59 protein-coding genes and 1 tRNA gene (2 of these 60 running past the window's edge) are annotated in these 57,671 nt (G+C 33.6%); 21 read left to right on the forward strand and 39 right to left on the reverse strand.

Annotated features, from left to right (window positions below):
- A protein-coding gene (locus L1275_RS01675; RefSeq protein WP_253469055.1) for a choice-of-anchor J domain-containing protein crosses the window boundary here: on the forward strand, window positions 1-31 show its end. 5,822 nt of this gene lie to the left of the window's left edge; the window shows 31 of its 5,853 coding nt (coding positions 5,823-5,853); its start codon lies beyond the left edge, outside the window; it ends in the stop codon at window positions 29-31.
- An 802-nt stretch (window positions 32-833) separates the two neighbouring features.
- Window positions 834-1,247 carry a hypothetical protein gene (locus L1275_RS01680; RefSeq protein ID WP_253469057.1) on the forward strand — a complete coding sequence of 138 codons (414 nt, stop codon included), beginning with the start codon at window positions 834-836 and terminating at the stop codon, window positions 1,245-1,247.
- Window positions 1,248-1,346: 99 nt separating this feature from the next.
- On the opposite strand, the gene L1275_RS01685 is transcribed toward L1275_RS01680, so the two are convergent.
- Window positions 1,347-2,186, reverse strand: coding sequence for a helix-turn-helix domain-containing protein (locus tag L1275_RS01685; protein ID WP_253469059.1), 840 nt, complete (start codon window positions 2,184-2,186; stop codon window positions 1,347-1,349).
- A 106-nt stretch (window positions 2,187-2,292) separates the two neighbouring features.
- Here L1275_RS01685 and L1275_RS01690 point away from each other — a divergent pair, with 106 nt between their 5' ends.
- Entirely contained in the window at window positions 2,293-2,874 is a 582-nt protein-coding gene (locus tag L1275_RS01690) for an NAD(P)H-dependent oxidoreductase (RefSeq protein WP_253469061.1), read from the forward strand.
- Window positions 2,875-2,936: 62 nt separating this feature from the next.
- Here L1275_RS01690 and L1275_RS01695 read toward each other — a convergent pair whose 3' ends face one another.
- The gene (locus L1275_RS01695; RefSeq protein ID WP_253469063.1) at window positions 2,937-4,109 is read right to left on the reverse strand and encodes a hypothetical protein; all 1,173 of its coding nucleotides are present in this window, start codon (window positions 4,107-4,109) and stop codon (window positions 2,937-2,939) included.
- A gap of 172 nt (window positions 4,110-4,281) precedes the next feature.
- Window positions 4,282-4,824, reverse strand: a complete 543-nt coding sequence (locus L1275_RS01700; protein ID WP_253469065.1) for a GNAT family N-acetyltransferase — start codon at window positions 4,822-4,824, stop codon at window positions 4,282-4,284.
- 592 nt (window positions 4,825-5,416) lie between these two features.
- Here L1275_RS01700 and L1275_RS01705 point away from each other — a divergent pair.
- Complete coding sequence (locus L1275_RS01705; RefSeq protein WP_371923411.1) at window positions 5,417-5,845, forward strand: DUF5675 family protein; 429 nt, start codon at window positions 5,417-5,419, stop codon at window positions 5,843-5,845.
- Window positions 5,846-5,942: 97 nt separating this feature from the next.
- On the opposite strand, the gene L1275_RS01710 is transcribed toward L1275_RS01705, so the two are convergent.
- Window positions 5,943-6,392, reverse strand: a complete 450-nt coding sequence (locus tag L1275_RS01710) for a hypothetical protein (protein WP_253469067.1) — start codon at window positions 6,390-6,392, stop codon at window positions 5,943-5,945.
- Between the two features lie 428 nt (window positions 6,393-6,820).
- On the opposite strand from L1275_RS01710, the gene L1275_RS01715 reads away from it, so the two are divergent.
- Window positions 6,821-7,405, forward strand: coding sequence for a hypothetical protein (locus L1275_RS01715; protein WP_253469068.1), 585 nt, complete (start codon window positions 6,821-6,823; stop codon window positions 7,403-7,405).
- A 23-nt stretch (window positions 7,406-7,428) separates the two neighbouring features.
- Complete coding sequence (locus L1275_RS01720) at window positions 7,429-7,836, forward strand: hypothetical protein (protein WP_253469069.1); 408 nt, start codon at window positions 7,429-7,431, stop codon at window positions 7,834-7,836.
- 339 nt (window positions 7,837-8,175) lie between these two features.
- On the opposite strand, the gene L1275_RS01725 is transcribed toward L1275_RS01720, so the two are convergent.
- The 4 genes from L1275_RS01725 to L1275_RS16560 form a co-directional block, all read right to left on the reverse strand.
- Window positions 8,176-8,970, reverse strand: coding sequence for a DUF6602 domain-containing protein (locus L1275_RS01725; protein WP_253469071.1), 795 nt, complete (start codon window positions 8,968-8,970; stop codon window positions 8,176-8,178).
- Between the two features lie 450 nt (window positions 8,971-9,420).
- Window positions 9,421-9,798, reverse strand: coding sequence for a hypothetical protein (locus L1275_RS01730; protein ID WP_253469073.1), 378 nt, complete (start codon window positions 9,796-9,798; stop codon window positions 9,421-9,423).
- An 832-nt stretch (window positions 9,799-10,630) separates the two neighbouring features.
- A complete protein-coding gene (locus tag L1275_RS01735; protein WP_371923414.1) occupies window positions 10,631-11,083 on the reverse strand; it encodes a DUF5712 family protein in 453 nt (150 codons plus the stop codon).
- Window positions 11,056-11,190, reverse strand: a complete 135-nt coding sequence (locus L1275_RS16560) for a hypothetical protein (RefSeq protein ID WP_371923412.1) — start codon at window positions 11,188-11,190, stop codon at window positions 11,056-11,058. The genes L1275_RS01735 and L1275_RS16560 overlap by 28 nt, the downstream gene beginning before the upstream one ends.
- A 654-nt stretch (window positions 11,191-11,844) precedes the next feature.
- On the opposite strand from L1275_RS16560, the gene L1275_RS01740 reads away from it, so the two are divergent.
- Together L1275_RS01740 and L1275_RS01745 are read left to right on the forward strand one after the other, a co-directional pair.
- Window positions 11,845-13,029, forward strand: coding sequence for a hypothetical protein (locus L1275_RS01740; protein WP_253469075.1), 1,185 nt, complete (start codon window positions 11,845-11,847; stop codon window positions 13,027-13,029).
- A complete protein-coding gene (locus tag L1275_RS01745; protein WP_253469077.1) occupies window positions 13,026-15,203 on the forward strand; it encodes a hypothetical protein in 2,178 nt (725 codons plus the stop codon). Before L1275_RS01740 ends, L1275_RS01745 begins: the two co-directional genes overlap by 4 nt.
- On the opposite strand, the gene L1275_RS01750 is transcribed toward L1275_RS01745, so the two are convergent.
- From L1275_RS01750 to L1275_RS01765, 4 genes are all read right to left on the reverse strand, one after another.
- Window positions 15,191-15,331 carry a hypothetical protein gene (locus tag L1275_RS01750; RefSeq protein ID WP_253469080.1) on the reverse strand — a complete coding sequence of 47 codons (141 nt, stop codon included), beginning with the start codon at window positions 15,329-15,331 and terminating at the stop codon, window positions 15,191-15,193. The two genes, L1275_RS01745 and L1275_RS01750, sit on opposite strands and share 13 nt — an antisense overlap.
- Before the next feature lie 372 nt (window positions 15,332-15,703).
- The gene (locus tag L1275_RS01755; RefSeq protein ID WP_253469082.1) at window positions 15,704-16,345 is read right to left on the reverse strand and encodes a DUF4276 family protein; all 642 of its coding nucleotides are present in this window, start codon (window positions 16,343-16,345) and stop codon (window positions 15,704-15,706) included.
- Between the two features lie 4 nt (window positions 16,346-16,349).
- Entirely contained in the window at window positions 16,350-17,423 is a 1,074-nt protein-coding gene (locus L1275_RS01760; protein WP_253469084.1) for an AAA family ATPase, read from the reverse strand.
- Window positions 17,424-17,557: 134 nt separating this feature from the next.
- Entirely contained in the window at window positions 17,558-17,971 is a 414-nt protein-coding gene (locus L1275_RS01765) for a helix-turn-helix transcriptional regulator (RefSeq protein WP_253469086.1), read from the reverse strand.
- A 146-nt stretch (window positions 17,972-18,117) separates the two neighbouring features.
- Here L1275_RS01765 and L1275_RS01770 point away from each other — a divergent pair, with 146 nt between their 5' ends.
- Window positions 18,118-18,336: a SymE family type I addiction module toxin gene (locus tag L1275_RS01770; RefSeq protein ID WP_253469088.1), complete on the forward strand. Its 219-nt coding sequence runs from the start codon at window positions 18,118-18,120 to the stop codon at window positions 18,334-18,336.
- Window positions 18,337-18,807: 471 nt separating this feature from the next.
- Here L1275_RS01770 and L1275_RS01775 read toward each other — a convergent pair whose 3' ends face one another.
- From L1275_RS01775 to L1275_RS01845, 15 genes are all read right to left on the reverse strand, one after another.
- Window positions 18,808-19,488: a hypothetical protein gene (locus tag L1275_RS01775; protein WP_253469090.1), complete on the reverse strand. Its 681-nt coding sequence runs from the start codon at window positions 19,486-19,488 to the stop codon at window positions 18,808-18,810.
- 97 nt (window positions 19,489-19,585) lie between these two features.
- Window positions 19,586-21,406: a UvrD-helicase domain-containing protein gene (locus L1275_RS01780; RefSeq protein WP_253469092.1), complete on the reverse strand. Its 1,821-nt coding sequence runs from the start codon at window positions 21,404-21,406 to the stop codon at window positions 19,586-19,588.
- Complete coding sequence (locus L1275_RS01785) at window positions 21,406-23,337, reverse strand: ATP-dependent endonuclease (RefSeq protein WP_253469094.1); 1,932 nt, start codon at window positions 23,335-23,337, stop codon at window positions 21,406-21,408. The genes L1275_RS01780 and L1275_RS01785 overlap by 1 nt, the downstream gene beginning before the upstream one ends.
- A gap of 209 nt (window positions 23,338-23,546) precedes the next feature.
- Window positions 23,547-24,503: an RES family NAD+ phosphorylase gene (locus L1275_RS01790; RefSeq protein WP_253469096.1), complete on the reverse strand. Its 957-nt coding sequence runs from the start codon at window positions 24,501-24,503 to the stop codon at window positions 23,547-23,549.
- 458 nt (window positions 24,504-24,961) lie between these two features.
- The gene (locus L1275_RS01795) at window positions 24,962-25,372 is read right to left on the reverse strand and encodes a helix-turn-helix transcriptional regulator (RefSeq protein WP_253469098.1); all 411 of its coding nucleotides are present in this window, start codon (window positions 25,370-25,372) and stop codon (window positions 24,962-24,964) included.
- A gap of 144 nt (window positions 25,373-25,516) precedes the next feature.
- Window positions 25,517-26,629, reverse strand: a complete 1,113-nt coding sequence (locus L1275_RS01800) for a tetratricopeptide repeat protein (RefSeq protein WP_253469099.1) — start codon at window positions 26,627-26,629, stop codon at window positions 25,517-25,519.
- Between the two features lie 176 nt (window positions 26,630-26,805).
- Window positions 26,806-27,252: a hypothetical protein gene (locus tag L1275_RS01805; protein ID WP_253469101.1), complete on the reverse strand. Its 447-nt coding sequence runs from the start codon at window positions 27,250-27,252 to the stop codon at window positions 26,806-26,808.
- 1,054 nt (window positions 27,253-28,306) lie between these two features.
- Window positions 28,307-28,391: transfer RNA gene (locus L1275_RS01810), tRNA-Ser, on the reverse strand.
- Window positions 28,392-28,534: 143 nt separating this feature from the next.
- Complete coding sequence (gene ribB, locus L1275_RS01815) at window positions 28,535-29,671, reverse strand: 3,4-dihydroxy-2-butanone-4-phosphate synthase (RefSeq protein ID WP_253469103.1); 1,137 nt, start codon at window positions 29,669-29,671, stop codon at window positions 28,535-28,537.
- Window positions 29,664-31,124: an LptF/LptG family permease gene (locus L1275_RS01820; protein ID WP_253469105.1), complete on the reverse strand. Its 1,461-nt coding sequence runs from the start codon at window positions 31,122-31,124 to the stop codon at window positions 29,664-29,666. Before L1275_RS01820 ends, ribB begins: the two co-directional genes overlap by 8 nt.
- Window positions 31,125-31,132: 8 nt before the next feature.
- Window positions 31,133-31,777, reverse strand: a complete 645-nt coding sequence (locus L1275_RS01825) for an outer membrane lipoprotein carrier protein LolA (protein ID WP_253469107.1) — start codon at window positions 31,775-31,777, stop codon at window positions 31,133-31,135.
- A 5-nt stretch (window positions 31,778-31,782) separates the two neighbouring features.
- Window positions 31,783-34,242, reverse strand: a complete 2,460-nt coding sequence (locus L1275_RS01830; protein ID WP_253469109.1) for a DNA translocase FtsK — start codon at window positions 34,240-34,242, stop codon at window positions 31,783-31,785.
- An 18-nt stretch (window positions 34,243-34,260) separates the two neighbouring features.
- Window positions 34,261-34,629, reverse strand: coding sequence for a diacylglycerol kinase family protein (locus L1275_RS01835; protein ID WP_253469111.1), 369 nt, complete (start codon window positions 34,627-34,629; stop codon window positions 34,261-34,263).
- On the reverse strand, window positions 34,629-35,129 hold the full coding sequence (gene tpx, locus L1275_RS01840) for a thiol peroxidase (protein WP_253469113.1): 501 nt from the start codon (window positions 35,127-35,129) through the stop codon (window positions 34,629-34,631). Before tpx ends, L1275_RS01835 begins: the two co-directional genes overlap by 1 nt.
- A 219-nt stretch (window positions 35,130-35,348) precedes the next feature.
- A complete protein-coding gene (locus L1275_RS01845; protein ID WP_253469115.1) occupies window positions 35,349-35,750 on the reverse strand; it encodes a helix-turn-helix domain-containing protein in 402 nt (133 codons plus the stop codon).
- An 85-nt stretch (window positions 35,751-35,835) separates the two neighbouring features.
- Between L1275_RS01845 and L1275_RS01850 the strand changes: the two genes are divergently transcribed.
- Window positions 35,836-37,227 carry an MFS transporter gene (locus L1275_RS01850; protein ID WP_253469117.1) on the forward strand — a complete coding sequence of 464 codons (1,392 nt, stop codon included), beginning with the start codon at window positions 35,836-35,838 and terminating at the stop codon, window positions 37,225-37,227.
- A gap of 79 nt (window positions 37,228-37,306) precedes the next feature.
- On the forward strand, window positions 37,307-37,837 hold the full coding sequence (locus L1275_RS01855; protein WP_253469119.1) for a hypothetical protein: 531 nt from the start codon (window positions 37,307-37,309) through the stop codon (window positions 37,835-37,837).
- Window positions 37,838-38,024: 187 nt separating this feature from the next.
- Here L1275_RS01855 and L1275_RS01860 read toward each other — a convergent pair whose 3' ends face one another.
- The 3 genes from L1275_RS01860 to L1275_RS01870 are packed head-to-tail and all read right to left on the reverse strand — an operon-like array spanning window position 38,025 to window position 39,282.
- Window positions 38,025-38,282, reverse strand: coding sequence for a hypothetical protein (locus tag L1275_RS01860; RefSeq protein ID WP_253469121.1), 258 nt, complete (start codon window positions 38,280-38,282; stop codon window positions 38,025-38,027).
- Between the two features lie 34 nt (window positions 38,283-38,316).
- Window positions 38,317-38,625, reverse strand: a complete 309-nt coding sequence (locus L1275_RS01865; protein WP_253469122.1) for a co-chaperone YbbN — start codon at window positions 38,623-38,625, stop codon at window positions 38,317-38,319.
- An 18-nt stretch (window positions 38,626-38,643) separates the two neighbouring features.
- Window positions 38,644-39,282: a peroxiredoxin gene (locus tag L1275_RS01870; RefSeq protein ID WP_253469124.1), complete on the reverse strand. Its 639-nt coding sequence runs from the start codon at window positions 39,280-39,282 to the stop codon at window positions 38,644-38,646.
- Window positions 39,283-39,949: 667 nt separating this feature from the next.
- Here L1275_RS01870 and L1275_RS01875 point away from each other — a divergent pair.
- Complete coding sequence (locus L1275_RS01875; protein ID WP_253469126.1) at window positions 39,950-40,864, forward strand: bestrophin family protein; 915 nt, start codon at window positions 39,950-39,952, stop codon at window positions 40,862-40,864.
- 96 nt (window positions 40,865-40,960) lie between these two features.
- On the opposite strand, the gene L1275_RS01880 is transcribed toward L1275_RS01875, so the two are convergent.
- The gene (locus L1275_RS01880) at window positions 40,961-43,150 is read right to left on the reverse strand and encodes a DPP IV N-terminal domain-containing protein (protein ID WP_253469127.1); all 2,190 of its coding nucleotides are present in this window, start codon (window positions 43,148-43,150) and stop codon (window positions 40,961-40,963) included.
- A 330-nt stretch (window positions 43,151-43,480) separates the two neighbouring features.
- On the opposite strand from L1275_RS01880, the gene L1275_RS01885 reads away from it, so the two are divergent.
- Complete coding sequence (locus L1275_RS01885) at window positions 43,481-44,185, forward strand: WG repeat-containing protein (RefSeq protein WP_253469129.1); 705 nt, start codon at window positions 43,481-43,483, stop codon at window positions 44,183-44,185.
- A 16-nt stretch (window positions 44,186-44,201) separates the two neighbouring features.
- On the opposite strand, the gene L1275_RS01890 is transcribed toward L1275_RS01885, so the two are convergent.
- From L1275_RS01890 to L1275_RS01905, 4 genes are all read right to left on the reverse strand, one after another.
- Window positions 44,202-44,486, reverse strand: a complete 285-nt coding sequence (locus L1275_RS01890) for a GNAT family N-acetyltransferase (protein WP_253469131.1) — start codon at window positions 44,484-44,486, stop codon at window positions 44,202-44,204.
- Entirely contained in the window at window positions 44,483-45,361 is an 879-nt protein-coding gene (locus L1275_RS01895; protein ID WP_253469133.1) for a pirin family protein, read from the reverse strand. The genes L1275_RS01890 and L1275_RS01895 overlap by 4 nt, the downstream gene beginning before the upstream one ends.
- Window positions 45,362-45,473: 112 nt before the next feature.
- Window positions 45,474-46,010 carry a hypothetical protein gene (locus tag L1275_RS01900; RefSeq protein ID WP_253469135.1) on the reverse strand — a complete coding sequence of 179 codons (537 nt, stop codon included), beginning with the start codon at window positions 46,008-46,010 and terminating at the stop codon, window positions 45,474-45,476.
- A gap of 5 nt (window positions 46,011-46,015) precedes the next feature.
- The gene (locus L1275_RS01905) at window positions 46,016-47,245 is read right to left on the reverse strand and encodes an MFS transporter (protein WP_253469137.1); all 1,230 of its coding nucleotides are present in this window, start codon (window positions 47,243-47,245) and stop codon (window positions 46,016-46,018) included.
- 336 nt (window positions 47,246-47,581) lie between these two features.
- On the opposite strand from L1275_RS01905, the gene L1275_RS01910 reads away from it, so the two are divergent.
- From L1275_RS01910 to L1275_RS01920, 3 genes are all read left to right on the forward strand, one after another.
- On the forward strand, window positions 47,582-48,145 hold the full coding sequence (locus L1275_RS01910; protein ID WP_253469139.1) for an ElyC/SanA/YdcF family protein: 564 nt from the start codon (window positions 47,582-47,584) through the stop codon (window positions 48,143-48,145).
- A gap of 99 nt (window positions 48,146-48,244) precedes the next feature.
- Complete coding sequence (locus L1275_RS01915) at window positions 48,245-48,949, forward strand: SDR family oxidoreductase (protein WP_253469141.1); 705 nt, start codon at window positions 48,245-48,247, stop codon at window positions 48,947-48,949.
- A 47-nt stretch (window positions 48,950-48,996) separates the two neighbouring features.
- On the forward strand, window positions 48,997-49,401 hold the full coding sequence (locus tag L1275_RS01920; protein WP_253469142.1) for a hypothetical protein: 405 nt from the start codon (window positions 48,997-48,999) through the stop codon (window positions 49,399-49,401).
- 43 nt (window positions 49,402-49,444) lie between these two features.
- Here L1275_RS01920 and L1275_RS01925 read toward each other — a convergent pair whose 3' ends face one another.
- Window positions 49,445-50,182, reverse strand: a complete 738-nt coding sequence (locus L1275_RS01925; protein ID WP_253469144.1) for a YqjF family protein — start codon at window positions 50,180-50,182, stop codon at window positions 49,445-49,447.
- Window positions 50,183-50,640: 458 nt separating this feature from the next.
- On the opposite strand from L1275_RS01925, the gene L1275_RS01930 reads away from it, so the two are divergent.
- The gene (locus L1275_RS01930) at window positions 50,641-51,381 is read left to right on the forward strand and encodes an SDR family oxidoreductase (protein ID WP_253469146.1); all 741 of its coding nucleotides are present in this window, start codon (window positions 50,641-50,643) and stop codon (window positions 51,379-51,381) included.
- Window positions 51,382-51,454: 73 nt separating this feature from the next.
- Here L1275_RS01930 and L1275_RS01935 read toward each other — a convergent pair whose 3' ends face one another.
- The 3 genes from L1275_RS01935 to L1275_RS01945 form a co-directional block, all read right to left on the reverse strand.
- Entirely contained in the window at window positions 51,455-52,339 is an 885-nt protein-coding gene (locus L1275_RS01935) for an alpha/beta hydrolase (protein WP_253469148.1), read from the reverse strand.
- A gap of 122 nt (window positions 52,340-52,461) precedes the next feature.
- Window positions 52,462-52,785 (reverse strand): DUF4870 domain-containing protein, encoded by a 324-nt coding sequence (locus L1275_RS01940; RefSeq protein WP_253469150.1) that lies wholly within the window; start codon window positions 52,783-52,785, stop codon window positions 52,462-52,464.
- A 207-nt stretch (window positions 52,786-52,992) separates the two neighbouring features.
- Entirely contained in the window at window positions 52,993-54,195 is a 1,203-nt protein-coding gene (locus L1275_RS01945; protein ID WP_253469152.1) for an aminotransferase class I/II-fold pyridoxal phosphate-dependent enzyme, read from the reverse strand.
- 358 nt (window positions 54,196-54,553) lie between these two features.
- Between L1275_RS01945 and lpdA the strand changes: the two genes are divergently transcribed.
- The 4 genes from lpdA to L1275_RS01965 all read left to right on the forward strand — a co-directional run.
- Window positions 54,554-55,957: a dihydrolipoyl dehydrogenase gene (gene lpdA / locus L1275_RS01950; protein ID WP_253469154.1), complete on the forward strand. Its 1,404-nt coding sequence runs from the start codon at window positions 54,554-54,556 to the stop codon at window positions 55,955-55,957.
- A gap of 257 nt (window positions 55,958-56,214) precedes the next feature.
- Window positions 56,215-56,799, forward strand: coding sequence for a hypothetical protein (locus L1275_RS01955; protein WP_253469156.1), 585 nt, complete (start codon window positions 56,215-56,217; stop codon window positions 56,797-56,799).
- Between the two features lie 158 nt (window positions 56,800-56,957).
- Complete coding sequence (locus L1275_RS01960) at window positions 56,958-57,362, forward strand: hypothetical protein (RefSeq protein WP_253469158.1); 405 nt, start codon at window positions 56,958-56,960, stop codon at window positions 57,360-57,362.
- A protein-coding gene (locus L1275_RS01965; RefSeq protein ID WP_253469159.1) for a DNA-3-methyladenine glycosylase I crosses the window boundary here: on the forward strand, window positions 57,362-57,671 show its 5' portion. The gene runs 269 nt beyond the window's last position; 310 of the gene's 579 nt are visible here — the first part of the coding sequence; it begins with the start codon at window positions 57,362-57,364; its stop codon lies beyond the right edge, outside the window. The genes L1275_RS01960 and L1275_RS01965 overlap by 1 nt, the downstream gene beginning before the upstream one ends.

Genomic DNA, 57,671 nt, shown 5'->3' on the forward strand with positions numbered 1-57,671 from the left:
CAGAACGGGCTGGGTTCAAATCAATAAATAACACTTAGACGGATTTGTCTATTCGCTGATTCGCAATTTGAATTACTTTGTGTTATATATTTAAAAAAAATAGGCTGTCATAAACGACAGCCTATTTTTTTATAATGCAGGCAGTAATGCTTTTTTAAAAAGTGATTATTCGGACATGATACTCTTGATTAACTTTTTCATTTACTCTGATCTATGGAAATTAATCCGATACTTTTTTTTGAGCTTTTATTCCCAATTTTAGAGCTTTTATTCTGTTGAGCTTAAATTTTCTTTACCGCATTATCCTCCCTTTATCCTCCCTTTATCCTCCCAGTATCTACGAAGCATCTCTAGGGTATGGCTATATACTGTCTAAATCTACTTGTGCGTTAAGTAAATTCGATCTATAACAATATGGATAATTTGTCTATTTCGGACATTTTAAGGATTGCTGTGTTATAGTTTTTTAATAGAGTAGGTCACGTCCTAAAATCACCTTCTTTAATCAAGTGTTCGTTATAATCGTCAAAAGTGAAAATATTGAAACAATTCGAAAAGCTTAAAAAATTAGTTTTCGTTAAATCTGTTTGTTGTTGAGATGGATTAAAGAACGTTAAGATGAAATCGAGATTAATATACTTTTTATTACGAGTGAGTAGTCGACCCATTGGAAATAATATTATATTTAACTTCCTTATTGATGAACGGATATTGTCATTTTCAATACTGTCTACAAATGCTTAATTTTCAAAGTATTCAGCATGGTAATGGATGAAATCCTATGCGAAAGGAGTAATTTTAAAACAGATCATAATCGCCTAATAAACACAACAATGAAATCACTCTACCTTAAAGTTGCGCTTATTTTTTTTAGTTTTAGTCTGGTTTCCTGTGATCGGGACGATAATGATCTATACAAACATTACGAGAATCAAAATCACTCCGAAGAACTAAAAGGTTGGTGGCAACATATCGGTCAGGAAGATAATAAGCATCCCTTATATGAACACTTTACCGATTTTATGGTAACCACTTATGACTACAGTATTTACACAAATAAATACGATCAAAATATGGGCAGATATTGGTATAATGACGATACAAAAATTTACTATCTAACCATTGGCGACTATAAGTCAAAAGGGGAGGAAGACAGTTATAATTTTGTTTTAAATCCCACTAAAGATACTTTAAAGATTTATATGGAAGCAACACCCTATGTTTTTGTGAGGTCAACCGGATTGTAAATCTAATTCTGTGGGTTTAGTTATAGTTCTAACAGGCTAATTACCTATTTATTTTTAGCCTGTGGTCCACCTTACTGTATGCATATTAGCTTTCTATGTTTATTGCTGCATATTCTTTTGAACTCTAAAGGCTTTTAAACTCATTCCCTTATGTCTTTTAAAAAATTTATTGATATGGCTTTCATCAATAAATCCAAATTCACTAGCCAATTCATGGACCCGTATATCGCTAAATTGCAGTCGGTGTTCGATTAGTCTTATTCTATAGGATGAGATGTAGTGTTGTAACGATTCGTTGCATTGCTTTTGAAAATAACTACCGAGATATGTAGGCGAAAGACCGAATTTTGCTGCAATTACCGCAATTTTTAATAGAGGTGGATGGAATATGTTTGCCTGTATGTAAACGACTATTTTCAATATACGTATATCTCCAGCAGTTGATAACTGTTGCGGTTTACTTAAAGCAATATTTCTAGCCGCAATAACAAGTATCGCATTGACCAGATGTGTTATAAGGTCCTCTTTATACAAGCTGTCGTTGTCAATGGTCTGCCGTAGGTTATCTATCAGTAGATTGACCAAATGTTGATCATTTGGATTGGTGAGTAGAGAACCCGAAACATGAGAGGCATGATAGAGCAGACACTCGATGTGATCGATACTTTTCCATTGGTATTCTCTTATATAACTTTCTCCGAAGTGTATCACTATAAATTCACAACTGCTATCAAGATCAAAACCGTGGTAGTCTTTAGGTGTAATCAAAAAGAGGTTACCAGCCGCAAACGCAGTACTATTGCCATTCACTTGATAATAACCCGAACCAGAAATCACGTAAACCAATTCAAAAAAATTGAATTGTCGCTCCCGTAGGGGACAATGATCAACTTTTTCATAGTATACTTCAAGTGCTTGGTGTATGTTTTCTCTGGCCATAAGCACAAAGATACCGAAATTAGCTTTAAATGTACCTGTTTATGTTGAGTATTCCGGTATACTTTTGTCAGATATAATTGACACCCAAATTTATAAATCCCATTTAATGAAAAAAATAGTCGTAATCAACGGGCATCCTGATCCAGAAAGTTTTAATGCTGTGCTGGCTCAGTCGTATATTCAATCTGCCTTGGAATCTGGTTCTGAAGTGCGGTATATAGCTATTGGTACTTTAGATTTTAACCCCAATCTTCAATATGGCTATCGACAGCGTATGGAATTGGAACCGGACTTGCTGCAGGCATTGGAAGACCTACAATGGAGCGATCACCAAGTGTGGATTCATCCGTTGTGGTGGTTGGGTATGCCTGCGATTATGAAGGGCTTTTTTGATCGCTTATTTCTACCGGGATTGACTTTTAAAGTCAACAAAGGAGCGTCTACGACGGGTTTGTTACAAGCTAAAACGGCTCGGATTATTACTACAGCAGGAGATCTGTCTATCGATGTCTATGAAGAGATTTATAGATCAAGCGGCCTTGTGCAGTTGCAAAAGGGTATTTTGGAATACTGTGGTGTAAGCTCCTTTCAAAGCGATTTTATTGGTCCTTTGCACGAGTTAGACCATGAGGCAAGAAAAAGCTGGATTGAGCAAATGCAACAACTCGCTATATTCGATTCGGTATAGGATTGATTCTTCTAAACAGGATAATAAACAATCGATGCAAAAGCCTTGTTAGCCGCAACTTCTTAAAATTCGCGAACTTCGTCAAACCATTTATTGGCTGTTGCTACAGTTATTTCTAATTTAGAGGTTTCAACTAACTGATTAACTGCAGTTGCTGTGTCCTCTCGTTCAACAGTTTCTATATTGGGCAACGTATTTATCAGCTCTACCAGTTTAGTTATAGCTGTTTTTACTTCGTTTTCCGTTTTGGCTTTAGAAATTTCTTTTCCGGTTGTTTTGTATGCTTTTGTTGCAATTTTCGCGTTTTTACTTTCCCAATTTGTAAATGGAATTCCGTACTCTGTTGTAAACCAAATGGAACTTCTCAGTTTAGAAACAGAAGAGTAGTCCAAGTCTTTTTCTTTTGCTAGTTGCTTTAATTCTGTATTTAATCTTTTGCCTGTTATTTCGTCAATATTCCATCCGATAAAGGATTTTAAGTTTTTCCAAGAGTTTAAAGAAGGGAAATTTTCCAAGTTCGGAGCATATCTTATTCCCAAACGTTCCAAATCTAACAAATCACTTAATACATCGCCATGGATCATGTTGCCAGTTACATTCAAATTTTTTAGATTCGGAAACTGTAATAAGCTTTCACAATCCAAAGGCTGCCCTAATGGCGCCACTGTGATGTCCAGTGAAGTAATCGTTTCTAAATTTTTTAATGGAGGTAGTTTGTAGGCTAAAGCTGTTTTTCTATTATCCGTAAAGGGTGCCAAACTTAAGAATGGATTAGCCTGGTTCGATATAATTTCAAAATTCGCAAGATTGCCAGAAAGGTTCAGTTTCATCAAACCAAATCGGCTGTCACTGATTGGACTATCTAAAATAAGCTTTATCGGATGCACGGTTGCCTCAATAGAAAAATTTCGGATTTTTGAATTCCTGAGATCAACAGTAATGGGTGTATTAGGATGTAAAGAAAATTCCTCTATGGCTCTCGTTTTAGACCATTCAACAAAACTGAGATCATTGCCCCAATAATAGAAAAACCTCGGCCAATGTCCACCAGCTGGGGTCGAAAATTCATCGAAAGCATTCCAATTGATCGTTAAATTCTCTTCGACAAGAACATCGAATTTCTTTTTATCCATACCAACGAAGCCTATCGAAAAACTGCCTTGTCCCAGTGGAATTTTAAACAGGTGACTGTTAGTACTGGTTAACGAAATAGATATAGGATTTTCTCTGTCCATAGTAATTTTCTTGGTGAGCTTTCTGCTACGGTTTCTAGTATTGTGGAGCTTATGATCTTCGTAATCGATTACTTTATCTTAGAGCTAAAATTTCTTTAGAGTGATCAAGGTCATGTTTGTGCCTAACCTTACAAAAAAGGGTATGGTTTGTTCGTTAGTATCTAAAATTTGTTTAAGGTTTTGCATGAAGCCATTCGCTCTTATTTAATTCAAACCAATTGTGCTCGATTCCTTCATAATCAAAAGTTTCTAGTAGTTTTAAACCGCTTTTTAGCAAGACGTTTTTGGAACCTTTATTTTCGATGTGGCAGATGGCGTAAATTTTTTCTGTTTCCAAGTTTTTAAAAGCATATTCTACTAGGGCAACAGTGGTTTCAGTAGCAAGGCCCTTTCCCCAATAGCTTTCAATAAATCGGTACCCGATCTCATAAAAATTTTGGTGGTTATTCATCGGTTCTTTGATCAATTTAATACCCGACCAACCTATAAATTCCCCTGTAATTTTATCAATTACCGCCCAACGTCCAACGCCGTTTTCCTGGTACTGTTGCTGTACGAATTCAATGTATTTTCCCGCTTCTTCTCGCGTGCTTATTGGATTATTTCCCAAATAGGTATGAACAGCAGGATTACTATCTAATTCAAATAAACCATCTTCATCACTGGCTAACATCTCTCTTAAATACAGTCTTTCAGTTTCAATCTTGATATTCATGCTTTTTAGTTTTTTATGTTAGGTATGCTCAAAAATGAGGTACAATGGATTTACAGCTCAATCAAATTTCGGCAAAATTGGACGGAACGTTCCATTTAGTGAGAACACATCCAACACTGCGCGCCAACAGCTAAATTAAATAAAAAAAGCCAATACTGACAGTATTGACGGGTTTGTATGTGGAAAACACCGGTATTTGTAAACCAAGAAGTTTTGACGAATACTAGTTATGTGTAGTATTTTTTAATCATTTATCAATATTAAAAAACTCCTTCTTTTTTAGTATTTAAACAAAATTGCACATCCATAGGAATTATTATTAAGCACAATAGAGATATCATTTTTTAAAGGAATTTCAATATCATTACGCTTTTAATTTCTATACTGTTCGGACAAATTAGATGCATGAAAATTTAAAATAAAATTCAAAAGCACTGTTTTATTTTATGGTCAGAAGTATCGAGTTTTATAGTTAATATTACTGCTTGTATGGTGTATTTGTTTGTTGTCTAGTATTTTAACAAGTGTTTTTATGGAGAAAAAAAATATTTTTCTATCTTGTGTTGTGATTTTATAAACATCGTTTAAACAAATGTCTGATGTAGCTGTTGCAAAAGAAGTATTTATGGAATTGTATTTAATACGCAGTTATTTTGAGGCGGGCACTAATGGACGTCTTGAAATCGATGGGGAACTGATTTGCTATGCAATTGAGTTGCCTTGGAAGAATAATGAACGAAGGGTTTCCTGTATACCCGAAGGAAGGTATGCCTTGAGAAAGCGTTATAGTAATCGGTTTGATTGGCATCTGGAGGTTCTGGGTGTGGAGGGTAGAAGTTTTATACTGTTTCATCCTGCCAACGATGCTTTGAAAGAGTTGAACGGTTGTATTGCTCCGGTGAGTCAATTGAGTGGTGTGGGTAGGGGAACGGCTTCCAGAATGGCTTTTTCGAAATTAAAGGAATTGGTATATCCTAAATTAGAACAGTTGGAAGAGGTGTTTTTAGTTGTGGAATCCTAAAGGAAATAATGATGACTATATTGGATAGGGCTAAGAATTGAATAAATTTAAGATACTAGTCAATATAATCTGCTAATCGACATCAATTTGAATTCATCTATTGCGGTAATAGGTAAGCCTTTTCGTAATCGTCGTTCGTGATATCATAATAATATACGCCGTTTTCCAATTCAAAATCATCAGCTGAAGTGGACGATCCAATCGGGGATCTTTTATTTGTAAAACACAAATTGTCAATGCTGTTATCCGAGCATATATAGCCGCGATCGGTAGTGGTAAATTTGATCTTCATATATTTTAAATCAAAAGGACTTCCTATAAAACTATTGTTGACGTAACTCAAAGGCATCGTACTTTCCGTTGGCCGTAAGATTACATTAATCAAAGTGTCGTTTCTATCAGAGTTAGATAAGTCACCGGTGATGATTATCGATAGCGGTGCTACACTAGTGTTTCTAAAACTAATTTGTTGTTGATATAGTTTCTCCTCCTCGCTACAACCCAGGAATAACATAGCTGTCAAAATAAAAATAAAGCTGTTTTTCATCACTTTCGTACTATTTTAAATATAGTTGAGATAAAGGGTTAAATTCTTTTATGTTCTTTAGATTGGGTCAATGTAGGAATAAATAATATAGATTCCATGCTTTTATAAGAATAGTATAGCCTTTTTACAAACTTGTTCCTAAGAACGTCGTTAACAAGGAATATTTGATGCTATTTCTACTAAATAGATGCTGCGAATCTTATTCATCTTCTAAAATCAAGTAATATAGACAGAACCTATCAAATTGGAAGACAAACTTTTAGCGATTGAATTTTTTTATTTATTATTGTATATCTTTTCAAAATGACACCAATTGATCGAAATAGGTGGCACGGTTTGACCGAAATACCCACCCAACTATTAAAGTCTAATTAAGATGGTTAGATTTGAATAATAAAGCATGAATTTTAAACTTAAAATCTATAAATATGAATTTAGAAAACAACAAAAATGTAAAAGAAATTATCGATAATTTAAGAAATTGGCAAAAATTTAAAAACAATCCGCCTTTACTATTGGAGTTATTGAGCAAAGCCAGTTATTTTGAAATAGATAATTCAAGCTCGGAAGACGAATCAGCCTGCTATCATTTATACCCAGCTGTAGAGATAGAGGAAGATAGCGAGAAAAAACTTGAGGCTTACAGTCTTATTTTTTATATGATTTCTAAGAACAGAGATAATAAAGAATTTTTAGACAAGAATAAGGATCATATCGACCAATATATAAACAAGTTTCAGGTCATTAATCGTCATTTAAATGAGGATACCGAAATATCAAAGGAGGTTGCTGAAATTAGAAAAAAAAGATGGAGTCATGAAATTGAAAAATGGTTGTCTGAGAATGAAGTCTTTGAAGTTTTCGAAATACCAACAGGGGATTTTAAATTTAATGATGATCATGTAGTTATGCAAGGCCATTTTGGCATAAAGGATCGAAAAAGAGAAAAGATATTTACCACAAGGGGCTCCAACAAGTCCTTATCTTTCAAATTTATTATTGAGAAAATTTGATGATGATTTAGGACAATATTGTTTTGAGAATAAAATATACTAGACATGCAGATGATTTAGCTTTTTCTGGTGAAAAGATTGATAAAGAAAATTTAATTGTTTTTATTAAAGATAAAATTACTTTACTTAATCTTACATTGAATAAAGACAAGATAAATTACATGAAGCAAAACACTCAACAAATTATTTCTGGAGTGATTGTCAACAAAAAAATGCAACTACCAAAAGATAAAAGGAATGAGATTAGAAAAAACATGTACTATATAAATAAGTATGGCTTTCAATCTCATCTAGAAAAAATTAATAAAAAAAGAGATAATTATATTTTACATATTTTAGGTTTGGTTCAATATGGTCTTAATTTAAATCCAAACGATAATGAATTAAAAAAATACAAAGATGAGTTAAGAACATTATATATTAATAAATAGTATTACAGCTAACAGATAAGGATTCGTGTGGCTTGAAAAGCCAACAATGAAGCCTATGTTGAACGGAACCGGTCCGTTATGTGGTTGTCGTAATTAAGTAAAATATATATCACCTATTGGCTAAGCTTGGTAGATTAAGACACTGTACCAAAAACTGTGTAAGTATGAAATTCTGCTTGGGCTAAAACCGAGCAGAATTTTTTATATATTTAATATTTACATAGTTATGAAAACAAAAGAGACACTAATTAAATGCATTTTAAATCTATAATTAATACCTATAAAACAAAAAACAGTAGTAAACTTTTGCTTATCACTGTTTAAAAAACGTATTTATATTTATATTAATCCTATATCAGTTTTTAGGATGAGACTGGTTAAATTAGCAGGGTCTTTCTCGCGTGTATAATTGTTAATTGGCATTTTATTCTTATCTACATTACTAGACCAAAGGTTAATTAATTTATCTAAAAAAGTAAAAAGAAAAAGTAAAGGATTTGTTTTATCACCTGGTATACTGTCAATAACTTTATCAAAATCATAAGCTAGCATATAAGTATTTTTTTTTATTATAGTATATGCACCATCTGGGCTATTCAAGATGATGATTAAATCAGGCATTAATTTCCTGAAAGTATTACTTATCTCTTGTTGTTGTTTTATATGATTTAAAGTTTTTGCCATTGACTGTCCATTAAAAGCAATAACGATAAAAGGAATATTATAAATGTTAGCATTATTATTGGGTAAATTAGCACTTGATAATTCTTTTGCTTTGCGGCATGTAGTAAAAGCTTTAAGTAAATTGTTTTTATCGAGTTTAGATTTGATTTCGATACCCGCCAAAACTGTTTCAATTGGGAAGAGATTAACGTTGCCGGAAATATTTATTTTGGGAGATGTTAATGGGTGTAGAATTATATCTATTTGTCCAGATCTATTATTCTTTGAATCAAATAGTTCTCCTCCGGAGTGATAATTGACAAATAAAGGCAGATTTCTCGCAAGAAAATCATTAATTAGGGCTTCGCGAGCCGATCCTATATTTGTTGAATTTTTTATTAGTTTAAAAGTTTTACTTTTTTGCTTCAGAATATCTAATGTATCCTCAAAATGGTCATTTAATATTTTCATTAGTTACGGTTTTATGTAAAAGGATTTGATATAAAATTAATCTTTTAAATATTATACAATCAAAATATACATATTTAAGTAGATGCTTTAAGGGTAAAATGTGATGTTATGCATTTGCAATAGCATTATTTCTTAAAGTTTGTAAGTTAAAAATACTTGGGTTATTTTTTTAGGAGACTAACCCTTTTTTCATAAAGAATAACAAACCGATCTAGAAAAAGTCACCAATTTCACACAGGTATAGATTATTTCTTTGTTGCCTGTCTAATAGCCAAAAAGAGTAAGTCTACAAATGGGATAAGATTTATCTAATAATTTTTTTGATGAAATATGTTCATAATTACAAGTATTACTTCCAAAATGCAAGCATTTTATATCGAGAAAATTTCAAACTAAATAGATGGTTCTAATTAGTTTGAAATAAGACATTGGTGCAAAGATAACTTTAAATCATTCCCATTTTTGCGTGTCAATATTTTTTGAATAGTGATTACTGTCAATAATTTTTTGATATTTATTGCAAAAAAATAATATTAATTCAGATATTTCGTTAAAAACACCAATTTTATCTTGGTCATAATGTAAATTCCCAAAATTGTGATACATTTCTACTGGAGCATATTCATTTTTATGTAATCCGATAATAAATTCATCTAAATCAGAACAATAGCTTATAATATATTTACATTCTTGATGTTTAGATAAAAACAAAAATATTTCTTCGATTGTTTTTTTTCTACCAGCATCTAATTCAATTTTATACAAATATGGTAGTGTAAAACCATATTTTTCATGTACCATACAATGTTTTTTAATTTCGTCTATCATAATTCTGTATTTTAAGTATAAATTGCATTAAAAATTCATATATTTTCTAAAATTGAAATAAACAACTATTTTTATTGAAAAACAAATAATTCATCTATATTTCATAGTTGTTTAGGCTATACGAGCACTTAATCTCTAAGTTATCCAAAGTTAGTTCCTTATTATATTTACATTTAGGCTTAGTTTAAAACTACATTTTGTAGGCTTATCTGAAAATAAGGTATTTTTAAAATTATATTTAAAAAGAGAAAAAAAGTTGCTCCAGTAAAAGTTAAATCATTTAAAGAAAACTATCAACTACAAAAAGAGTTATCCAACTTTTTACATGGACTAGTAGTTATGTAGCACAAATGTAGTTTCTAGGGCCTCATACCGTAACTTATTGTTGAGTTTCACCAGTATGCATCAAAGTATACTTTTCAGAATGCTTAATCCATTTAAATATTATTTATATTGACTACGAGTATACCTCTGGTATACTTAAACCCTTTACAACGCCAGTAAAAAGGCAAGCGACTAGGGCTCTGACCAAGTCCCGCTTGCTTTTTTCAAAACCATGTATCATCCTTAAAAAAGGTAGGAGGTAAGTTGGATTCTTAAATATTTGGTGATGTTTTTAAATGTATAATTACAGTCATACAAATTTGAAACTTTAGCGTTTTGCAAACGGTAGCTTTTATTTCTATGCCTAAAAATTTAGATAACAAAACATATAGGTAAATCTATTCCAGACTGCCGCAAAGGGTGTACAATTCAAAAATACTTTGTGAAGGTTTTGACTTAAAGTTTAATGGATATTTGTAGAGATGTTTTTATTAAATTGTTACCGGATTCAAAACAACCTCTTTCTTTTTCGCTTAAATGTTTCATTTTTATTGTCTTCGTATCGGTTTTCTTTCGATGATAAAAGTCCATTTAAAATCCCTAAACTTTTAAAACTAAAAATCTCTACAATATCTTCGAAAGGGGGAATATTCTCTAGAGAGGCATTTTCTAGAATTTTAAAATATTTTTCAGACTCAGAATCTTTTAAATTTTCTCCAATCTGATTCAATAATTTCAACGATTTTTTATCATCAACTTTATCATTTTTCATTGTTACAGAAAACAGGATTGTGTCTTTTAATTCTCTCTGATATTCAAACATTTGATCAAAAAGGTTTTCGCTATTTTCTTTAAAAGAAAGATTGTCAAATTGTCCAAATTTCGCTGAATGTATGGCGTTTTTTCCTCTAGAATTATTCTTAGGACTGAGTTTTATAAGATCACAAAGCAGTTTGCGCAGGGCTGTGAGAGTGGTTTGCCACTGTTGAGTCCTTTGTTAAGGATGAAGAAATAAATGCCTTTGTACAGGTTTCCTTTTTTGTGGGTTTTGATTAAGATTTGTGACATGACAACGGAATTTAGAAAGTTAACTTTCTTTTTTTCCGAAGGACTCGCCTTGGTATTCTAATTTTTTCAAAAGAAAAAGGAAAAAAAGAAAGCCTTCTCATTCGTGGAGGGTTTCAAAAAACAAGTTTGTTTTGAAAAATACTACCCGTAGGGTGGAGATTTTTTGAAACACCCAAAGGGCTTGAACTTGGGTTTTTGAGAAACCCGAAACGTAAATTCGGCTTCTTTTTTATTCTTTTTGGAATAAAACAATGCACTCAACTAAGAATCTATCACTTTTTTCAAAATGAGAGTATAATGAATAATTAAACCTAAAAATTTATTGCAGATAGTAATTGGAGTAAGTTGTAACGTCGAAATTGGTATTAAAAAGCTAGGGAGAATGCTTTATAAATAAGGCGATGAATTGTGACTAATGTTTATTAAATTTTAATATAAATGCCAACAGTAATTTTATAGACTCGTATATCATTAAAAATTATATTTTAAAATGAAGAATGAAATATCAATTTGTTAGGTAAATAGCTATAATGTGTTCTAATTATAATAACAATTTTTTATTTTTCACATCATTAATTGATTTAATAATACATTTAATATTTATTAAATATATATTTACAGAATTATAAATTTTAGACTGTTATAAATTAATTTATGAAAATAAGTATAAAGAATAATACTTCTTATTTAGAAATTGAAAAGGCTTATAAAGTATTAAAAAAATCTCCAAAAGTTGATTTGTACATACCAGCGAATATTATTGGTAAACAACTCGGCATTTATTCTGAAATTATACAGTTAATAATTACTTGGAGTAGAATGAGTACTGGGAGATTATATATCCATTACAATAGTACAACAACTGAACTTGATAAAAAAATTGAAGTGATGTTCAGTCGATATTGGAATTTTGTTGCTGGTTGTATGGGATATAAAAACGGAATTTTTTTATTAGACCAAACTGAAATTTCGTTAAAAGTTGCAAATGTCATCAAAGAGAGAATATCTTTTTTAAAGTTCAATGAAAGTTGGAAAAAAGGTGATAATAGTTTTATTTTTTCTGTTCAACATTCGGCTAATCCTTATCCATCTGCATTTTATTTGTCAAAAGGCACATTGAAATCAAAAAAAGAAATTATAGAATTATCAAAAAACATATTAACTGATGTTTCTAAAAATTATATAATTAGTACTTCAACTCATATAATTGAACATAATTATAAGTTAATTGGTGAAATTATTTTTGAATTAATTGAAAATACGCATTATTGGACACAAACGAATTTTTCAAATAATGCATTTGAAACTGGAATTAGGGGGCTTTTATTTTCATCGCATCATGGTAGTAAAGAAGTTTTATTGAAAAATTGTAAAGATGATAAACCTCTATTTGATTATATATCTAGTATAATAACTAATGAGGATTCAGACAATTTTATCATAGAATTCTCTGTTTTTGATACAGGTTCAGGTTTGGCCAGTAGGTGGTTAAATAAAAATATTGATGAAATTACTTCGAAAGAAGAAATCTACAACGCTGTTATCGACTGTCTTTTAAAAAATAATACTAGCGATAATGTCAGTAATTATGAAAGGGGATTTGGTCTACACAATATGATGAAGCTTTTGGGCAACAGAAAGGGATTTTTAAAGTTAAGAACAAATGGGCTGAAATTATTTAGAGATTTTGATCAAAGACCTTTTATTGAAAGTGAAATAAACCAAAGGGATGATTATAACTTAAATGATTGGCATAGCTTTCAAAGCAAGACTAGTCCTAACTACAAAACTGAAGGAACTATGTTTTCAATTTTTTTACCAATACAAATTAATTTATGATAATTACTTCATTTAAACATTTAGGAAAAATAAATTGGTGTATTGCAATTTCTTCATGTGATAATAATTTAGAGCTCGAGTCAGAAATAAAATCTTATTTAAATAGTAATTATGCACCTGAAATAATTCATTTATTAAGACCTGATAATGATGGTGTTGTTTACAAGATTGAAAAAGAAAGAATCCCGAATTTTGAGAAGATTCAAGTATTTGACTATAAATTTAGCAAAAATGGACAAATTATTGACACTAATACTAATGTTGAAATAACAAAAAAAATCTATTCGTTTTTATCAGATTCTATTTGTACTCATTTTTTAGTTAAATATGATTCAATATTAAAGGCAGGATTAGAGTCTTATTTTTTACTACCATCAGGTGTTTATGCTACACATTTTATTCGTATAGCTAATATTTTTAAAGAGAGTCAGGACATAAATATTTTATCAATTTTTTTATTACCATTTTTAAAAGATAACCCAGAGATTATTTACTCAGATACACCTACAATATTTCCTTTAATTTACTCTTGTTTACTATATAAAAATATTAATAATGGTGATACTTATAACCCAAGAATAAAATTTTATTCATCTAATTCTGTTAGTAGAGATGATATTGAAAATATTGGAAAATCCTTATTTATTGTTTCAACTTCGATAAATGGTTCAACACCGAATAAATTAAATATGTTGGGTGTCGATTGGTCTAAAATTGTAGTTCTATTCTGCTTTGATAAGAATGTTTCACAGTCATATTCAATTATGACTAGACAACATTCGGAAATCATTTTAAGCTCTGAATTTGTTTCAAAAAGACCGCAAGAATTTAAAAACATATTTCCAAATAGAACATTTGAAATTAAGTTTGAAGATGAGCAATTTATACCTTCACCACCTACTGTCTCTACTTTTATAATAGATTTAAAAGACGCACCTGATAATTTAAGTGATTTAATGTCTAATTATTTAGATTATGATTTTATTAGTTGCTATAAAGGTCAAAATTCTTTAGGAAAAACAAGAGATATTTATATTGATGTTAGTAAATTATTTCAAAATTTAATTGGAAATAATTTAAATCATTTCGAAAGGAAGACTAATCACTTATTGGTTAACCAACTTCCAATTAATATTACGAGTATTATTTATGTGGATAATGCAGAATCTAAATATATAGCTAATAAAATAAAGAATTATTACGAAACAGATCATTGTAAATCTGTAGAAACAATTCATTATAAAGAATTAAAATTAGAAAAGAATTTAATAGCACCATCATGCTATTTAGTTTGCTCTTCTTGTATTTCTAATGGCAAAAAGATATCAGATGTAAGTAGAAAATTACGAACTCAAGAGCATTCACAAATAATATATTTTAATGGATTTGTAAGATGTACTGACGATAAGGCATACTCCAATTTAATGAATAATATTAAATATGGGAAATACAATAATTTTGCAACATATAGTTTTATAACAATTGATAAAATTTTATTACCTAATGAAGATAGTGATATAATTAGTTGGGAACTTGAAAAAGAACTAATTAGTAAAATATTATTTGGATTCAATGAATTTGGAACAGAGGAAGTTATTACAGTAAATACTAAAAATTTTTTTAAAGAAAGACATGAAGTATTAAATAATACTGATGGTTTGGTTAATGATGTATTTTTAAAAAAATCAAATGGAAAAATATTAGTACTGAATAAAAACTTTGCATTTTTTAACTTTACTAATTGGAAACCTAAAAATATTCAACAATCAAAAGTTTATTTCTCAATACTATCTGTACTTCATAATTTTAGAATTAAAAAAAATATTAAACAAACTATTTATGAAAGACACCTTTTAGCTCCTGAAAATTTCAACAGATATAATGACGGAATAATTCAGGCATCAATTTTAAGAGCATCAACTAAAAAGGAGCTAAATTATGAAATCGATATTAATTCTAGTTCAGTTATGTCAAGTATTATTGGGAATTCAATAGAAGATCGTTTAAACAAAGACTCGGCTCCTTATGAGTTTCTAATGGCTATTTGTATTGGTAAACTAACATTATATAAAAGTGACTTGATTAAAATTTATGAAAAACATTATGATTGTAGTGATAATATTGTAGTTGTTTTGTTGCAAATTATAAATTCAAAATATATTCATGAAGGATGATTTCTTAGATAATTAACGTTATTGTCTGATTCGGAGAATTCAACTATAGTTTTGTCTTCGGTAGTGAGTAGTAGTTTGGAAAATTCGTCAAAGTTTTGAATTAATATAACTTCTAAACACCATCTCATAATCTTGATTTTTACCGTATCCCAATCTTGTCTGGAGTATTAGCCGTATTCACGACTAATACGTTTTGCAATCATCGGATTTTGACTGCGAATGATTTTTTCTTGGATGTTTGGGAATAAGGGAAATCTACAGATTTGATATAGTATTTCTGAACTCTGTATGTTTATTTCGTTGACAGATAGGGGATAGTTGGGAGCCATATTTGATAAGCCTCCATAAGGACCGGATGTCTTAGCGAATGTAATGACTTCTTTACCGTTCTATTGTCTCATTGCGGATTTCATACAGCAAAGTTTGTTTGGTGATTTAGTTTTTAAGTTATTGAGTTTTAGCTTTATAGGTCTTGTTGTTTAAAGCGCGATGATATGCTATTATATCTGCTCGAGTTTGGATATCCATTCGTTAAACTTAAGGCATTTTTGTCTGATAACGGGCAATCCTATGGATTCGGCAAGGTAGTGGCTGTGTATTGATTTTATATAGCCTGTGATGTTGTTTTCTAATCGTTTGGAGGGGGCTGTTGTGGTACCGTTGTTGATGAGTTCAATGTCTGGATGTTGGTTTATTATGGTTTGTAAGTTGGGATAGTTTAATTCACTGTTATCGATAAGTTGCTGAATGATGGTTATGTCGCTGAATAACAATGTTTCAAATTCGTGTACGATGATGTTTCCAATAAAGTTACGGTGGTTTATATCAAGGTTCATGGCTGATTCAATGTGGCGAACCCTGTCTTTTACATTTGGAATTTCTTTTGAAGGCATCCAATCGGGGAAGTTGTAAGAGTCTTTAATGCCGTACATATCTATAAAGGTGGTGACATAAGCTCCCGATTCATTGAGATGTGTTATAATTTGCTTTTTCAAGGATTCCCAACTCCCAATACCACCAGCACTGCGTTTGATGAGCGGATAGGCTATATGAATTTGTCTGGTTGCAAAATGTGGGTAGAGCAGGTGTTGACAAAAATTACGCTCTGTTTCTCCTTCACAAATTATAATTAGTCTTTTCATCGATTCAAAAATTGGGTTGTCCTGTGCTTATTATGTTTCGTTTCCATAGGTCATCTATGGTGTAGGAATCTAACCAATGGGCTAATGTTTCTGCATTCAATCGTTCAAAGATGCTTTCGCCGTCTTTGTTATCGACCGTAATGATATCTTCCGGCTCAAAGTAACTTATTAGGTCGGTTGATTGTGTGGCTACAATAACTTTGGTGTTTTTTTTGGATGCGGATTTTATCAATCCACTTAGTTTATTGATAGCGGATGGATGCAGTCCTAATTCTGGCTCGTCGATGATAATGGTACTCGGCAAATTGGGTTGCATAAATAGAACGGCAAGTGCTATAAATCGAATTGTACCATCAGAAAAATCTCTTGCATTATATATGGTTGAACTGTGCTTGGATGTCCATAGGAGGGTTAGGTTACCGTTTTCGTCTGGCTTAAAGTAAAAGTCAGAAAAATAGGGTGCTATATGCTGTATCGTGCGCACTATCAGATTATATTGTTGCGGATGGTTTTCTTTTATGCCATAGATGAAAGCGGATAAGTTTCGTCCATCTTCATATAAAAAGTGGGTGTCTGAATTTATATTTGATGTTGCGTTGAACGGAGAATTATTTCCGGTATCGTGAAAGTGATATTTTACGATGGAATTTAAATAGTTTCGAATATAGGTTGCTCTGGGTTTGGCATTCCATTTTAGTTTAGATTCAGAACTGAATCCATTTATTTTGTCTTCGTTATCGTAGAAAGATTGCTTGTTATAGGATAGTGTTTCTTCAATAAATACAAATCTGTTATCTGCTTGTTTGATGAGAAAAGAATAGGCGTTATGACCAAAATGTACTTTCGCATAGATTTCAGAAGTGTTTTTAGTGCCTTTATGTAAGATTTTTTCGGTTCCTCCTTGTAAAGCTACGTGACTTTGTAAATTTTGTTTGTATATTTCTTTTAGAAAGTTAAAAAAGGATAGGAAATTGCTTTTTCCACTGCCATTACCGCCTATTAAGATGTTAATGGGTTTGATGTCTAAAGAAATGTTCTTTATTGACTTGTATCCTTTTATTTCTAATTTTTCTAACATTTTTCTTTTATATATTAAATATAGAAGCAATATTGTTTTTTAGTACAGTTATACTCTATAGTGTAATAAGTTGGTTATGATAAAGATATAAAACGTTATTTTACTATTTTATAGTATCGTCATGTAATATGACGTTATTTATTTTGTAATAATTTCTCTAATTTCAACATCATTTCGTCTTTTTCTGTAAGCATACGCTCGTAGAGGGCAATTTTCTCTTGGTGAAGTTGTAGGATGGTTTCAATGGGATTGATGTTTACTGTACCGTAATTAAAAGCATTATCTCCGAATGTACTTGCTATAATGTTTACGGCTTGTTCTTCGTCGAAGTTTTCAAAGGCTTCTACGGGTACTTTGAGTATCTGAGCTACTTGTTGTAGTAAACTGCTTTCTACGGCTTCTTTTTGCTCTAAAAGCGATATTTTTTGTTGGTTCCAATCGTCGCCCAATTCAAAGGCTAGGGCGTCTTGTTTGATGCCCAACATTTCACGAAATCGTTTGATGTTTCTGCCCTGCTGTATTTTATGGTTGGTGTTGCTCTGTGTCATGGCATTAAAATTAGCATAATATTCGAGTTAAAGGTAATTATTTTGCTGTAAAAAACATATAAAAGTCTGTAATTTACAGTGTATCTGTGTTTTATACTTGGTTGTGATTTAATTTTTTTATTGGTGAATTATTAAATGTGATGATTATGAAAAATGCAGATAAAAAACAATTCAAGAAAAGAAAGTTAACTATTAGCAAAAATTACGTGATACGTGGGAATGGCAATACTACTATTGTTCCCATTGTTACATTAAAAGGAAAGTGGTTTGAAGCTAGCGGTTTTAAAGCGGGTCATTTCATTGAGATTGATTGTGTGGGAAAGGGAAAATTGGTGATTACGCTGGCCAAGAAACAACGGTTTTAGATTGTTTAATGGATTTTGAATGGTGTGGTGCCTGCGGAATTTTGATAGGTACGGGGAGGGGCTGTTTTACATAATGTTATCATAGCGGGGCTTGCCCCTCTTGCCCGCAGGGGCTATAATGCTACATTATGTAACACAGCTTGGGGAAAGTTTTTACTAGAACAAGTCACTGCTGGAGGAACGGAGGTAGTGTACGGCTTTTTGTGGAGCCTGAAGCAAGCTCTTTGGGGCATAGTTACGGAATGATATTTTTTACACGCGTTTTTTCTATGCCCACAATGTACTTGCAGAAGGCGGAGAAAAAAGTGTTATAGAAAAACTTTTAGAGCGTTGGCCTTTTTAAATTTAACGGGGTTTTGTCAGGTGGATTTTTTTTTAAGGTTATTTAATTATTTGGTAACTCTTTTATTTTAACCTTTCTGCTGTAAGTTTTAACGTTGGTAAATTATTTTTAGTTGAAATTATTGTCCGTTATGCACAGTTAATTGTTTCTCGCTCTCTTACAGTAGAACCAATTCCTTTAAATATTACAATATGTAGATTTCCGATTTTATCTGTATGGTAAATCTTTAATTCAAACTTACAATCTTTGACGTGTTTCGTGGTGTTGGTACGAGCAAATATTTTTCTAGTTGATTTTTTTTCCATTACGAACGGAATATGTTCGTTATGTAAAATTAAACCATCAGAAATTAATTCTAATTTTGTGAGGGTTGTTTTTTCGCCAGTATTTTCAATTCCTAAATGCCATTCACCATCCGTACCTTGATAACCACTACCGTTTAGGTTAATATCTGGTCTAATTGATAAATTCAATTTCTGGTTTTCAATATCTTTTAGACTTGTAAGCGTTGAAACTATGTTCGTAAGCTCATCAATTTGAGCTTGTTTATCTTTGTCTCGACGAAATAGAAATATAAAAGAACCAAAAGTAGCAATACTTCCTACAGCAGTAATTATCTCAAAGAACAATCCAAGATTATTATATTCATTTTTATTAACCTGATTTGAGGCATTATTATTTAATGTGTCTGCTTTTTTTGAAATTAATGTTTTAGAATTGCTTTTTTTATTTTCAGATAATGAATCGGATTTAGTTGTAAAACTTACTATAAAAAAAAATGATATTATTAGAGGTAATATTTGTTTCATAAAGTCGTGCATTAAGTTTGAGTTTTGGCGTGGGATAAGGAGAGAAAGTGTGTTAGAAAACTCGTGGTTAGGGATAGACTCGTGTTTAATAATGGATTTACAATTCACTTTCGTTTACAATAATTATTTTCTCTCCAAACTTGTCTTTAAGCTCATCGTCTGTTATCGATTCAGGAAATGCCATAGCTAGCAAATACTTTGGTCTAGATAAAGCTACATATATCAATCTTTTAGTTTCATCTGGAAATTCGTTTTTTGTATTTGAAATGTTTTCAAAAGTGATATTGTCTTTATGACGTCCTTCATTGAAAAAAACAAGAATAGAATCTAACGTTTGTCCTTTTACTTTATGAATTGTCGTTATCGGAATATTAAAAGCTGAATATGATTTTCTAAAGTGTACTTCAACGGTTTCATCTAGGGTCGATTTATCGAGGTATGTAGATTTTCTGTTTCTTAATTTAAAGTCTACATCGTAGTGTAAATTAAGTTTTTCTTTAAAATAGAGTTCTGTTTTACTAGACCAATCACGTATACTCATTGTGAAATCAGGTAATTCATCTAAAATAGTTATCATTAATGAATTAAATTTAGAGTCGGTACTTTTCTCTTTTTCTTTTTCCTTCAACTGATGATAATCGTCTGAGATACTAGAATAAATTAAGGGAATACAAATAGACCGAATTTCCTTAATTGAGTTTTTAATGTCGCCACTTAGATAAAGATTTTTAGCATGTATAATGCTTTTTGGTAGTTCAATTCCCCAAGGTCTTTGCTCCGCTTTGTTTCCTAATAGAGCGTCTTTCAATGAATTTCCTCTTACTACAATGCAACTATTAATATAATTGTTCTCTGCACAAGAATCATCATAGTGTTTTATTATTGACTGATGATTATCAGCAGAATATTTGTAGATAATAATTGATTTTGCAAGCTCTTGACAGTCTAAGCTATTAATTTTTGAATCATCGAGTCTTCTTACTTTTGAAAAAATATCGATTATGTTTTGCGGTGAACGTCTGTTGTCAGTTAAATTAAAAGATTGCCAAGATTTATCTTCTTCATGTTTTCTGAGAAATTCAGTTGGTTTTGCATCTCTCCATTCATACAAACTTTGATAAGGGTCTCCAATTAGTTCTATGTTGTTTAATCCTTGCGTTATCAATTCTTCAAATATAGCGTGTTGTATTATTGAATTATCTTGCGCTTCATCAATGATAATAAATGGAAATCTTAAGCTAAGCCATTCACTAATTTTTGGATTCTTCTTTAGTAACTTAAGAGCAATGTACGCAGAATCATTAGTTGATATGATTCCCTTTGTAAATTGTTTTTCTTTAATAAACTTACAATATTTATCAAAATTTACTTTATCTACTTTATTGTCCGATGGTTGATTTCCATTTATTGAAAATGTATTGTTTGGTTCATTTCTTATTGCACTTGGAGGATAAAGATAAAATATACTTCGGTCATTCTTCGCTTTGTATTCAGCGTCATTCAGAGGTCTTAATAAACCTTCAGCTGTTTTACCGTTCTTGATATATGTAGTTTTCCACATATCGTCTAAAATATTAGTATGGTCGAGAATCTTTGGTCGGTTGAAATCTCGATTTAGTAAATTGTAAAAAGGTAGCGTTATAAATTTATTTATAAAACTATCTATTGTCGAGACGTGGTTAGGGAATTGTAAAGATTTACCGCTTAATTTTCTGTACGCTTGATTTATTTCATCTTTGGCAGAATTTGTAAATGACAAGCAAGCGACCCCTGAGTGACCACCTATTTCATTTAGCCTTTCTAATTCTAATATTTTTTTTGCAATAGTTGTTGTTTTTCCACTACCAGGACAAGCATTTAAAATTACTTTTCCTCTTGCTTGTAAATACGCTAAGCGTTCATCATTTATAAAGTACATTATAATTCGTTTTTTAAATGATTAAGTGCATTTAATATATATGTTGGAACCATAAATGACACTTTGGCTTCGTCTAAGTTTTCAAGCATATGAATTGAGAAATCTTGGGCGAATTCTGCTTTCTTAGGAAAACTTTTCCATAATAGAATTGCTGTTTTTCTTCTTTCTTCCTCTGTCATTATATCTTGTGGAAATGTTGCCATATAATTAATGGTTTTGTTTATTTTATCAATTTCAATTGAACTGATATATTTCACAAGAAAGTTCTCCTTAAAATTTCTTCTATCAACATTTACATTATGCAATGCTACTTCATATTCGAGTGTCTTAAATGATTCGAATATTTTAATATTGTCTACCGAGTTTTTGACAGAATTTAGGTTTTTTATTCTTGAACCAGCTTTACCTTGCTGTATCGAGTCGTATAGTGTGTCAATTATTGAATTATCATTTATTAATTTGTCAAAGCTGTAATCTGACTTTTTAGAGTCTGTAAATCTGTCATCATCCGTAATTACGGATATAGGCTTATTTATTCTTTCTAAAGGGTTTGAATTATTAAACAAATATAAAAAAGGATAGAAGGAAGTTCCACCGACATTAACAATCTCAGTCCTATAGTCTTCCAATTTATAATCTTCTAATTGTGTAAAAGCAGAAACTAATAATTCTTCAGAAATTCCTTCAATAAATAATATTGATTTGGCAAATAGAAGCTGAGATTTTGTTACATCAATATATCTTTGAAGTTTCTTCATCCTAATTTCAAAATCAGAATCTACTAATTCTTTGTTTTTTGTTGTGTCTTCAATTATTTTTTCTGACTCTCTATTTTGAAATTGTTTATCAAGCTTAGTAGCTCTACCAGAATCCAATAAAATGAGATTTTTTAAAGGAACTTTTGAGGTTAGAGTAGGTGAATGAGTTGTTATAAATAATTGACTATTATCTGTTGAATTTGCATTATTAAGAAAATTATATAAGCTTAATTGTAATTGGGGATGAAGGTGTGATTCGGGTTCTTCTATTAGTAAGGCAAAATGGGGAAGACCATTATCTTTAATTTGTTCAGTAATGTCGCCCAATACGACAGCAATGTATATTAGATTGTTTAATCCTAAGCTATTTTGCCAAAGATGAAACCCTTCGTCAACTAAATTTGTTCTATCGTGCGGAAGATATGGTTTTATAGCATTTACGATGTACTCGGTTTTGGCGTCTTCTATCCTTACTCCAATTTTATTATCAATAACTTTTTTGAAAATATTCTCAAGATTCGTGTTTACACCATCTCTTGTATTTTTAACTTCCTCACGAGCCAATAATTGGGAATTTGCATCTTTAATTATTTGTTCAATATCTGCTTCAGATTTTTCTCTCTTAACGAATCTTTTTATTACTTTACCAAGTATGTTGTTTCGAGTACTTAATAAATCTCTAGTACTATCTCTCAGTGCTCCTAGGTAGTAATGTTGAAACAATTCAAATGTTTTATAGTCTGCTTTTTGACCATCAATATTTCCTGTGTTATAAGAGAAATGAGGATATTTGCCATCACCTTTGTCTTCATAAGAAATTGAAATTTTAGCATAATCATCTTCTATTTTATGAGGGTCAATTACCATATATTCATAAAAAGCACCTTTTTGAGCAGTTGATAATCCTTTAAAAACATACGTGATTGTAACGAGAGTTGATTTTTGTATAGTTCTATTTCCAATCGTATTTGTTATTTTTTGATGGAAATCATCAAATGATACTGAAATTTCTCTTATTGGTTCTCCAATGTTATATAATAGTCTTATGGCATCAATAATAGCAGATTTTCCACAACCATTTTCTCCAATAATTATATTTAGTTTAGGGTCGAATTCTGTTTCGATTAATTCGATTCCCTTATAGTTTTCAACTTTTATTTTAGCTAGATACATTTCTTTTTTTTGCGTTATTTGGTATTATCGATAGTTCTAATCTAATGTTTAATATAAATACAGAAATATTTTTTGCTTTAAAATCATTACTAAAGCTCCATTTATTCTATATGAAATATTGTGAATTGCTCATCATCCTAATATTACAGGATTAGTTAAAATATTTGCGACTATGTTGGACAAAATATCTCCGTATCACCTGTTTTCAATTATCTATATTTACTAATTTCTTCTATCATTTTTTCATCAAGTAATTTAGTGTCAAATAAAATATAATTTTTACCCTCTCCAGTTTGCACACTTGGATATATAATTCCATCATAATTTAATGATTTACAGCAATCAGATATAAAACGTGTAAAATAATATTCAGGTTTATATTTAGAATCATCATTAGTTTTAGAACTCATTATAGAAGATAATACGATTGCGTTTAATAAATTGTCTTTATCCCATTCTAAAAAGTCACCAACAGAGTTCAAGTCTAATAATTTTAATTCTTTTTTAATTTCAAATTTAGCAATGTATAAATTTTGTTCCGGTTTTCTTAATTCAGTAAAACATGTATTTTTTGTGTCAGCACAATATATAACCGGAATGCCTAAATGGTTGTATCTTCCTTCGTTTGTACTATTAGGTGGTGGCGCAAGAAAGTCAGAGTTTGAATATTCCTCTTTTTCTATTATTCGCCCCCTAAATAATGGAAAATCAAGTTTAATAAAGTTTGTTTTTGTCGAAATATACTCAAGTATTTCATAAACTTTTAAAGCGAGCTCATTTTTAAGAGCCATATAAGGAGTTTCTCTTATTTGTTGTTTAAGTATTTCAAATTCAAATTCAATTTCGTCATAAACACTAAATTCAAATTCAAAAGCCCAAAATGAATTATCAATGGGACAACTACAACGAGGACATGAAATTCTATAGAGATTTTCTAAATACTCACTTTTTGTATATAATAGATTCATTCTACTCAATTCGTAGAAAGAATGGATGTCCTGGGAGAAAGCTTTAGATAAACGGTCAATGACTATGGGCCACTTTGATATAAAATCGTCTAAACATTCGCTACAACATTTTATGTCAGCTGTCAACCATTTATCTACTTCTGCTAAAAATTCATCTTCAAAAAAGTCAAAGTTTTTTGTTTCTTCTAAACCAGGCATATACTATTTTTATATTATTATATTTACGATATTTCTTTTTTTGAAGGATTGTTAAATATATCCTTATCATCTCGAATCTTTAAAAAGTCTAGATTTTCAAAATTCAGATAAGAAGTAAACGCATATTCATAAATAATGATTACTATTAATTTGCCGAAATAAACTTTCCATAATTGGAAAATTTCTAAAAGCGTAGATTTTGCTATTACATTGGTATTTATAAAAACCTTCCATTAATTACTTGATAAAGGTGATTAAAAATATTTTTTGTAAAATTGACGTAAACATATTCAATAGTTAGTCAACCCACGTATGGAAACCCGTAAAAACTATAAAAATAATCAATTGTATTTTTGTTAATCACTCTTAAAGCTTTAGAATGTGTATAAATATTTATTTTTAGTTTACAAAAAAAGCCTAACCGAAGGTTAAGCTTTATTATATAGTTGTAACGATTTTTATTTGTTGTGAATGAGCTTTTCTAAGCGTACCATCATTTCGTCCTTTTCCTTGAGCATACGTTCGTAGAGGGCTATTTTATCATTGTGGAGTTGAATTATTTTGTCGATTGGGTCGTTATTGAAAACTGGGTTGTAGTTGATAAAACCTTGTGTATCGTGAAATGTATTTGATATAATATTTACAGCTTGTTCTTCATCAAAATTTTCAATGGCTTCAACGGGTATTTTTAGTATTTGGGCTACTTGTTCGAGTATGGTGTTGTCGATGGTTTCTTTTTGTTCGAGTAGGGATATTTTTTGTTGGTTCCAATCATCGCCCAATTCATAGGCCAAGGCATCTTGTTTGATGCTTAGCATTTCACGGAAACGTTTGATGTTGCGACCTTGATGTATTTTGTTGTTTGCCATAACTCTGTGTATTGTATGTTCAAATATAGGATTTTTAATTAAAAAATCAGCAGTTAGCTTATTTGTTTCTTCACTCGGATTGTACTTCTTTGGTGCCAAAATGAGCATTTAGCTCATCGTTTGTAAAAAGTTGTTTGTACCGCGTTATTTTAAATATTGAGCAAATAGATTGATTGCTTCCGTTTTAACTGCTTCGTATTTGTAATCTTCATTAAAACCTAAACCAGAATTAATATGAGTAGTACCTTGATTAGCACAGAGTAAATATTTTGAGCCTCCTAATTCCACCGAAATTGGAGAAAATTCCGTTTGAACTCGCAACATTGTTTTTTCACTTTTGTCGTTTACATAAAATAAGTGTTTGTTGTAAATCTTACCTTTATTTTCATTCTCATAACGTTCAAAAACCAATACTTTATAACCTTTCCATTCGAATTGATCAATACAAAACATGTCTTCTAGATTTGTTTCTTTTAATTCTCCCTTTCGATGTGCCTCATACAAGGTCTTTTTCAAAGCAACTGCCTTATCGTAGGTTTTATTGTGATAATAGATCTGGATTAGCTTGGCGTAAGAGTGATAGTCATTTGGTGAAATTTCAATGATTTCCTTGAAAATGGGTTCTGCTTTATCTAAGTTCTTCTGTAATGATTCCAGTAAACCAATATTAAACAATGTGTCTACATAATACTCTGATTCGGATGTCATTTTTTCTTTCGCCTGATAAAAGGCTTTTAAGGCAGTTACATCATCTTTTAAACTTGAATAAGCTTGGCCCAACATATAGTAGGAGCGAGCAGGACAATTAGGGAGTTTAGTTGCTTTGGTGTATGATTCTGCGGCTTTCATATAGTTTTTTTGCATAGTATAAGAATCACCAAGACCGGTATAGAATTTTTCATCATTTGGGTTTAATAGAATTGCCTTTTCAAAATTAGGTATAGCTTCCTCATAGTTACTTAAATAGTTTAATGTGGATGCTTTTATAAAATAAGGCGCCGAATCCTGATTGTCGAGCTGGATTGATAAATCCATGAATTTTAAACAATCAGTATCATTTTCTAACATAAAAAAAGCGTGCCCGATGTAGTATAGCGATTTGGCTGAAAGTTTATCGTAGTTATTAGCGTATTCAGCTACAATGATATCGTAATTATTAGATTCAGTGAGTTTTTTTAATTTATCAAGTTCTATGTCCTGAGCGTTAACGCAAATTATAGAAAAAAGTAATAGAATAGTGGTTGTTATGAGTTTCATTAGTGTTTATTTTGGTTACAAGAAATTGCTGAAGGAAATTGAAGTACCATTCTTTCAGCCTTTTTGATTTTATTCAAAAGTGTTTTTATTGACGAAAATATAAAAAAAATCAGTAAAGCGTATTTTTATCTTAGCTAAATATGTTATTCATGGACTAACTACTTATTTTGAAAAATCTATTCTAACTTAAAATCTTTTTTCTTAAGTATAGTTACGTACCTTTCATGTGTTCCAATAGCGTACTCTTTAGGTACAAGTCTAAAGATTTCGTCGTTATGCATTTGGAATTCTTCTAAAACTTTAACTTTACGAGTTCCTTTGCCTTGGATGTAATCCATAAGCACAGAGGCAGTAATAAGCTCTTCATTACTTAAGAGCTCTAATTTGTACTTGGTAATCTTAGATACAATTGTATCTAAGATGTAGTTTATCGTTTTAGCGTCTTCTTTAGCACCATTGGCATGACCATATTTTTGATTCCATCGTTTGGTATCCCCTTTATGACTTATAGAAGTGTCTTTGCGAATACCATCGAATGTGATTCTAAGGTGATCAATACCAAAATCACTTTTCTCTCTACTTGGTTTGAGAAAAAAATTGATTGATAAACTTTTTTCTAACATAATTCAACTGTTTTATAATTACTAAAAGTTGAATTAAAACCTTCCGAAATCATAGTCTAAAAACTCTCTGGTGCCTTTTGGGGTCTAGGTTTGCTCTATTAAAAGGTGTACAAAATATTAAATTTTTTGCGTGCACCTAAATAACCGTGTTTTTTGTGCACTTTTGAATAAAATGCTATATGACAAAAACAAAAAAAAACCTATAATTAATTGATAATCATTGGTCTTTCGTGGTTTTTATGGCTTTCAAAAAGTAATCTTTTGTAAATCAGCGAAGAAAGTGGGATTAATTCTTCAACCCTGAAGAGGAAGTGAGTTCAAAGAAAGACCATGGTCTTCGACCTTGGTCTTTTTGTTTTTAGTTCGCTTTTGATTGAGTAGAATATTAAAGACTGGATTGCCTCCGCTTCTCTGCGGATCGCTGTAGGGGAGAGTGGTTCATAAAAATGACACTGTTATTTAGATAATCGGGATTACCTTCGCTTCGCTTCGGTGTTCCCGTTGAGGGAGAGCTGTTCAGTGGCACGGCCACAAAATCTTTTTAACAGACATATGAAAAGGAATAAATATAGGGATTACCTTCGCTTCGCTGCGGTGTTCTTTGTAGGGGGGAAGCGGTTCAGTGGCAGGCACAGCGAATTTGCATTAGACTTATGAAAGAGGGGAGGATAAGATGGGATTACCTCCGCTTTGCTACGGTGTTCCCGTTGAGGGAGAGCTGTTCAGTGGCACGGCCACAGCGAATTTGCATTAGACTTATGAAAGAGGGGAGGCTAAGATGGGATTACCTTCGCTTCGCTGCGGTGATCCCTTGTGGGGGGAGCGGTTCAGTGGCACGGCCACACCGAATTTGCATTAGACTTATGAAAGAGGGGAGGCTAAGATGGGATTACCTTCGCTTTGCTACGGTGTTCCCGTTGAGGGAGAGCTGTTCAAAGAAAAACCACGGTCTTCGCCCGTGGTATTTTTTGTTTTCAGTTCGCTTTTGAAAGTAAAACTTTCAACGCTTCCTTAAAACAAAAAAACCGATAGTAAAACTATCGGTTTTTCTTTGCGGAGAAAGAGGGATTCGAACCCCCGGACCTGTTACAGTCAACAGTTTTCAAGACTGCCGCAATCGACCACTCTGCCATTTCTCCAGTGCCTTTCATTGCTGAATTGCGAGTGCAAATATAGGGGCTTTTTCGACTTAAACAAACTTTAATAAGATAAAAATATTAAATTTTTTAAGCGTCTTTTTTAACTGATTTGCCGTAAGCGCTTTAGCTGAAAAAATTTTTTATTAAAAAGTCACATATTCATCGATTTCCAAGCCGTAACCCGTCATACCAACGCGTTTGGTCTGCTCAGAATTCGTCATCAATTTGATCTTACTAATATTTAAATCATGTAAGATTTGTGCTCCTATACCGTAATCCTTATTGTCCGTAGTCATTTTCGGTGCTTCTATAACCTCCGAAGATTGTTGCTGCTCTTTTAAAAGTGCCAAACGATTTAATAGGTTAGAACTCTGCAATTCTTGATTAATAAACAAAATAGCGCCTTTTCCTGCTTGATTGATCGCTTGGAAGGCTGATTCTAGTTTCTCGTCTAAATCACCGCTTAAAGCGCCTAATACGTCGTTATAAACAGTAGAGGCGTTGATGCGGGTTAAGATGGATTCTCCAGTATTCCAAGATCCTTTGGTCAAAGCCAAATGCACTTGTTTGTTCGTCGTTTGTAAATACGCTCGGAGTCTATAGGTTCCAAAACGGGTTTCAATTTCGAAATCTTCTTTTTTTACAATCAGACTATCGTGCTTCATACGATAAGCAACCAAGTTTTCAATAGAAATGATTTTTAAGTCGAATTTCTTAGCTACCAACATCAATTCAGGTAGGCGAGCCATAGAACCGTCTTCGTTTAAAACTTCTACCAATATTCCCGCTGGTTTAAATCCCGCTAAACGAGCTAAATCAACCGCTGCTTCGGTGTGTCCAGTTCTTCTCAATACTCCACCTTGCTTGGCGATTAATGGAAAGATATGTCCCGGACGACCTAAGTCTTCTGCTTTGGTGTCGTCATGGACTAAAGCAGCTATGGTTTTGGCACGATCGTGAACCGAAATTCCCGTAGTACATCCATGTCCAATCAAATCGACAGATACCGTAAAAGCCGTTTGGTGCAAAACGGTATTGTTATTCACCATCGGGTGTAAGTCCAACTCCTTACAACGCTTTTCAATTAATGGTGCACAGATCAATCCACGACCGTGTGTGGCCATGAAATTGATCATTTCAGGGGTTACTTTTTCTGCTGCGGCGATAAAATCACCTTCGTTTTCACGATCTTCATCATCTACTACAAGGATTACTTTCCCTTGACGGATATCTTCAATCGCTTCCTCAATTGTATTGAGTTGTATATTAGAATTAGACATGATTAGTGTGTTTGTTTTTTTTAAATATTTTTTTAAAAGCATTTTGTATAGGCAATAATACATTGTCCATATTAAACATGCCGCTGTCGTTTGTGGCTTTATACGTTAACAATATCGCCAGTGGTGTTAAGACTATCGATGCCAACCAAGCTCCCAAAAACGGAGTGATTCCATTTTCTTGAGCTACTTTTTTTCCAAAGGTGTTGATAAAGTGATAGGTGATAAAAATCAAGATCGCAAAGACTATCGGTAGTCCCAATCCACCTTTGCGGATAATAGCTCCCAAGGGCGCTCCAATGTAAAACATCAGGAAACAAGAAAAGGCAATTACGAATTTCTCATGCAAGGCCAACCAGTGTGAGTTAATGTATTTTTGACGATCAAATATCGAGGTGTTATTACTCTCTGCATTAAAACTTAAATTGGAAGTATTATCCAAAGCGGACTGTATAATTCTCGCTTGCGTTTTATTCTCAAAATCCTTTAATAAATCTTTAGGTGCTACATCAACAACAGTTCTTTTGTTCACAGTTGTCGATTTATTGTATTGAAACAAACTCTGAGTTCTAATGGATAAGTTTTCGGTATTGGAAGTCTTTTCCTTAATCAAAGAGTTCTCTAAAGAGTCGATCGTATAGTTGAGTTCGCGAACGTTCAACATCGAGTTGGTGTTCGTGATCTTTTCACTGTCTTCCGTGTTGTTTTGAAAACTGTTTAAATCGATATTCATCGTGTATTTGTCAAATTTTATTTTGACAAAAGGTTCTTTCTGTGCTTGTTGGTAGGTTTTTGCTTCTACTTCTTCGTAATAATTACCATCTATAAGGTGAAGTTGTAAGATGTTAGACTCCTCTAAAGAAGCCAGCTCTCCGTTTAAGGATTTAATCACCGTTTTATTTTCATAACCTACATTCGATTTGATGTGCATGGTTACGTTTTCAAGATATTGTCCTTGCTTTCCCGTTTTTTTATCAATCTTGATATTGATTTTTCCCAAATCATTAAACTGACCAGCTGCTATAGCCATGGCCGGTTTGGTTTGTAAAATTTCTCTTCTCAGGTTGATAAATTGGTATTCCGATTTGGGAATGACATCATTGGCAAACCAAAAAGAGAGTAGGGCCAAAGAGGTGATGAAAATGCTGAGTACTCGCATAGCTCTTTGTAGGGATATCCCTGAAGATTTCATCGCGGCAAATTCATAGTTTTCAGCAAAACTTCCAAAGGTCATGATCGACGATAGCAATACCGATAAGGGCAATACCAGCGGTATCATTTTTGGAGAATAGAAAAGAAGGAATTGTAAAATGATCCAAATATCCAAATCCTTCCCAGCTAAATCAGCTATAAAAAGCCAAACACCTTGAAGGATAAAGATAAAGTAAAGTATAATAAACACTGTTGCCAGTGTTGATACAAATGTCGTTAATATATAGCGGTCTAATATTTTCACTCCAGAAATTAGTCTAATTTATTTATATAATAATTAGGGTACTTTGATTCTGTAAAGTTAAAATGATTTTTCGATAAAGGTTGGTTCGTTTTAAAAGAATTAATAGTTAAAATGGTTTTTGTACCATCTTTGTTGACTTCAATTTTGTTATAGATGTTTTTTGTTTGTGTATCTATACCCAATAGAATTTCTTTAATGTTTGATTTTGAATTCGTTGGAGTCAGTTTTACATATTGTATTTGTCTTCCGCGAATATTTTGTAGTATATCCCAGTTATAATTATAACCCGTATTAAAAAATACCAATATTTTAGATGGAGTTAGGGCATTTGAATCCGAAGGATTGTACTTGCTAATGGTAACTTCTTCATCTTCGGGTACTATGGTATAGATCTTAGTGCCGTCAAATATTTTAGTCATCCCCATAAAGTTGAAAACATAAAGGTCTTTTTGTACCGTTAGGTTTCCCTTGCTGTCTTGATTGGAGTTATCGTGAGAATTTCTCGTGCTGTAATTAAAGTCAATAACGATGTTATTGTAGCTATTGATTTTATTAGACACTTCATCTAAAAGGGCCTTGGCTTTGGCACTGTTTTGTGCTGTGGCACTAAAACAAAGAAAACTCAATAGGAAGCCGTAAAGTATATTTTTCATGGTGGTTAGTTTTGTTCGTCTTTAAAAAAGTTATCTAAAGCGACTAAATCGGAAATCATAACGCTACGAGCTTTACTACCCTCAAATGGACCTACGATACCCGCAGCTTCCAACTGATCGATAATTCTTCCAGCGCGATTGTATCCCAATTTTAATTTACGTTGTAATAGAGAGGCAGAACCCTGTTGTGCTACAACAATAATTTCAGCAGCTTCTCTAAACAAAGTGTCGCGATCACTGATATCAATATCAAGACTTGTGCCACTTTCTTCACCGGAGAATTCCGGTAGTAAATAAGCATCTGCATAAGCTTTTTGAGACCCGATAAAATCGGTTACTCGTTCTACTTCAGGTGTATCGACAAAAGCACATTGTACGCGGACTAATTCGTTTCCATGAGTAAATAACATATCCCCTCTACCGATCAACTGATCAGCTCCTTGACTGTCTAAAATCGTTCTAGAGTCAATTTTAGAGGTTACTCTAAAGGCAATCCTAGCCGGGAAGTTGGCTTTGATAATACCTGTAATAACGTTGACCGAGGGTCTTTGTGTAGCAATGATTAAGTGAATACCAATAGCACGAGCCAACTGCGCCAAACGTGCGATTGGGGTTTCCACCTCCTTACCGGCTGTCATGATCAAATCGGCAAACTCATCGACTACCAAAACGATATACGGTAAAAATCGGTGTCCGTTTTCTGGGTTTAATTTACGTTGTTTGAATTTGTCGTTGTATTCCTTGATGTTTCTAACCATAGCATCCTTAAGCAGGTTGTAACGGTTGTCCATCTCCACACAAAGTGAGTTCAACGTATTGATTACTTTGGTGTTGTCGGTAATAATTGCATCACCTGAATCGGGTAGTTTAGCCAAATAGTGACGTTCGATTTTGTTGAATAGGGTTAATTCTACCTTTTTCGGATCTACCAATACGAATTTTACTTCGGCAGGGTGTTTTTTGTATAGTAATGATGTTAATACAGCATTTAACCCTACGGATTTACCTTGGCCCGTTGCTCCAGCCATTAATAAATGGGGCATTTTAGCTAAGTCTACCACAAAGGTTTCGTTGGAAATCGTTTTACCCAAAGCGATCGGTAATTCCATTTCAGCATTCTGAAATTTAGGTGAAGCCACAACACTGCGCATCGATACCATCGATGGGTTTTTGTTGGGAACTTCTATACCAATAGTACCTTTACCTGGAATCGGTGCGATAATACGAATTCCCAATGCGGATAGGGATAAGGCAATATCGTCTTCTAAGTTTTTAATTTTTGATATACGCACTCCGGCTTCTGGTACAATCTCGTAAAGGGTTACTGTTGGACCAACCGTAGCTTTGATTTGTGCAATATCTATTTTGTAGTTGCGAAGGGTATCGACAATTTTGTTTTTGTTTTCTTCTAATTCGGCCTGATTTATCGTGATTCCTCCCGTACCGTAATCCTTAAGTAGTTCGATGGTAGGGAATTGGTAATTAGATAATTCTAAGGTCGGATCAAATTCACCAAAGTCCTGTACGAGTTTAGCGGCTAAATTCTCTTCAACAGTCGCTTCTTCTTGTACGGCTTCAATTACGAGTTCTTGCCCTTGTTCTGAGGTTGTATCCGCAACGCTTTTCTGATTTTTGTGAAAATCAATTTCAGAACTGTTTTCTATAGTAGGTTTAAAGCTCTTGTGGTCCAAGTCTAATGCAACTGCTTTTTGTGGGCTTGCGACCTCTTTTTTAGGCAATGCAGCGGTAACAGCAGCTTGCTGAGTAACTGAAAAATCCTGTTTAGTGCTAACCTCTGGTGTTGCTTTAGAAGGTTCTTCTGCGATGATCTCATCGTCGGATTCTTCCTTGTCTTTGGAGATTGAAAAATCTTGTATTTTGTTTCGCAAGCCAGTAGGGGATACCTTTAATCTGAAGATGATAAAAACCACTAAAGAGAAAACCAATAATAAAATAGTTCCGGTTTTGCCCAAGTAATCTTGTAAATACATATTGATTTCAAAGCCGATCACTCCACCCAAAAGTGGATTGCTGTCCCAGAAGAAACCTAGAATAACCGATAGGATTATAATTGAAAAGAGATCCCAAAAAAGAATTTTTTTAAATCTGCTAGCAGCGATACCAAAGAACAGGAATAGACCCGCGTAAATCAGTATTTTAACGAAGATAAAGGAAGCCAGTCCAAAACCTTCATAGATAAAGAAATGCGATAGATAAGCGCCTAATTTGCCCAGCCAATTGTATACAACTTCATTTCGTTCGGAAAATAAATCCACATTGCTTTGATCGTAGTATCCAGTAATAAAATAGGAGATAAAACTAAGCAATAGGGCTACGGCAGAGATGATTAATACCACGGAGATGATAAACTTACTGTTGTTCATCACTGAGGTATTCGGAATCGGTTGTTCCTTAGGTGTTTTATTGGATTTTTTCTTAGTCGTTTCGTTTTTTGTTTTCGCCATTAGTGTAAAAAATTCTTTTTAAAACAATTTAGGGTAATAGATCATAATACCAATGATCAGTGCAGTTAGTGCCGATATTGTCACGGCACCTGCAGCTACATCTTTGATCAGACCTATTTTTTTATGGAAATCTGGATGTATAAAATCGGCCATTTCCTCAATTGCCGTATTGATTCCCTCCATGCTTAAAACTAAACCGATGGAGAAAATTTGCATCATCCACTCTGTAGTACTGATTTTAAAGTAAAAACCAGCAATAGTGGCCAAAGCAGCGATAATCAATTGAGTAATGATGCTGTGCTCTTTAGATATCAAACGATACAATCCGACAAAGGCGTATTTGATGCTTTTCAATCTTCCGATCACAAATGATTTTATACTTGTCATTATTTTAATGCTTCAAATACTTTTGTGTAATTAGGTTCGTTGGCGATTTCGCTAACTTGTTCTTCATAAACGACTTGGTGGTCACTGTTTAAAGCAACGATACAACGAGAGTGCAAACCGTTTAGAGGACCATCAATAATGGTTAGTCCGTAGTTTTTACCGAAATCTCCTGTTCTAAAATCGGATAACATCACCACGTTCTCAATGCCTTCAGCACCACAAAAGCGCGCTTGAGCAAATGGCAAGTCACGGGAAATACACAATACTACTGTATTATCAAGTGAAGCGGCCTCTTGGTTGAAATGTCTAACAGATGCAGAGCAAGTCGGCGTATCTATACTAGGAAAAATGTTTAAAATAAGTCTTTTTCCACTGAAATCTTTTAGAGATACTGTAGATAGATCCGTTTTAACCAATTCGAAATCAATTGCTTTAGTTCCGATTGCAGGTAGTTGACCAACTGTATGAACAGCGTTGTTTTTTAGAGTAATTGTAGCCATAGTATATCGCGATTTAAAAAATCAAAATTAGACATTTTTATCCGAGTCTGGAAGTTTCGCTTTCATTTTATTTATACCAACGGTTTTAGGATAAATTTCCAACTCTAGAATGCGTGACAATCGCTTATTAAGTAAAAAAAATTGTTCTATTTTGATGATCTTGACCCTTTAATGAGCTATTATAAACTTGTTCTTATTAGGGATTTAGAAGCGAATACATTATTTCTTTACCAGGGTGTTTTGACAAGATTGTTTTACTGTATTATAATTAATCCACCAATTTTCAAGGGTATCAATCACTGGTAGTAGGGTTTTGCCCAAAGCTGTTAGTTTGTATTCAACACGTGGAGGAGATTCGGCAAATACCTCGCGTTCGAGTATGCCATCGCGTTCGAGTTCTCGCAGTTTTGCCGTCAGGGTACCTTGTGCTAGGTTTTCCATATCGCGCTTTAGGGTTCCGAACCTTTTAGGACATTGGTGCGCAACGGCTTTGATCAATAAAATTTTCCATTTTCCGCCAATTACTTTAAAAAGGGAAACCAATTCTAAATTATCGGGTTTTAATTCTATCTTTTTTGAAGGGCTAATCATCTCATTATCACTATTGGTCTGATTTTTCATACTAAGTATGTTTTTTATAACTAGTTGTGAATCTCTTTATTAAACTCTAATTTCGTTTCAAATTTACAAAAAAAACAGTCTTAAAATGGAAGTATCTCGTCAGAAATGGATCGCTTTAGTGTTGGTGTCCATGGCTATTTTTCTTTGTGTCATCGATTTGTTTATAGTCAATGTCGCTATTCCGACCATTAAAATTGCGTTAAACGCCAGTGATGCAGATTCACAACTCGTTGTGGTGCTGTACGTGATTGGTTATGCCGGTTTTTTGATTGCAGGGAGTAAGGCAGGGGATTATTTTGGCAGAAAAAAGGTTTACTTAATCGGTATGTTGATTTTTACTTTGGCCTCGGCGTTGTGCAGTATATCACAAACTGCTTTACAACTCAATTTATCCCGACTTTTACAGGGAATTAGTGCCGCTTTTATGGTTCCTCAAGGCTTGGCGTTGATTCCGTTGATCTTTGCAAACAATGCCGACAAGGTTAAGGCCTATGGCATCTATGGCAGTATAGCGGGAGTAGCTTCGGTGATAGGACAGTTTTTAGGGGGATTACTTCCAGACATACATACGTTTATCGAGGGGTGGAGAATGATTTTTGTGATCAACATACCCGTTGGTCTGATCGCTATATACTGGGGTTATAAATTATTGCCAGAAAGTGAGCGACAAAACCGTTTGAGTTTTGATTTCGTTGGACAAACATTACTGTTGTTTTTGCTGGTAGGATTTATTTATCCGCTGATAGAAGGACGTGAGAAAAACTGGCCGCTGTGGAGTTTAGTTGTGTTGGGTTTGAGCGGGATATTGGCCCTGGTATTTATCGCTCATCAGCGCTATCGAAAACAACAGGGTAAATCGGTGTTAATCGATATAAAGGTGTTTGCATTTGCCGATTTTAATTTGGGATTGGCAGCCGTTATTTTATATTTTATGGTGCAGGATACCTATTTTTTTATCAATGCAATGTATCTCCAAAATGGTTTAGCTATTAGTTCAACTCAAACGGGGTATTATTTTGTATTTCAAGGCTTAGGATATGTATTGGCTTCGGTGATTGCGGTTAAGTTACTCGATAAATTACAAGAGAAATTGATTGTGATTGGTGTAATGATTATGGTGTTTTCTTTGTCAGCACATCTCTATGTTTTTAGTACATCAGAGATTCATCCTATTTTGGTTTATGGAATTTTATTTATTTACGGATTGGGTTGTGGGACGGTCTTGCCTTGTATGTTGACGGTAGCGATTCGCCACATACCCGATGATTTAGTCGGGGCCGCATCCGGTGTTTATCTAACCGTACAACAATTAGCCATAGCGCTTGGTATAGCATTAATAGTTGGACTGTTTTTTAATAGGATTGAAAGTGCGTCTTATTTTATAGCATACCAGACCGTTACCTGGTTTAATGTCATTTTGTTGCTAGGTGTAGGCGTGATGTTTGCCTTTAAGATTCGTAAAAACATGGCCAAATAGTTAGTTTGAAAATGCTGATGATAAGTTGATTCGGCTTTGTCAATTCTTTTTGTAATTTAGTGCCTTTAAAAAATATACTATGACTGGATGTAATAAAACGCTTGCTGGGTTTGTAATGATGGTATTAGCTGTTGTTGGAAGCTCTTGTAACAATAAGAAAGAGCAACCAAACTATGAAGTTAAGGCCTCTACTACAGTGGTTGTCGAGGACGCAACGTTTGAAATTCAAATTTTAAATCCAAATCTTTCCACGGTTCAAGAAATCAAATACACAGGAAAGAAAATGGGCGATTTTTATAAAATAGAGAATCACAACATTAAAAAGGAGGGTGAGGTGTCGAAGACTCTGTTTAGCAAGTCCTATTTGGTGGAGGCATCCAAATTCAAATTGGTATATGAACTGATAAAAAATCGTGTCAATCACAACCAAGCACCTATAGTGTTTTCTGATTCGAACCCTGTTATAACATCGATCCGTTTACATACAGATGAAAGCGTAAAAACAAAACAACTCGATTTGGAAGCCGCTGCTGCATTTGAAAAAGAGTTATTTCGTTTGTTAGATGGAGATACGGCTGCTCCTAAAGTTGTCGAAATACCGACACATTAGAAATCTGTGAACAAGTAGTATCTAAAACCTTGAGAACTCTATTTTTAAAATGGATTTATCGTTCAGCTAGTTGTATTAAGTTATTTTTCATCAGTAAATCGAAACGAATCAAACACATACTTGTTTTGATAAATTAAAATGAAAAAAGCCCTCATTAGAGGGCTTTTTATATTTACAAAAACATATATTATTTATCAATCGATCCTAAGACACGTTGCATAAATGCATTTAAAGCTTCTTTTTTGCTAGCGCCTTCCTTGATCATTTTATTGACCTCAATAGCACCATACATATTGGAAATTAATTCTCCAATAACATCCAACTCTTCATCTTTTAAAGAAGGAACTTCTGTCAGTGCTTCTAGCACTTCAATGGTTTCAATGATGTAATCTTGATCGTTTTCTTCAATAAACTCTGTTAAATGTTTGATTATCGGTAATTTCATATTATAGGACTTATGAGTTAATATTTATAGAAAATTAAGCTATTTCGTTTACCAATTCACTTAACACTTCTGCTTTGTTTGTTTGAGTCTGATTTTTCAATGTTCCTCCTACAAATGTAGCAAATGTCGGTAAGTTAGATACGTCAGCCAGTTTTCTTGATTCCGGAAAATTCTCAGCATCGGCAATTACGAAAGTAATGTCTTCTTTCTCTGTTGCCAATTTTTTGAATTTAGGTTTCATAATTCTACAATTTCCACACCAAGAGGCAGAAAATTGCACCACTACTTTTTGGTTTGAATTTACAATCTCTTGTAAATTATCTTGATCTAATTCGATTAGCATATTTTTTGTTTTTTTTAATTAGTTTTGACTTAGGTAAGAAGCAACACCATCTCTATTGGCATTCATTGCTTCTTTTCCTTCTTCCCAGTTTGCAGGACAAACTTCACCATGCGTTTGTACGTGAGTATACGCATCAATTAATCTTAGGTATTCGTTTACGTTTCTTCCTAATGGCATATCGTTAACAGATTCATGGAAAATTTTTCCAGTTTCATCGATTAAATACGTAGCGCGGTAAGTTACGTTAGATCCATTGATGATTACAGCATCCAATTCTTCATTGTATTCTGTGCTTTCAACGTCTAAGATACCTAAAACGTTAGATAGGTTACGTGTAGTATCTGCAAGGATTGGGTAAGTAACTCCTTCAATACCACCATTGTTTTTTGATGTATTTAACCAAGCAAAATGTACTTCGTTAGTATCACATGATGCACCGATAACTAAAGTGTTTCTCTTCTCAAATTCTGGTAAAGCTGCTTGGAAAGCATGTAATTCTGTTGGACAAACAAAAGTAAAATCTTTAGGGTACCAGAACAAGATAACTTTTTTATTGTTTTTTGTTGCCTCTTCAAATATATTGATTCTTAAATCATCTCCCATTTCTGAAATGGCGTCTACTGTAATGTTTGGGAATTTTTTACCTACTAATGACATAGTTTTATGTTTTATGATTACTATTAATTTGGAATGTCAAAATTAGCAATTGAATTAGAGAATTACTATTGTTTTCGATTATGATTTTTTATAATAGAATAGAAGAATCCTATTATTGCACCATAAAATAATTTAATCCCTAAATCGAAACCCATTTTGAAATTCGACATTAAATATAAGCATAATTGGTTATATATAAAAGAGAATGAATATTAAAAAAATGTCAAATCACAACTAGAATACTGATCATACAGTGTCCTGTTTTTTGAATTTTAGAAATATATGGGATGAATTTTCAATATCAATAGGCTGGTCGTTAAAAAGGAGACTAACAATACTCAGCGTGATTAAAAATAAATATATAAATTTTTGAATTATAAAATAATGAAACTGAGATATTAACCCTTTTTAGCTCTTAGTTTATCGGTATTCCTTGATAAAAACCTTGTTTTTTTAGTATAATTTTTCTATATTTACTTTATAGAAGTCTAGTAGAAATGATTGTTTATTAAACAATTCAATTGAATTAGGTTTTTTTTGATTTGAATTATAATTTCAAATAAATGTTGTTCTGATGTTTAGAGGCATCCTGGATCGCTATTTTTATCTACCGATAGAAGTAGCGATTTTTTTATAGGTTGTTCGTAACTTTGCAAAAAACAATGCGATGATAGTTAGATATAGAAGTACTATTTTAAGGATGTTATTTTCATGGAAAGGTTCCGTACTCAAAAAGATATATCCGATTTTATCGTTGTTGTTTGTGTTTTCGTGGGTAGTATATTATTATCACTTATCATTTCCTCATATAGACTTTCCGCTAAATGTTACTGTCTTTACTCTAATGGGGATTTCCTTGGCGATCTTTTTGGGGTTTTGTAATTCAGCGGCCTATGATCGTTTTTGGGAGGGACGCAAGTTATGGGGAAATTTGGTTATTCACAGCCGCTCTTTAAGTTTTCAGTTACTCAATTATGTAGATACTTCCAAGAAAGAACAAAATTATAGTGTTGATCTGATTATCGCTTTCACCTATGCCTTAAAAGCGCAGTTGCGCTCTGAAGATGTGATGCCGGAAATGAAACGTTTGTTGCCTTCAAAGTTCTGTGGTGTTTTAGAAAATAAAAAATATAAAACAGCTGCTATTTTAAATGAATTGACACGTTGGTTACACAGTCAACATAAGGCGGGTAATATTGATTCAATTGAAAAGGTTAGAATTGATCAAAACATCAATGAACTTTCCATTATACTCGGTGGCTGTGAGCGTATATTGCATACCCGAATTCCCTTTGTGTATTTTGTACTCTTGCACCGAACGGTTTATCTGTATTGTTTTATGTTGCCTTTTGGATTGATCGACACCATCAGTTGGGCGATGCCCTTTTTTGTAACCTTTGTGGCGTATTCTTTTATCGCATTAGACGCCATAGTCGACGAAATTGCAGAACCTTTTGGTTATGACGAAAATGATTTAGCTTTAAACAATATGTGCCAGAATATTGAATACAGCCTTTGCGAGCTAGCTGACAAACCTTTACCAAAGATTAAAGGCTACGATGAGAAGTTTGTGTTGAATTAGTTTTGAAGTTTAAATTCGCGCTAATGCTGCCCTTAAAAAAAAGAGGTTATTCCATTGTTTGGAATAACCTCTTTTGATGTGGAAAATTTCTTTTGATTAATTCAAGGTTGATTTTTGAAGATGTGTAAAGAAATAATCGGCTATTTTTTGATTTAAGTGTACGCGATCTTTGCCGGATACATTGTGTTCATGTGTAGGATATAGAAAGTAATCAACTTGCTTACCCGCTTTGATACAAGCTTCGATAAACTCCATTGAATGTTGTTGAACCACTACAGGATCTTGAGCACCGTGAATAACCAGTAAACGATTGTTGAGTTTATCTGCCTTATTGATTAAACTGGTTTTCTCATAACCTTCTGGGTTTTCCTGAGGAGTATCCATATAGCGCTCTCCATACATGATTTCATAGTACTTCCAGTCCATCACAGGTCCTCCGGCAACTCCAACTTTAAATATTTCTGGATGATTTATCGAAAGAGTAGTGGTCATAAATCCGCCAAAACTCCAGCCATAAACGCCAATTTTATCAGTATCCACAAAACTTTTTGATTTTAAAAAGTCGATACCCTTTAATTGGTCGGCCATTTCATTTTCACCCAGTTTTCGGTGTATAACATGTTCAAAATCGCGACCTCTATTGTCACTTCCTCTATTGTCGACCGTAAAAACAATATAACCGTTCTGAGCCATATAATAGTCAAATAAACTGGCACCGCCCAACCATTTGTTTTGAACCAACTGCGCATGAGGTCCACCGTAAACATATACCATTACTGGGTATTTTTTAGTGGCATCAAAATTGGCAGGGTAGATCAAGCGACCATTTAGGGTTGTCTGACCGTCGGCAGCCGTTATGGTAACCATTTCCATTTTCGGAAGCGTTACGGTTCCTTCATATGGATTTGGCGACTTAACTAATTCAACCGCTTTTTTGGTTTTGGTATCAACAATGCTGATTTCATTCGGTGTTGTTGTATTGCTAAATTGATCTAAGAAAGCCGTTTTGTTTTCATTCATTTGAATGTTATGTGTTCCGGATAGCGTCGTTAGCAGCTCTGTGGATTGATTTGCTAAGGATACTTTATAAAGTTGTCTATCCAATCCTCTGTTGCTAGTACCTACATAATACAAGGTTTTTCCAGTGGCATCAAAACCTAATATTTCTTTGACTATAACGTCTTTATATCCCAATTTCTTCAGTTCTTTACCATCGGTGTTGTATAGGTAAATTTGGCGGAAACCGTCTTTTTCGGTTAGGTATAAGAATTCATTGTTTTTGTTAGGTATAAATGTCAAAGCATGCGAAGGTTCTGCATAGGTATTTGATTGGTCTTCAAATAACTTTTTGTCAAGAAGCCCTGTCGTTGCATTATAACGATTCACTTGAATGTGATTTTGTTCGCGATTGAGCAGCCCAACATAAACGAATTCGCCTTTTGGATCCCAAGTAACCATAGTTAAAAATTGTTCCTTAGGTTCGCCGGTTTGTAAGGTTACTTTCTTTTGAGTTTTGATGTCATAAAGCACTAAAGTAACTTGCTCGCTAGTCATACCCGCCATCGGGTATTTGATGTTCTTTACTTCGGCAACACGTGCTCCAAAATTGACTAAGGGATAGGAGCTCACCATACTTTGATCTTTTCTATAGTAAAGCAATTGATCTTTAGCCGGATTCCACCACATACCGCGATCGATACCAAATTCTTGTCTGTGGGTATCGTTACTTCCATTAATGATGTCTAAAGCGGGATCATTGGTTACTGTAATGTCTTTGTTATTGAGATCAGAAATCACGATGTTGTTATCGTTTAACCAAGCCATATAGTTTCCTTTTGAAGAAACAAGCTGGTTTTTAGCGAGTTTGTCCAATTTAAAAAAGCTACTCACTTTTTTGGAAGTCACATCGTATTCAATGTGGTACATATTGTCTTTTCCAGTAGTAGTAAACGTCAATGTATTTGCGTCTTTCCACGTATACGCATAGGGAAAAATCCTCAGGTTTATATCCGCCTCATTTAAGGCTTTATCAAGGGCGCTTTGCAAATCGGTCTTAGAAATTAAAACGGTTTCTTTCCAATTATTGGATTGATTTCGACTCATCAAATTTTGATAAGTGGCATCCAAATAACTCAGTTGATTATGATCTTGCCATTGCGGAGCTGTAATGGTTTTCGGAGCAAACTTCGTGAAATTACCCGATGTCGCTTCTTCTATAGTTAGATTTCGTTGCGCAAATAAAAAATTACCGGCTAATAGAAATACAAATAAAGAGGTTTTTCTCATTTTCTATTTTAGTTTAAGTCGCTAATTTAAGTTTTTGAGCCCAACTCAGCAACTGTTCGCTTTAAAAAGACCTTTTTATTCTCGTTGTGTTTGCTATTTGCTTTACGTAATAGGTATTGGTGGATGAGTAGAGGATACTCATTTTATCGGGTAACGGCCAGGATCATCATTTTAAATTATTATAATACTTTTTTTTATAGATTGATTATCTATGTGTTTAGGTGATTTTTGTTTACTTTGGCCGTCAGTATACTTGAATTTTAGATTCTTTTTTGTAATAGAATTAAATTGTACCCTGTTTGACCTTGGATGAATGAACTGCCCAATACGATGAATGTAATAAAACTAATTTTTCCGACAAGAATGCTTGTTTATTTTGTTTTCTGCGTAAAGTTTTCGGTTGGATTTGCCCAAGCAAAAATTCCCGTTTCTTATTGCGAAAGCGCTCCTGAAATAATTCCATTTATTAAAGGGCAGAAATACGGTTATGTCGATCGTCATGGTAAGGTGTTGATTCCCGCTAAATTTGATCAAGCGGGTATGTTTAAAATGGATTTTTATACCTTATTAAGTCAAAATGCTTCTGTGTTGGGAACTGCGGATTATGCCTTGGTGACTTTGGATGAAATCAAGTATCGCATCGATAAAAAAGGCAGTATTGTTTTAAAAATGGATACGGTTCAATCTGCTCCAGCTGTATGTTGTCCGCAGGTCGAACACGATTTGGTGTTATTTGAAAAGAATAAACTGTGGGGTATACGTGATAAGAAGGGAAAGGTAGTGGTTGAAAATCATTATCAAACCTTAGATTATCTATTCTGGTTAGACGGTAGTGCGAAGTACTTTATAGCGAAGAAAAATGGAAAGTATGGAGTCATAGATGCTCAAGGGCTCGTTAAAGTCAAGTTTTTATATGATTTTCTTTATAATATGAATGCGAATGCAACCGAAGACAGTGGTATATTATTAGCAGGAACCTTAGAGAGGCAACCGATAATCATTGACTTTTGTGGCAATCGCTATTATTATAAATAGCGATTGCTTTAAAGATTTATCCAATCAAAAGATCTTGTGAACCGGGATTTTTATCAAAAACAAAACGAACAAAAGAGCAGCGTGGTTTTATTTTGAGCCGTTTGTTTCTGGCGTATTCAAAAACTTCTAAAACCATCTTTTGTCCCAACCCCTTTCCGTTATATTCTGTATATACTTCCGTATGATCAATGGCAATTTGATGTTCGTTAATTCGTGTAAAATGAACTTCACCTATTTGAATGTCATTTTCAAATCCATGAAAAACACCTTGATTTCCCTGATCTATCAGTTCAATAATCATATTCTTTTTTCAGGTAAAGGCACATAACCATCATCTCCAGGAACTTTTGGAAATCGGTGTGCGATCCAGTCAGCCTTAGCTTTTTCGATGGTGCTTAAATCGGAAGAAACAAAATTCCATTCGATATGTCTCGGTTCTGGGAAGACCTCGCCACCAAAAATATAGACCGTTGTATTTTCTGCCATTTCAAATTGGCAGAGTTGGCTGTCTTTGGCTATTAAGATTTGTTTGGACTCAAAGCGGTTTTCCTCACTAATAATCTCTCCTTCTAAAATATACATACCGCTTTCTCCGAACAGACTTGAACCGATATTGATGGTTGTACGTTTTTTGCTTTTCAATTCCAACAGATATAGTGGACTGTGTACGGGAACAGGAGACTTTTTATCAAATAAGTGACCTGCGATCAGTTTATATTCCACATCATCTACGGTCCAATGCGGTAATTCATCGGCATTGATATGTGTAAAAGATGGATCTATATGTTCTAGTTCCTTTGGTAAAGCCACCCATATTTGTAACCCGTGCAAATTTTTGTCGGTGTGACGTAGGTATTCCGGTGTTCTTTCGGAATGGGTAATCCCTTTTCCTGCCGTCATCCAGTTTACGGCACCAGGCGTGATTTCTACTTCAGTTCCCAAGCTGTCTTTATGCATTATACTGCCTTCAAACAAATAAGTAAGGGTTGATAAACCGATATGCGGATGTGGTGGAACGTCTAGATTTTCATAATCCTTTAGTGCAGCTGGCCCCATGTGATCAATAAATACAAAAGGTCCCACAGAACGTTTTTGACGAAAAGGCAATAAACGACCAACTAGAAAATTCCCGATATCCGCAGGACGTTCTTCAATGATAAATGAAATATTTGACATAGTAAACTATCAATTTAATTTTAGCGATAAAAAAGGTTTGTTTTACTAAGTTAGTAAAAAAACGAACAACTGCAGTATTTTCCTCGTGATCTTCATTAATTTAAAAAAGATCTTAACGCGCAATCGGGTGACCAACGATGGATTCCAATTCCTCAAACATCGCATCTATAGGCAATACCTTTAATTGCGGATGGCTTTTTAACCAATCGGAATGCAATTGAATAAGATCCTCGGTTATCTCTGAAAAGCTGATATCGTCAATAGTTGATTTAACAGGGTTTTTCTCAGAGAAACTTTGTTCAAAAAACTTTTTCTTTTTAATGCTACTTAAGCCTTTCATTCTGCGTTGTTGTTTTTCAAAATAGGCTAAATGTTCGGCAGCATTCATCATATCTAGTCCTACTGCGATCAACTCGTTGATTTCCTCTGACCATTTTGTATTCCACACAAACTGTGAAAATCCACCAGCTGTAGTCTGTGAGAAGTAGTAATCTACTAAATAACTGATTAAAGCATCGTCAAACAAGTCTGAATCTTCAATTCCCTCTTCGCGCAATACGTTGAGCACGGAAATGTTGGATAGGATAACTTGATAAGGATCTGGGTTGGTAAAGGCATTCTCGGATACGATGATTTCGTTTAATTCCATAAGAGTTAGTTTTCTGGTGTTAACATCCTTTTCAGGACAAAGTAAAAGCCAATTGCGGATATGGTAGCCACAACAGCCGTGCCTATCCACAATACTTCAAAGTTATAAATTTTAGCGATTTTAGTACCGAGTATCGGAGAGATTACAAAAGCAGAGGCAAATGCCAAACCATTAAATCCCATATAAGCCCCTTTATTGTTAATGCCAGATCGCAATGCGGTCACTGTAGAGGTGAACGGAAGCGCAAGCATCTCGGAAATGCATAAAATAGTCATCGATGCATAAATGATGATTAGACCGTGTGAAAACGCTAATATTCCATATCCAATTCCCGTCAGAAAAACTCCGTATACAATAATTTGAGTAACGCTTAGTTTCTTTTCGGCAATATGGACCAATAACATTTCGAATATAAAAATAATCAAACCGCTATAGCCCAGAATGATTCCAATATCGAATTGGCTTAGTTTTCCTACTTCTTGGTAAAAGATCGGTAGCGTACTAAACAATTGAAAGAATGCAATAGCATATAATGCACAGAAAAGATTAAAGAGTATAAAGAGACCGTCTTTATAAGGAGATCTCTCGGGTTTAAGCATTTCAGGGTTGATGATTTCTCTTTGATTGTCACGATTGATCTCTTTGGTAGACTTTTTATTGATAAAAAAGTAAACAAACAAACAGCCAGCTAGAAAAGCGGCTACGGCATTGACGTAAAACAATAAGGCATAGGAAATGGATGCGAGAAGTCCGCCCATAGCTGGTCCGATAGAAAAGCCTAAGTTGATTGCCATTCTGTTTAGAGAAAAAGCTCTAGTAATATTTTCGGGTTTAGCGTATAAGGTAATGGCTACGGAGTTAGCAGGCCTAAAGACCTCACTGATCGTGCTTTGTATCAACATAATACAACCCAGTCCAATTGCCGTATCAAATAAGGGCATTATGGCAAACATCGGAGCGCTAAGAAACAAACTTAAACTTTGCACTTTGAAGTTCCCTATTTTATCGGTTAACCAGCCACCAAAAAAAGAACCTATCAGTGATCCAATACCAAAACAAGCGAGTACATAACCCGAATTTTCAAGAGTAAATCCCAGTTTTCCAGTCATGTAAACCCCTAAAAAGGGTAAAACCATAGAACCAGAGCGGTTCAGAAGCATTACAAAGGCTAACATCCATGATGATGGTGAAAGGCCCTTATAGGAATCGATATAAATTTGTAGAATTTTTTTCATACATGGGTACTGCAGTTAAAGTAGAAAACCCCTGCAATTTAAGAACTCTTTTTTGGTTTTTTAACAATTACACTCGATTTAATAAATACGAATATTTCCGGTTCAGATCTTAGTTATTCGTTTAACTTCTTAAAATTAGTTTAGTGATTATGCAGTAATTTACGGCTTTCTATAAAGCATAGCCTTCAAGTTTTAAGCAAACATATACCGAACATCACAGTTTGGTGTTTGCTAAAATTTAAGCTTAAGAAATATTCTATTTTCTTTACATGATGTTTAAGTTACCGAGAATAGGGCTATTTTTGCAGCGGAAACCTTGTAAAAAGTGATCATGTCGTGAGAAAAAAACTGTATTATTTTATCGTACTTATAGCTATATGGTTTTTGTGTCATGTAGGATATATGATTTGGGATGGATTTCAGCAACCTACAGCAAAAGCGGATATCGCTGTGATATTGGGGACGACCGTTCACGAAGATGGTACGTTATCTCCTCGTTTGGAACAGCGTATGCTTTGTGGTTTGGCGTTATACCAAAGAGGATTAGTCGATAAGATATTGGTCAGTGGTGGATTGGGCAAAGAAGGACATCAAGAAGCTGAAAAGATGAAAGAATTTTTACTGCAACATCAGGTTCCTGAAAGTAGCATCTTCGTTGACAATTACGGCAATAATACTTGGGCGACCGTCAATAATACTATGGACTTACAATCAAGAATCGGTTTTAAGCGTGTTGTTGTCGTATCACAGTATTTTCATATTACGCGCACCAAGATGATGTTTAATAAACTGGGGTTTTATCACGTTCAAAGTGCTAGCCCTGCTTACTTTGAGGGTAGAGATTTTTATGGTTGTTTTCGTGAATTTGTAGCGTTTTACTGGACTTTTTTTACTAGATAAAAGCCTTTTTTTATAAAAAAAACGAATAATATTGTTTAAAATCTTTAAATTTGAAAATAAGGTCTTAACTTTTAATAAAAGTTGAAAAAATATATAAACATGACAGCATCAAATAAAGTAGTATATATCACCGGAGGCACTAAGGGAATTGGTTTTGGAGTAGCAAAAGCATTGGTTGATTCGGGATATCGCGTTGCGATATCGGGAAGAAATCTAGATGATGCTCAAACTGCTGCACTTAGCATAGGGGGAGAGGATCAAATTATTGGTTTGAGATCTGATGTACGAGTGGCTTTGGATGATATGGAAGCCGTTCAAACGATTGTTCAACATTTTGGGCAATTGGATGTGGTTATTGCCAATGCCGGATTGGGGAAATTCGCTCCAGTAGACGAGTTAAGTATCGAAGATTGGAATGCGATGATTGACACCAATTTAACCGGTGTTTTTTATACGTTAAAAGCCGGTTTACCAGAGCTGATAAAAAATAAAGGCTATTTTATGTCGATAGCGAGTTTGGCGGGAATTAATTTCTTTGCAGGCGGTTCTGGTTATAATGCGTCTAAATTTGGGGTAGTTGGATTCACGCAGGCTGCGATGTTGGATTTACGTGATAAAGATGTTAAGGTTACGGTGATTTTGCCGGGATCCGTGACATCTCATTTTAACGGACACGTTCCCAATGAGGAAGATTCCTGGAAAATACAACCCGAGGACGTTGGGCAATTGGTGGTTGATTTATTGAAAATGAACCGAAATGTATTGCCGAGTAAGATAGAAATCAGACCTACTAAAACCAAGTAGTTCCTTTTAGCACATAATTTGTTGCAAATAATAATTTAGAATTTAGGATGAAAGCATATATAGCAGTAAATTATAAATACAGAAAAAATTTAAGTAAAGAACTCATCGCTATTGGAATGGCTTTGAATGGAGTTAATGTAGAAACAATGATTTTTGTCGATCAGTATTCCTTCGATGAAAACAGTGAAAAAGAAATGATGCGACAAGCGATGGCCGAGATTGACCGTTGCAGTTTTTTATTGGCCGAATGCACCTATAAGGGTATCGGAATCGGTATAGAAGCGGGTTATGCAAAAGCTAAGAAGAAACCCATTATATACATGCGCCATATACAGGCAGAGCACTCTACTACACTAGCTGGTATCAGTGATTTTCAATTGTTGTACACCAATCCTAAAGATCTATTTGATCAACTCAATGAGTTTTTAAACAAGGCTATTGTTAAAAAATAATTTAAATTAAAGTTTTAGTATATAGGTTTTTATATCTAATCACTTAAACTAATTCTTTATTCCATGCTAGTACTTTAATTCCATGTGAGTAATTGATGTGATCTGGATAGGTTACTAATTTCAGGTTTCTAACTTGATAGTTTACTTGAAATCGATTGGGGTCGATTTCGACCTGTTCGAGTTCCCAAACCTTGTGGTGAATGTCATAACAATATAAATTTTCACCTTGATCGACATAAAGACAATAACGCTCCGTCAGCCAAATTTCTAATGGATTTTTGGTTTTTGTGCGTGGGCTTGTGCTAAAATTTGCCGAGAAATCATATCCTTTAGTCTTATTAAGTACGGTGTATTTTTGATTGACTCCATCAAATTCCCTATTTATTGTTGCATTTTCGTAGGGCAGGCCCGACAATTTTTTTGCCAATAGTGTAGACAACCACTTTTGCGAACCGATGTTAATAAAGTATACGCCGCTTTTTCCATTTTTAGTGACATAGGTGCGTAAATTGATCTCATGAAAATTTGAAATAGGCGTGAAATAGGGTAGAAAAGCTGGTCTGATTTTCTCCATTGTAAAAGGTACTAAAGAAACCCAGGCTTTTTGATTATACAAATCCAGTTCCAGGTTTTCTGGTAGGAGTTCCTTTACTATTTCGGGATCTATTTCCCAATGCATAAATAGGACTTCGTTCCACTCCTGATAGTATAGCCAAGGAGTAGTGGGTAAATCCCATGGTCTGTGTTCGGTTTGAGCTAAAATTTCAGTAACAGTACTCATACGGTTTATTTAGTGTTTCTACTTACTGCAATCAAAGCTACCGACTATAAATGAATTGCACAAAATAAACCAGTGTATACTTCACTATATTAAAATATAATATCAACACTTTTGGTTTATCACACCAGTATGGAATCGAGAAAAAGAAATAAAACCGTTTTAGAACATGAAGTCATTAGTGCTGAAAATCAGTATAAAAAGAAGCGATAGGTAAAAACTATAGTGTATTGTTATTTCATTGGTTTTTAAATCTATACGACTGTATTTATGAAGTATTACTTTATCATTTTAATATATAAATTTAAAAAAAATATCTTTATTCCCTCATAAAGTGATGGTCTGTTTTCAGTCGCTGACATGTTGAAAAATTTGTAATAAAAGCGTAAAAATTTGTAATTTTAAAGCTAGTTAATCGCGCTAAATTTGTTTAGAATAATTGGCCAAGCAAAAAAATATATATGAAAGATTTATCAGGAAAAACAGCCATAGTTACCGGGGCTTCAAAGGGAATAGGTGCTGAAGTGGCTATAAAATTAGCGGATGAAGGAGCTAAAGTAGTAGTTAATTTTTCAGGAAGTAAGGATGCTGCCGATGGGGTAGTGCAAAAAATCAAAGCAAGTGGCGGGGAAGCTGTCGCTATTCAGGCAGATGTGAGCAAGACTGCTGATGTAAAACGATTATTTGCTATGGCATTAGATTATTTTGGGCGTATCGATATTTTAGTTAATAATGCCGGAATTATGATTACTAAAACCATTGAACAAACTACAGATGAGGATTTTGAAAGGCAGTTTAATATCAATGTAAAAGGTGTTTTTAATACGATGCGCGAGGCAGCGACACATTTATCCGACAACGGTAGTATCGTAAACTTTTCAACTTCCGTCAATAGAATCATGTTGCCTGGTTATGGCACTTATGTTGCGACTAAGGCCGCTGTTGAACAATTAACGCGAGTTTTTTCTAAGGAAATAGGACATCGAGGCATCAATGTTAATACGGTATCACCTGGTCCGACGAATACCGAACTCTTCACGGCGGGTAAGTCCAATGAAGTCATCGGTCGTTTAGCATCTTTATCTGCCTTTAATAGAATTGGAGAAACTAAAGATATTGCAGGTGTAGTTGCGTTTTTAGTCAGTGATGATGCCAAATGGATCTCTGCTCAAAACATAGGTGTTAATGGAGGTATGGCTTAAGTCCTGCTTTGTAAAACAATAAAGAAGCTCAAAATCACCAAGGTTCTGAGCTTCTTTATTGTGTTTAATAGGCCTATTTTTTTGGATATAAGACTCTAAAGGCATTAAAAACTGCTGGATGAGTTACGGTTGCGTGATCTTCTTCGGGAAGGAAATCAAAAAAGACCTCGATGTTTTTAGATGGGGATGATTTTATCTTAGTTGCTAGTAATTGAGCATCTTCTTCCATGATATGATTTTTGGATCCGTCTATGGACCCTTCTTTTCCTACACCGATATATACAGCTGTTGGATGGTTGTAATCTGCTTGTAGTACTTCAGGAGAAGTAGTAAGTAGGTAACCGTCATTCCACCATAAACTAGGACTAATGATGATGTATTTATCAAATAATCTTGGTTTAGTAAAGAGTATTTCCGTTGCTAATAAGCCACCTAAAGATTGACCAATGATTGTTTTGGAAGTGTTGGTACTATAGTTTTTCTCCACGTAGGGTTGTAATTCCGTTTCCACAAAATCAATAAACTTTTCAGAACCGCCAAAGTCAGGTATCATTTTCTTTTGAGATTCGATCTGGGTGGTTGCTGTAAAATCTCTTTTTCGTTTGGTATTGGCGATCCCAACTACTATGGATTGTGGTATACGGTCGATCCACGGAAAAGTATTGTATTGTACCAAGCCTACAATATGAATAAAATCTTCATCTGCTCCGCCATCTAATAGGTAGATAACTGGATATGTTTTTTGAATATCGTAGTTCTCGGGAAGGTAAATATTTAAAGTTCTATCTTCCTGTAAACTTTCTGAATAAAGCGTTACTACTTTTCCCAATTTAAAATCCTTATCAGGGTTTTTGGCCGTAATAGAATTTGTTTTTTCTGAGTGTAGTTGTTTTTTGATCTGACAGCTGATCAATGTTAATAGAATAAGCGGTACTAATACTAGTTTAAACTTTGTCATGGGGGGGATTTTGTAAAAACATCAAATTAAAGAAAATTATTTTTAATCTGAAATGCTTTTAAATTTAAAAACTCCTCTTTTTTAGGGAGGAGTTGAAAAAGATATGTCTTCTTTAATTATATTTAATCGATAAAACTAAAACTGTTTTCAAATGTTTTTCCAATTACTGGTAAAGGTTTCTTTTGCGCATTAGCTGCGTTAATAATACCGATGATGAATAATACTAAAAAGAATATTCCCAAGAAAGAAAGGAAAGAAAGCATCGGAACTATGAAAGTTATAATAGAAATGGCAAGCTGAAAAACAAAACCACAAATGATTAAGCCTAAAGATTGTTTTAAATGGTATTTAAGCAAGTCATCTGCCTTATCTTTTCCTCCAAAATAAGCTACTAGCCACCCAATAAGTGTGATATACGAAATAATTGAAAAGGTTTTATTATCCATGTTTTTAACATTTAAAATTAATAAATGTAAAAATAATAAATTTTTTAACAAATTCAAGATTTCTACAAAAGTTTAATCATTTGGTTATATGGTTTCTTTCTGCCACAACGGTCGAAATTTGAAGCTTGTTGGTGTTTTTTCTGTTATCCATTAAAGAAAAAGGGTCAACAGCTGTCGACCCTTTCGGTTGTATTGTGTAAAAAACAGTTAAAGTATCTTTAATTCCTTCATACAGGCTTTTATCGATTGGTAGGTTCTTTCAATATCGTTGTCCAATCCAATAGATATGCGGATCAAACCGTCTGTAAGACCCATTTCTTTTTGTTCTTCTAAAGGAATTTCAGACGAAGTAGATGTTCCCGGTGCACTAAATAGGGTTTTGTAAAAACCTAGGCTCACTGCGAGATATCCTAAGTTGTTGTTTTGCATTAACTCCATTAATGCGTTCGCTTTATCAAGGGTTCCCACATCAATAGTCAACATGCCTCCAAAACCGTAGTCTGTATTAATCATGGTACTATAACGCTTATGACTAGGATGACTAGCTAATCCTGGGTAGACCGTTTTGATACCGTCTAACTCGAGTTTCTTTGCTAAATACAGCGCATTGTGGCTGTGTTGCTTTATTCTAATATGTAGTGTTCTAAGGTTTTTTAAAATACTTGAAGCTCGTAAACTGTCCATGGTAGGTCCTAATAACATACAAGCCCCGTCATTCACACTTTTTAAAGCATTGATGAAATCAGTTGATGCACAAATCACACCACCCACAGTATCACTGCTTCCGTTGATATACTTGGTTAAACTGTGAATGACGATATCTGCACCTAATTGAATTGGAGCAACAGATAAGGGAGAAAAAGTATTGTCGACTATTAGGGTGATTTGATGTTTTTTAGCCAATTTTGCTAAAGCTTCAATGTCTGCAACTTCTAACAAGGGATTGCTAACCGTTTCACAATAAATCACTTTGGTTTCCGGTAGTATCGCAGCTTCTACGCTTTCGATCTTGGTGATGTCAACGAAAGTAGTCTTAATGGCAAAACCAGGAAGAAAATTCTTCATAAAAGCATAGGTTCCACCATAGATAGTTCTACTAGAAACGATGTGATCGTTGCTCTTACAAAGTTGCAATAAGGTTGAAGTAATGGCTCCCATACCTGACGCGGTGACATTCGCTGCTTCAGAGCCTTCCATGGCTGCTAGTGCTTCAGCTAGATAGAGGTTGCTTGGCGATGAATGACGCGAGTACAAATAACAGCCGTCTGTATTACCTTCAAAGGTATCAAACATGGTTTTGGCAGACAAAAAAGTATAAGTAGAAGAGTCTGAAATAGAAGGGTTTACTCCTCCGAATTCTCCAAAGTATTGTAAATCCTGGATATTATCGGCGGCATCGAAATTTTTCATCAGTTTGTTTTTTTACATTGAATATCAAAATACGTGAATTAATGTCGTATTAGCAATATGTTATGGTAAAATAGATCAAAATGGTTTTTTTAATGTAAAATTTTCTTTTTTATGGTTTTTTATCCTGGTAGATGTTTTTAGTTTGGTAAATAAAAGAGGTTAAAAACCGTTTTAGATCATTTATTGATTCCTTGGTATCCATTAACCTAAGACACGCTCAATCAAAATTTATGCCCTCTAAAAAATGCTCGTATTGATCTACGCTATATTAAAAAATCTTTTCGCAAATTACTTCTCTAGTTAGTATAAAATCGTAAATTTGTCTTTTATAAAATATACACAACATAAACAAAATATTATGAGTTCATTTGACGTAGTTATAATTGGTTCAGGACCTGGTGGATATATTTCTGCTATCCGTTGTGCACAATTAGGATTTAACACTGCTATTATTGAAAAGTATTCAGCATTAGGAGGTACTTGTTTGAATGTGGGATGTATTCCTTCAAAAGCTTTATTATCGTCTTCACACCATGTGGAAGAAATGGCTCACTTTGCAGCTCATGGAATTGAAATCCCTGGAGATGTTAAGATTAATATTGAGAAAATGATTGCTCGCAAACAGGATGTTGTAACACAAATGGTTGGTGGAGTCAAGTATTTAATGGATAAAAATAAAATTACTGTATTTGAAGGAGTGGGTTCTTTTGAAAGTGCTACAGTAATCAACATAACCAAAGCGGATGGAACTGTAGAAAAGATCGAGGCGAAGAACACGGTTATTGCAACTGGTTCAAAACCTTCATCACTTCCATTTATAACTATTGACAAAGAACGCGTAATTACGTCTACTGAGGCATTAAACTTAAAAGAAGTACCAAAACACTTAATCGTTATTGGTGGTGGCGTTATCGGATTAGAATTGGGTCAAGTATATTTGAGATTAGGAGCTCAGGTTTCTGTTGTAGAATATGCAGACCGCGTAATTCCGGGAATGGATGGTTCTTTATCTAAAGAATTAACCAAAGTATTGAAAAAACAGGGCATGAAATTTTATACCTCTCACAAAGTTCAGGCAGTAAAACGCAGTGGAGATGTGGTTACGGTTGAAGCCGAAAATAAAAAAGGGGAAATTATTACATTAGAAGGAGATTACGCTTTGGTTTCAGTTGGTCGTCGCCCTTATACAGACGGTCTTCAAGCAGAGAAAGCAGGTGTAAAGCTAACCGATAGAGGACAAGTTGAAGTCAACGATCATTTGCAAACGACTACTCCAAATATCTATGCTATCGGTGATGTGGTTCGTGGAGCGATGCTAGCACACAAAGCGGAAGAAGAAGGAGTGATGGTTGCTGAATTAATTGCTGGACAAAAGCCGCATATCAACTACAATTTAATACCTGGTGTTGTATATACTTGGCCAGAAGTTTCAGGAGTAGGAAAGACGGAAGAGCAATTGAAAGAAGCGGGAGTAGCTTATAAATTAGGTAGCTTTCCATTCAAGGCTTTAGGTCGCGCAAGAGCAAGCGGTGATGTTGATGGTTTGGTAAAAGTACTTGCAGATGCTACTACGGATGAAGTTTTAGGAATTCACATGATCGGTGCTCGTGCTGCAGATTTAATTGCAGAAGCAGTAACTGCTATGGAATTTAGAGCGTCAGCTGAAGATATTTCAAGAATGTCACATGCTCATCCAACATTCGCTGAAGCGATTAAAGAAGCTGCTTTAGCTGCAACTGATAATAGAGCATTGAATATATAATTGGATATTATAATTTACTTCAGAAAATCCCGATACTTTTATCGGGATTTTTTTTTCTTATAATTAGAATACGGATTTTAGTTTAAATAAATACATCATTTATAGCTCGGATAATAATTGAATTGAGAAATGCTTTTGAATAAATCGAAACGAATTATGGATTTTTAGTTTTTTATCATAGAAAAATTTTGACAGTGAATAGAAATGCGCTTAATTTGTCGATTGGTATTTGATATTCAGATAGAAAATAATATTTTATGAAAAAAACAATAATATCGAGTTTAATTTGCAGTGTTTTTTTGCTAGTTGCTTGTTCTAAAAATGATGACGACAACAGTGACGATAAGGATGTAGTTTTTGCTGCTCCATATATTCCATTAGAGAGCTTTCAAGATCTAGAGCCGGGCAATGGATGGTTTAATTATCAAGGAGCAAAAATAGGTGATAGGAGTTATGGTGCGATTTCTAATAGCAATTGTTTAGCACAAAACACCATTTATTTTGTAGGTAACGATTTGATGCGTAGAGATTCCATTGTTTATAATAGTTTCCATAGTGTTGAAGCTAGTAATAAGAATTGTTCTTTAGATTTTAGAAGAACGATGAGGAAAGTAAAAATGGCATCAAAGGGATATATGTTTGTCGATATTTATGATTATACACTAAAGCCGGTTGATACGATTAAAGCTACAAATGAAATTGTTTATGATACAATCAAAAAAACTTATTTTAAAGGTAATTTAGAGATCGGTTTTCAAAAAGACATGTTGAGAATTGAAGATAAATTTACGCGATATAGCGGTAAGGAAAAGGTTTATCTTTATTTTAAAAATGCGAAATAGTGGTTTTTAACAGAAGACAACATTTGAACTATTAATGGTATACCGTTAATAGTTTTTTTGCTTTTTAAATCAAATTATAGACTGACAATTTAGTGAATACGAAAGTTGTGGCATACAAATTGGGTTGTTTAAAGAACCTTAAATTCAAAGAATAAATTATGAAGATAATATACGACAATCAAAACAATCAAATTGAAATCCAAGATGATATGAAGTCTTTATTGAGAGCTCAACGTATTGTTGTTACAGTAGTGTTAGTTGCATCTTTTACTAAATTATACTTTATCAACTGGCAATCCATTAATACCTATGATTATCTATTTGTAGTCATATTTGGTGTTTTTGTGTACTTCTTTATCAAGAACTTTTTCTTTAAAACCAGTCAATCGATTATCAATCTTTCTGACATTAAATATTTAAAAAAGGCAAAAGGCGTTCGATCAAAAGCTTATTTACGATTAAAAAACGGTAAGATTCGGGAGTTTTCAAACATCACCACTCGTGACGAAAAAATAGATATTCCTGAGAAATTTCGAAAAGCTGGTGTGGCAATTAAAATCTGATGGAATTAATAGAAAAAACATATTGTAAATTTTCCAATAGTTTAGATGATGACAGTTTAAATCCGAATAAAAAATATCACGATACGGCATATGGCTTTCCCATTGATGACGATAATGAATTATTTGCTCGTTTGGTATTAGAGATCAATCAGGCTGGCTTGAGTTGGTCGTTGATCTTACATAAAAAGGATCATTTTTATCAGGCATACGACAATTTTAGTATAGCGAAGGTAGCAGCTTATCAAAGTGAGGATTTTGACCGTTTAATGTCTGATCCAGGAATTATTAGGAATAAGTTAAAAATACAGG

The sequence above is a fragment of the Flavobacterium sp. HSC-61S13 genome, assembly GCF_024171535.1.
In the GTDB taxonomy this organism is placed as follows: Bacteria; Bacteroidota; Bacteroidia; order Flavobacteriales; family Flavobacteriaceae; genus Flavobacterium.

Bases quoted from the DNA above. Each gene is read 5' to 3' on its own strand.
- L1275_RS01865 (WP_253469122.1), bottom strand. From the start codon at position 38,625: ATGCTAATCGAATTAGATCAAGATAATTTACAAGAGATTGTAAATTCA.
- L1275_RS01830 (WP_253469109.1), bottom strand. From the start codon at position 34,242: ATGGCGAAAACAAAAAACGAAACGACTAAGAAAAAATCCAATAAAACA.
- L1275_RS01915 (WP_253469141.1), top strand. From the start codon at position 48,245: ATGACAGCATCAAATAAAGTAGTATATATCACCGGAGGCACTAAGGGA.
- L1275_RS16560 (WP_371923412.1), bottom strand. From the start codon at position 11,190: ATGTCACAAATCTTAATCAAAACCCACAAAAAAGGAAACCTGTACAAA.
- L1275_RS01730 (WP_253469073.1), bottom strand. From the start codon at position 9,798: ATGATAGACGAAATTAAAAAACATTGTATGGTACATGAAAAATATGGT.
- L1275_RS01770 (WP_253469088.1), top strand. From the start codon at position 18,118: ATGAAAAATGCAGATAAAAAACAATTCAAGAAAAGAAAGTTAACTATT.
- L1275_RS01880 (WP_253469127.1), bottom strand. From the start codon at position 43,150: ATGAGAAAAACCTCTTTATTTGTATTTCTATTAGCCGGTAATTTTTTA.
- L1275_RS01715 (WP_253469068.1), top strand. From the start codon at position 6,821: ATGAATTTAGAAAACAACAAAAATGTAAAAGAAATTATCGATAATTTA.
- L1275_RS01760 (WP_253469084.1), bottom strand. From the start codon at position 17,423: ATGTTAGAAAAATTAGAAATAAAAGGATACAAGTCAATAAAGAACATT.
- L1275_RS01705 (WP_371923411.1), top strand. From the start codon at position 5,417: ATGTCTGATGTAGCTGTTGCAAAAGAAGTATTTATGGAATTGTATTTA.
- L1275_RS01740 (WP_253469075.1), top strand. From the start codon at position 11,845: ATGAAAATAAGTATAAAGAATAATACTTCTTATTTAGAAATTGAAAAG.
- L1275_RS01870 (WP_253469124.1), bottom strand. From the start codon at position 39,282: ATGTCATTAGTAGGTAAAAAATTCCCAAACATTACAGTAGACGCCATT.
- L1275_RS01905 (WP_253469137.1), bottom strand. From the start codon at position 47,245: ATGAAAAAAATTCTACAAATTTATATCGATTCCTATAAGGGCCTTTCA.
- lpdA (WP_253469154.1), top strand. From the start codon at position 54,554: ATGAGTTCATTTGACGTAGTTATAATTGGTTCAGGACCTGGTGGATAT.
- L1275_RS01960 (WP_253469158.1), top strand. From the start codon at position 56,958: ATGAAGATAATATACGACAATCAAAACAATCAAATTGAAATCCAAGAT.
- L1275_RS01940 (WP_253469150.1), bottom strand. From the start codon at position 52,785: ATGGATAATAAAACCTTTTCAATTATTTCGTATATCACACTTATTGGG.
- L1275_RS01775 (WP_253469090.1), bottom strand. From the start codon at position 19,488: ATGAAACAAATATTACCTCTAATAATATCATTTTTTTTTATAGTAAGT.
- L1275_RS01890 (WP_253469131.1), bottom strand. From the start codon at position 44,486: ATGATTATTGAACTGATAGATCAGGGAAATCAAGGTGTTTTTCATGGA.
- L1275_RS01925 (WP_253469144.1), bottom strand. From the start codon at position 50,182: ATGAGTACTGTTACTGAAATTTTAGCTCAAACCGAACACAGACCATGG.
- L1275_RS01780 (WP_253469092.1), bottom strand. From the start codon at position 21,406: ATGTACTTTATAAATGATGAACGCTTAGCGTATTTACAAGCAAGAGGA.
- L1275_RS01805 (WP_253469101.1), bottom strand. From the start codon at position 27,252: ATGTTAGAAAAAAGTTTATCAATCAATTTTTTTCTCAAACCAAGTAGA.
- L1275_RS01800 (WP_253469099.1), bottom strand. From the start codon at position 26,629: ATGAAACTCATAACAACCACTATTCTATTACTTTTTTCTATAATTTGC.
- L1275_RS01725 (WP_253469071.1), bottom strand. From the start codon at position 8,970: ATGAAAATATTAAATGACCATTTTGAGGATACATTAGATATTCTGAAG.
- L1275_RS01945 (WP_253469152.1), bottom strand. From the start codon at position 54,195: ATGAAAAATTTCGATGCCGCCGATAATATCCAGGATTTACAATACTTT.
- L1275_RS01930 (WP_253469146.1), top strand. From the start codon at position 50,641: ATGAAAGATTTATCAGGAAAAACAGCCATAGTTACCGGGGCTTCAAAG.
- L1275_RS01785 (WP_253469094.1), bottom strand. From the start codon at position 23,337: ATGTATCTAGCTAAAATAAAAGTTGAAAACTATAAGGGAATCGAATTA.
- L1275_RS01690 (WP_253469061.1), top strand. From the start codon at position 2,293: ATGAAAAAAATAGTCGTAATCAACGGGCATCCTGATCCAGAAAGTTTT.
- L1275_RS01755 (WP_253469082.1), bottom strand. From the start codon at position 16,345: ATGAAAAGACTAATTATAATTTGTGAAGGAGAAACAGAGCGTAATTTT.
- L1275_RS01795 (WP_253469098.1), bottom strand. From the start codon at position 25,372: ATGGCAAACAACAAAATACATCAAGGTCGCAACATCAAACGTTTCCGT.
- L1275_RS01745 (WP_253469077.1), top strand. From the start codon at position 13,026: ATGATAATTACTTCATTTAAACATTTAGGAAAAATAAATTGGTGTATT.
- L1275_RS01955 (WP_253469156.1), top strand. From the start codon at position 56,215: ATGAAAAAAACAATAATATCGAGTTTAATTTGCAGTGTTTTTTTGCTA.
- L1275_RS01885 (WP_253469129.1), top strand. From the start codon at position 43,481: ATGAATGTAATAAAACTAATTTTTCCGACAAGAATGCTTGTTTATTTT.
- ribB (WP_253469103.1), bottom strand. From the start codon at position 29,671: ATGTCTAATTCTAATATACAACTCAATACAATTGAGGAAGCGATTGAA.
- L1275_RS01920 (WP_253469142.1), top strand. From the start codon at position 48,997: ATGAAAGCATATATAGCAGTAAATTATAAATACAGAAAAAATTTAAGT.
- L1275_RS01825 (WP_253469107.1), bottom strand. From the start codon at position 31,777: ATGAAAAATATACTTTACGGCTTCCTATTGAGTTTTCTTTGTTTTAGT.
- L1275_RS01895 (WP_253469133.1), bottom strand. From the start codon at position 45,361: ATGTCAAATATTTCATTTATCATTGAAGAACGTCCTGCGGATATCGGG.
- L1275_RS01695 (WP_253469063.1), bottom strand. From the start codon at position 4,109: ATGGACAGAGAAAATCCTATATCTATTTCGTTAACCAGTACTAACAGT.
- tpx (WP_253469113.1), bottom strand. From the start codon at position 35,129: ATGGCTACAATTACTCTAAAAAACAACGCTGTTCATACAGTTGGTCAA.
- L1275_RS01685 (WP_253469059.1), bottom strand. From the start codon at position 2,186: ATGGCCAGAGAAAACATACACCAAGCACTTGAAGTATACTATGAAAAA.
- L1275_RS01765 (WP_253469086.1), bottom strand. From the start codon at position 17,971: ATGACACAGAGCAACACCAACCATAAAATACAGCAGGGCAGAAACATC.
- L1275_RS01845 (WP_253469115.1), bottom strand. From the start codon at position 35,750: ATGAAAAATCAGACCAATAGTGATAATGAGATGATTAGCCCTTCAAAA.
- L1275_RS01835 (WP_253469111.1), bottom strand. From the start codon at position 34,629: ATGACAAGTATAAAATCATTTGTGATCGGAAGATTGAAAAGCATCAAA.
- L1275_RS01710 (WP_253469067.1), bottom strand. From the start codon at position 6,392: ATGAAAAACAGCTTTATTTTTATTTTGACAGCTATGTTATTCCTGGGT.
- L1275_RS01750 (WP_253469080.1), bottom strand. From the start codon at position 15,331: ATGAGATGGTGTTTAGAAGTTATATTAATTCAAAACTTTGACGAATTT.
- L1275_RS01935 (WP_253469148.1), bottom strand. From the start codon at position 52,339: ATGACAAAGTTTAAACTAGTATTAGTACCGCTTATTCTATTAACATTG.
- L1275_RS01850 (WP_253469117.1), top strand. From the start codon at position 35,836: ATGGAAGTATCTCGTCAGAAATGGATCGCTTTAGTGTTGGTGTCCATG.
- L1275_RS01680 (WP_253469057.1), top strand. From the start codon at position 834: ATGAAATCACTCTACCTTAAAGTTGCGCTTATTTTTTTTAGTTTTAGT.
- L1275_RS01860 (WP_253469121.1), bottom strand. From the start codon at position 38,282: ATGAAATTACCGATAATCAAACATTTAACAGAGTTTATTGAAGAAAAC.
- L1275_RS01855 (WP_253469119.1), top strand. From the start codon at position 37,307: ATGACTGGATGTAATAAAACGCTTGCTGGGTTTGTAATGATGGTATTA.
- L1275_RS01790 (WP_253469096.1), bottom strand. From the start codon at position 24,503: ATGCCTGGTTTAGAAGAAACAAAAAACTTTGACTTTTTTGAAGATGAA.
- L1275_RS01900 (WP_253469135.1), bottom strand. From the start codon at position 46,010: ATGGAATTAAACGAAATCATCGTATCCGAGAATGCCTTTACCAACCCA.
- L1275_RS01700 (WP_253469065.1), bottom strand. From the start codon at position 4,824: ATGAATATCAAGATTGAAACTGAAAGACTGTATTTAAGAGAGATGTTA.
- L1275_RS01875 (WP_253469126.1), top strand. From the start codon at position 39,950: ATGATAGTTAGATATAGAAGTACTATTTTAAGGATGTTATTTTCATGG.